This window comes from Streptosporangium sp. NPDC004379 (assembly GCF_042873875.1).
GTDB lineage: Bacteria > Actinomycetota > Actinomycetes > Streptosporangiales > Streptosporangiaceae > Streptosporangium.
Genome location: NZ_JBIAMC010000024.1, coordinates 57,023 through 100,825, shown reverse-complemented (window position 1 = coordinate 100,825; position 43,803 = coordinate 57,023). Strand labels below are relative to the sequence as shown.

General features: G+C 72.6%; 35 protein-coding genes and 1 tRNA gene (1 of these 36 running past the window's edge). 23 read left to right on the top strand and 13 right to left on the bottom strand.

The window, feature by feature from the left end:
• Positions 1 to 151: 151 nt before the first annotated feature.
• Both ACFYSC_RS34410 and ACFYSC_RS34405 read right to left on the bottom strand, forming a co-directional pair.
• The gene (locus ACFYSC_RS34410) at positions 152 to 1,540 is read right to left on the bottom strand and encodes an LVIVD repeat-containing protein (RefSeq protein WP_389969875.1); all 1,389 of its coding nucleotides are present in this window, start codon (positions 1,538 to 1,540) and stop codon (positions 152 to 154) included.
• A 289-nt stretch (positions 1,541 to 1,829) separates the two neighbouring features.
• Positions 1,830 to 2,246 carry an SsgA family sporulation/cell division regulator gene (locus ACFYSC_RS34405; RefSeq protein WP_089210725.1) on the bottom strand — a complete coding sequence of 139 codons (417 nt, stop codon included), beginning with the start codon at positions 2,244 to 2,246 and terminating at the stop codon, positions 1,830 to 1,832.
• A gap of 459 nt (positions 2,247 to 2,705) precedes the next feature.
• Between ACFYSC_RS34405 and ACFYSC_RS34400 the strand changes: the two genes are divergently transcribed.
• Positions 2,706 to 2,777: transfer RNA gene (locus ACFYSC_RS34400), tRNA-Val, on the top strand.
• A 181-nt stretch (positions 2,778 to 2,958) separates the two neighbouring features.
• Here the strand turns inward: ACFYSC_RS34400 and ACFYSC_RS34395 are convergent.
• Entirely contained in the window at positions 2,959 to 3,600 is a 642-nt protein-coding gene (locus ACFYSC_RS34395; RefSeq protein ID WP_389969873.1) for a hypothetical protein, read from the bottom strand.
• Positions 3,601 to 4,471: 871 nt separating this feature from the next.
• Here ACFYSC_RS34395 and ACFYSC_RS34390 point away from each other — a divergent pair.
• The 3 genes from ACFYSC_RS34390 to ACFYSC_RS34380 all read left to right on the top strand — a co-directional run bounded on the left by ACFYSC_RS34390 (position 4,472) and on the right by ACFYSC_RS34380 (position 10,399).
• Positions 4,472 to 5,905 carry an endo-1,4-beta-xylanase gene (locus tag ACFYSC_RS34390; RefSeq protein ID WP_389969871.1) on the top strand — a complete coding sequence of 478 codons (1,434 nt, stop codon included), beginning with the start codon at positions 4,472 to 4,474 and terminating at the stop codon, positions 5,903 to 5,905.
• A 146-nt stretch (positions 5,906 to 6,051) separates the two neighbouring features.
• A complete protein-coding gene (locus ACFYSC_RS34385) occupies positions 6,052 to 8,313 on the top strand; it encodes a catalase (protein ID WP_389969869.1) in 2,262 nt (753 codons plus the stop codon).
• A 523-nt stretch (positions 8,314 to 8,836) separates the two neighbouring features.
• The gene (locus tag ACFYSC_RS34380; protein ID WP_389969867.1) at positions 8,837 to 10,399 is read left to right on the top strand and encodes an alpha-L-arabinofuranosidase B; all 1,563 of its coding nucleotides are present in this window, start codon (positions 8,837 to 8,839) and stop codon (positions 10,397 to 10,399) included.
• Positions 10,400 to 10,511: 112 nt separating this feature from the next.
• Here ACFYSC_RS34380 and ACFYSC_RS34375 read toward each other — a convergent pair whose 3' ends face one another.
• From ACFYSC_RS34375 to ACFYSC_RS34365, 3 genes are all read right to left on the bottom strand, one after another.
• Complete coding sequence (locus ACFYSC_RS34375) at positions 10,512 to 10,847, bottom strand: hypothetical protein (protein WP_389969866.1); 336 nt, start codon at positions 10,845 to 10,847, stop codon at positions 10,512 to 10,514.
• 233 nt (positions 10,848 to 11,080) lie between these two features.
• Entirely contained in the window at positions 11,081 to 12,562 is a 1,482-nt protein-coding gene (locus ACFYSC_RS34370) for an FAD-dependent oxidoreductase (protein WP_389969864.1), read from the bottom strand.
• A gap of 178 nt (positions 12,563 to 12,740) precedes the next feature.
• On the bottom strand, positions 12,741 to 15,647 hold the full coding sequence (locus ACFYSC_RS34365) for a BTAD domain-containing putative transcriptional regulator (RefSeq protein ID WP_389969862.1): 2,907 nt from the start codon (positions 15,645 to 15,647) through the stop codon (positions 12,741 to 12,743).
• Positions 15,648 to 16,009: 362 nt separating this feature from the next.
• On the opposite strand from ACFYSC_RS34365, the gene ACFYSC_RS34360 reads away from it, so the two are divergent.
• Entirely contained in the window at positions 16,010 to 17,254 is a 1,245-nt protein-coding gene (locus ACFYSC_RS34360) for a serine hydrolase domain-containing protein (RefSeq protein ID WP_389969860.1), read from the top strand.
• 44 nt (positions 17,255 to 17,298) lie between these two features.
• Here the strand turns inward: ACFYSC_RS34360 and ACFYSC_RS34355 are convergent, their stop codons facing one another.
• Both ACFYSC_RS34355 and ACFYSC_RS34350 read right to left on the bottom strand, forming a co-directional pair.
• Positions 17,299 to 18,297, bottom strand: a complete 999-nt coding sequence (locus ACFYSC_RS34355; protein WP_389969858.1) for a LacI family DNA-binding transcriptional regulator — start codon at positions 18,295 to 18,297, stop codon at positions 17,299 to 17,301.
• 173 nt (positions 18,298 to 18,470) lie between these two features.
• A complete protein-coding gene (locus ACFYSC_RS34350; RefSeq protein WP_389969856.1) occupies positions 18,471 to 19,997 on the bottom strand; it encodes an alpha-N-arabinofuranosidase in 1,527 nt (508 codons plus the stop codon).
• Positions 19,998 to 20,324: 327 nt separating this feature from the next.
• Between ACFYSC_RS34350 and ACFYSC_RS34345 the strand changes: the two genes are divergently transcribed.
• On the top strand, positions 20,325 to 21,239 hold the full coding sequence (locus ACFYSC_RS34345; protein ID WP_389969855.1) for a TIGR03564 family F420-dependent LLM class oxidoreductase: 915 nt from the start codon (positions 20,325 to 20,327) through the stop codon (positions 21,237 to 21,239).
• A gap of 226 nt (positions 21,240 to 21,465) precedes the next feature.
• On the opposite strand, the gene ACFYSC_RS34340 is transcribed toward ACFYSC_RS34345, so the two are convergent.
• Together ACFYSC_RS34340 and dapD are read right to left on the bottom strand one after the other, a co-directional pair.
• On the bottom strand, positions 21,466 to 22,068 hold the full coding sequence (locus ACFYSC_RS34340) for a hypothetical protein (protein ID WP_389969853.1): 603 nt from the start codon (positions 22,066 to 22,068) through the stop codon (positions 21,466 to 21,468).
• Between the two features lie 5 nt (positions 22,069 to 22,073).
• The gene (gene dapD / locus ACFYSC_RS34335; RefSeq protein ID WP_389969851.1) at positions 22,074 to 23,051 is read right to left on the bottom strand and encodes a 2,3,4,5-tetrahydropyridine-2,6-dicarboxylate N-succinyltransferase; all 978 of its coding nucleotides are present in this window, start codon (positions 23,049 to 23,051) and stop codon (positions 22,074 to 22,076) included.
• Positions 23,052 to 23,263: 212 nt separating this feature from the next.
• On the opposite strand from dapD, the gene thrS reads away from it, so the two are divergent.
• The gene (thrS, locus tag ACFYSC_RS34330) at positions 23,264 to 25,237 is read left to right on the top strand and encodes a threonine--tRNA ligase (RefSeq protein WP_389969849.1); all 1,974 of its coding nucleotides are present in this window, start codon (positions 23,264 to 23,266) and stop codon (positions 25,235 to 25,237) included.
• Between the two features lie 205 nt (positions 25,238 to 25,442).
• Positions 25,443 to 25,994, top strand: coding sequence for an HIT family protein (locus tag ACFYSC_RS34325; RefSeq protein WP_389969847.1), 552 nt, complete (start codon positions 25,443 to 25,445; stop codon positions 25,992 to 25,994).
• On the opposite strand, the gene ACFYSC_RS34320 is transcribed toward ACFYSC_RS34325, so the two are convergent.
• The 3 genes from ACFYSC_RS34320 to ACFYSC_RS34310 form a co-directional block, all read right to left on the bottom strand.
• Entirely contained in the window at positions 25,937 to 28,057 is a 2,121-nt protein-coding gene (locus ACFYSC_RS34320) for a hypothetical protein (RefSeq protein WP_389969845.1), read from the bottom strand. The two genes, ACFYSC_RS34325 and ACFYSC_RS34320, sit on opposite strands and share 58 nt — an antisense overlap.
• Positions 28,058 to 28,232: 175 nt before the next feature.
• Complete coding sequence (locus tag ACFYSC_RS34315; RefSeq protein WP_389969843.1) at positions 28,233 to 29,864, bottom strand: glycoside hydrolase family 10 protein; 1,632 nt, start codon at positions 29,862 to 29,864, stop codon at positions 28,233 to 28,235.
• Positions 29,865 to 30,066: 202 nt separating this feature from the next.
• Positions 30,067 to 32,199 (bottom strand): elongation factor G-like protein EF-G2, encoded by a 2,133-nt coding sequence (locus ACFYSC_RS34310; RefSeq protein WP_389969841.1) that lies wholly within the window; start codon positions 32,197 to 32,199, stop codon positions 30,067 to 30,069.
• 196 nt (positions 32,200 to 32,395) lie between these two features.
• Between ACFYSC_RS34310 and pgsA the strand changes: the two genes are divergently transcribed.
• The 15 genes from pgsA to ACFYSC_RS34235 all read left to right on the top strand — a co-directional run.
• Positions 32,396 to 33,013 (top strand): phosphatidylinositol phosphate synthase, encoded by a 618-nt coding sequence (gene pgsA / locus ACFYSC_RS34305; RefSeq protein ID WP_389969839.1) that lies wholly within the window; start codon positions 32,396 to 32,398, stop codon positions 33,011 to 33,013.
• Between the two features lie 8 nt (positions 33,014 to 33,021).
• Complete coding sequence (locus ACFYSC_RS34300) at positions 33,022 to 33,936, top strand: phosphatidylinositol mannoside acyltransferase (RefSeq protein ID WP_389969838.1); 915 nt, start codon at positions 33,022 to 33,024, stop codon at positions 33,934 to 33,936.
• 76 nt (positions 33,937 to 34,012) lie between these two features.
• Positions 34,013 to 35,140, top strand: coding sequence for a glycosyltransferase family 4 protein (locus tag ACFYSC_RS34295; RefSeq protein ID WP_389969836.1), 1,128 nt, complete (start codon positions 34,013 to 34,015; stop codon positions 35,138 to 35,140).
• The gene (locus ACFYSC_RS34290) at positions 35,137 to 35,676 is read left to right on the top strand and encodes a hypothetical protein (RefSeq protein WP_389969834.1); all 540 of its coding nucleotides are present in this window, start codon (positions 35,137 to 35,139) and stop codon (positions 35,674 to 35,676) included. Before ACFYSC_RS34295 ends, ACFYSC_RS34290 begins: the two co-directional genes overlap by 4 nt.
• A gap of 248 nt (positions 35,677 to 35,924) precedes the next feature.
• Positions 35,925 to 36,941, top strand: coding sequence for a DUF3048 domain-containing protein (locus tag ACFYSC_RS34285; protein ID WP_389969832.1), 1,017 nt, complete (start codon positions 35,925 to 35,927; stop codon positions 36,939 to 36,941).
• Between the two features lie 197 nt (positions 36,942 to 37,138).
• Positions 37,139 to 38,053 carry a pyridoxal 5'-phosphate synthase lyase subunit PdxS gene (gene pdxS / locus ACFYSC_RS34280; protein ID WP_362934261.1) on the top strand — a complete coding sequence of 305 codons (915 nt, stop codon included), beginning with the start codon at positions 37,139 to 37,141 and terminating at the stop codon, positions 38,051 to 38,053.
• 242 nt (positions 38,054 to 38,295) lie between these two features.
• Positions 38,296 to 38,685, top strand: a complete 390-nt coding sequence (locus ACFYSC_RS34275; protein WP_389969830.1) for a hypothetical protein — start codon at positions 38,296 to 38,298, stop codon at positions 38,683 to 38,685.
• 30 nt (positions 38,686 to 38,715) lie between these two features.
• Entirely contained in the window at positions 38,716 to 38,949 is a 234-nt protein-coding gene (locus ACFYSC_RS34270; RefSeq protein WP_389969828.1) for a hypothetical protein, read from the top strand.
• Positions 38,950 to 38,973: 24 nt separating this feature from the next.
• Positions 38,974 to 39,564: an RNA-guided endonuclease InsQ/TnpB family protein gene (locus ACFYSC_RS34265; RefSeq protein ID WP_389969885.1), complete on the top strand. Its 591-nt coding sequence runs from the start codon at positions 38,974 to 38,976 to the stop codon at positions 39,562 to 39,564.
• Positions 39,561 to 39,866 (top strand): hypothetical protein, encoded by a 306-nt coding sequence (locus ACFYSC_RS34260; protein ID WP_389969827.1) that lies wholly within the window; start codon positions 39,561 to 39,563, stop codon positions 39,864 to 39,866. The genes ACFYSC_RS34265 and ACFYSC_RS34260 overlap by 4 nt, the downstream gene beginning before the upstream one ends.
• 110 nt (positions 39,867 to 39,976) lie before the next feature.
• On the top strand, positions 39,977 to 40,393 hold the full coding sequence (locus ACFYSC_RS34255) for a MarR family winged helix-turn-helix transcriptional regulator (RefSeq protein ID WP_389969825.1): 417 nt from the start codon (positions 39,977 to 39,979) through the stop codon (positions 40,391 to 40,393).
• Between the two features lie 195 nt (positions 40,394 to 40,588).
• On the top strand, positions 40,589 to 41,815 hold the full coding sequence (locus ACFYSC_RS34250) for an MFS transporter (RefSeq protein ID WP_389969823.1): 1,227 nt from the start codon (positions 40,589 to 40,591) through the stop codon (positions 41,813 to 41,815).
• Positions 41,816 to 41,990: 175 nt separating this feature from the next.
• Entirely contained in the window at positions 41,991 to 42,581 is a 591-nt protein-coding gene (gene pdxT / locus ACFYSC_RS34245; protein WP_362934273.1) for a pyridoxal 5'-phosphate synthase glutaminase subunit PdxT, read from the top strand.
• Between the two features lie 3 nt (positions 42,582 to 42,584).
• On the top strand, positions 42,585 to 43,337 hold the full coding sequence (locus ACFYSC_RS34240; protein WP_362934276.1) for a YebC/PmpR family DNA-binding transcriptional regulator: 753 nt from the start codon (positions 42,585 to 42,587) through the stop codon (positions 43,335 to 43,337).
• A gap of 217 nt (positions 43,338 to 43,554) precedes the next feature.
• Positions 43,555 to 43,803 carry the beginning of a cation:proton antiporter gene (locus ACFYSC_RS34235; protein WP_389969821.1) on the top strand. It continues 1,035 nt past the right edge of the window, so only the first 249 of its 1,284 coding nucleotides appear in the window; its start codon is at positions 43,555 to 43,557; its stop codon lies off the right edge, out of view.

The following is a 43,803-nucleotide window of genomic DNA, read 5'->3' as shown; positions in this document are numbered from 1 at the left end:
GATCCCCTCCAGGGCGTGGGGGGTCTTCGCCGCGGGGGGCGCCGCCGCCCGCGCCCGGTGAGCCGCCGCGGGGCCGCTTCCGGGGGCCGGGCCGCGCCGCGGCGGGCCCCGGGGGGCGCCGCCGTCCGGCGGCGCCCCCGGGGCCGTCCGGTCAGTCCGCGTAGGACACCTGGGTCTGGGCGTTCAGCTCCTCCAGCCTGACCTTCTTCGCCGGGTCGGTCAGCGGGTCATCGACACGGAGCACGTCCAGGCCCCGGGTCATGTCGCTGGAGTAGATGTGGCCGTTGTAGTAGTAGGCCGACCACGAGCCGCCCGCCCGGCCGTCTTCGAGGGGGCCGCGCTCGAAGAAGCCGATCTCCTTCGGACGCGCCGCGTCGGTGAAGTCCCAGATCGACACCCCGCCCTGGTACCACGACTGGACCATGACGTCCCGGCCGGGGACCGGCAGCAGCGACCCGTTGTGCGCGACGCAGTTCTCCCCGGGCCGCTGCTCGCGGGGGATCTTGAAGTAGGAGCGCAGCCGGAGGGTCCGGCCGCCGACGACGTCGTACACCGCGCTCGCCCCGCGGTTCGCCGGGGTGCCGGCGTCGCAGGTGGCGACGGTGCCGCCGCCCAACTCGTCGCCGAAGACCACCTTCCGGGCGTCGCCGGAGAAGGTGGCCGAGTGCCACAGCGCGAAGTGCTTCTCGTCGCGCACCCGCTGGAGCACCTTGGGACGGACGCGGTCGGAGATGTCCAGCAGGAATCCGTCGCCGAAGCAGGCAGCCGCCGCCAGGTCCTTCTCCGGGTAGACCGTGATGTCGTGGCAGCCCGCGGGGTGATCGACGTCCTCGGTGCCGGAGATCCGGGGCCGCGCGACCACCCTGGCCGCCGCCGGCTTCCCGACCGGGACCTTCACCACCGAGAACCTGTCGTGCGGCGCGGGACAGGTCCGGGAGTCCGGCTCGGGGCCGGGGGAGGAGACGTAGAGGTACACGGTCCGCGGGTCGTCGCCGGGCACGAGGGTGTGGGTGTGGGAGCCGCAGTCGGTGCGGACCGCCGAGACGAAGACGGGACGGGTCCTGTCGGTGATGTCGAAGATCCGGATGCCCTCCCACCCCTCGGAGAGCCGGGCCGCGCCCCGGTCGGTGTCGCACCGCGACCCGCGACGGGGGGAGTCGACCGACAGGAACAGCAGGTTCCCGTGCACCGACACGTCGTTCTGCGCGCCGGGGCACAGCACCCGGCTGAGCACCGCGGGCTTCCCGGGGTCCGTGATGTCGTACACGGTGAAGCCGTCGTAGTTGCCGACGAACGCGTGGTTCCCCTCGAAGGCCAGGTCGGTCCCCCAGGAGTCGGGGCCGTCGAACGGCGCCGCGGGCGGGACGTTGGCCACGTGGGTGACGTTGGGGCTGTGCGAGACGTCCTCGGACGCCGGTCCGCCGGTCCGCGCCGACGGAGCGGCCCGGGATCCCCCGGTGTCCGCGGTCCCCGTGCGCCCCGCGGGATCGGGGCCGGCGGCGCATCCCGCGGCGAGCAGCAGGGTGATCAGGACTGGCACCACGGTCGATCGCACGGGGTTCCCATCACGTCGGCGGCCTTTGCCCCATTATGGAAGCCGCTCGCCGTACGTGGGGACGGGAATCGGAGGCGCTCGCCGTACGCGGGACCCGGGTCGGAGGCGCTCGCCGTACACGAAGACCGGGATCGAGAGCGCTCGCCGTACGCGGGACCCGGGTCGAAACCGTGCGCCGTACGCGGGGACCCGGATCCACGCCGTGTTCCGTACACGGGCCCGGGCGCGCCCGCCGTCGTCGCGGCGGGCGCGGGGTTGCGCCGGATGAGGAGGCTCAGGAGCTCCAGAGCATGTTGCTGAGCTCTGCGTCGAGGTCCATGAAGTCGGTCTCCCGTCCGGCCGGCACGAGTTCGTAGGTGCGGTGCAGGAACTCCGTCAGCGGAGCCAGCGGCACCTCGAACAGGGCCTGCCCGAACGGGGACGTGAGGCTGATGTGCAGGGTGCGCTCGCCGTCGGCGCGCGCGGGCCACACCTGGACGTCGCCGTCGCCGACGCGCCGTACGATGCCCACGGTCAGCAACTCGCGGGCGAAGATCCACTCGACCGGTTCGTCGTTTCCCACATGGAATGCCATTCTGATCGCGTACGGGTCATCGGCCGTGTAGCTGAGACCGGCGAGCAGGGGGACGGTGGTACGGTCGGGGACCACAAGCCGAAGGCCAAGCTCGGCGGAGACGGTGGAGCTGTTCATCGTCAGCCAAACCTTTTTCGTCGTAGGTCCCCTCTGCGGGGCTTTCACTGCTCTGGCGGACTGTGTCCCGAGCTATGACGCGGAACAAAGAAACCTGTAGGAAAGATTCCGCCTCCAGGCCCTTCTGTAACACACATCACAGCGCGACATTTGGGCCTCTACCTGGCTAAACATCTCCAACAGGGCCATATTTACAAGGGTTTTGCGTATCGTTTTGGTCACCGTCGACTCCCCGGGCAGGGCGTCTCGGGCATAGGGGGTCAGCCTGGGCTGGTTCAGTGCTTGTTCGGACTAGGTCGATGCTATGACACCGTAGCCCTCCGGTGGACGCATCCTCCGATCTTTGGGCCGTCATCGTGTCGCCCTCGCGGGCGTCCGGCGGCCCGGGGCGCGCTTCGCCAGAACGCCGGGAGTGCTGTATGGTTTTCCACGTCGGCACCGCAAGGCGCCGGACAGGGCGGGCGATTAGCTCAGCGGGAGAGCGCTTCGTTCACACCGAAGAGGTCACTGGTTCGATCCCAGTATCGCCCACCGCATCAGAGGCCATCCGTGATCACACGGATGGCCTCTTCTGGTCTCACGGGCCACCGTGGCCCCCGGGCGGGGACGGATCGCCCCCGCCCCCGCCCCTCCGCCCGTTGTTCCCGGGGCGGGGATCACCGGCCGGCGCGGGACGTCCTCCGGCCCCGGCCGGCTCGTGGAAGACGGTCGTTCACAGCCGGCCCCGCGCCTCCCGGATCTGGCGCAGTACGCCGCGGGCGCCCTCGGTCTCGGCGATCGAGCCGGCCTCGTCGAGCAGTCCCAGAGCCTCGTCGCGGCGGCCTTCCGCGGCGTTGACGTAGGCCAGTCCGACCAGGTTGGCGGCGACGCCGGAAAGGAACCCGATCTCGCGGCGGAGCCGGGTCGACTCCTCCAGGCGTTCCCGCGCCGCCTTCGGGCGGCCCGCCATCTGATCCGCGATGCCCAGGTGCCGGAGGGCGTAGGACGCGGTCAGAGCGTCATCGGCGCGCACCGCTTCCCGGTGCGACCGCTCCAGCAGGGGGACCGCCGCGGCGTCGTCGTCCCGTACGACCTGATGGAAGCACCCCATCCAGAACAGGGCCTCCGCCTCGCCGCGTACGTCTCCGAGGTCCCGGTAGAGGTCGGCGGCGCGCTCGAACAGCCTCAGCTCCTGAGGATCCTCGCGTCCGTCGCCGAGGAACCGCGCGTGCGCGACACGGCCCCGGGCGAGGGCGAGGTCCGCCTCCACCGCGTCCAGTTCCCGATCGGCCGCCGCCACGGCATCGGTGTCGTCCCCGAAGACCGCTCGCTCGTACAGCGTCCTGGCCCGCTCGATCCGGCCGTCCGTACTCATCGCGCCCCCACCGTTTCCGTCTGGTTCGCCGAACCCTAGAAGACCGGGACGGTGCACGCGTCCGAACGCCGTCTCCCGGCATGCCCGGGGCAGGACGATATCCGGCAGGGGCGGCCGTTGCGAGCCGCGCCGGGTCGCGGAGGACGAGACCCGCACGGTGATCGTGCCGCTGCATGGAACCCTGGCCGTCGGCACGCTCGCCTCCATCGTGCGGCAGGCGGGTCTCGCTCCCGGGCGTCTGCGCGATCCGCTCTGATCACCGTCGCGCGGTCTTCCGCCGATGACGCTCGCCGGTCGGGCCCGGGTGAAATTTTCACCGGTCCGGGCCGTCCGGGTGTCGCCGTCGTCTCGTGAAGAGCCAGGCCGGAGGGGCGGAGGGCGGGGGTGGCCGGTACGGGGCGGGCGGGGTTTGTTGACGCGTCCCGGCCCTTCGGATGTACTCCGCGACACCGCCGCGTTTCCCGCGGTGGTCGTATGGCCCGGGAGGTCGTCACTTGTTAGCGCTAACAAGCGATAGCGGCACCGCCGCCTCCTTCGCGGGCCGCGACCCCGCCCGTGACGCGAAGCGCCGCGGAATCCCGCCCGGGGCCGGCTGGGAGACCGTCCCGGGCGCGCCGGCCGTGGGGAGCCCGGGTGGGACTCCCCACGGCCACCGCGCGCGCCGGAGCCTGACGTGCCGTCCCCGCCGTGGCCGCCGGGCCTGCCCACCTGGGCGGATCCCGCCTGCCGGACGCCGGACGCGCGCGCCGGGACGTGGGCGGGCCCGTCCACGTCCGGGGCACGCCGGCGGACCGGCGACGGACGCGCCGCGACCCGATCACCTCAAGATCAATCCGATTTCTCCAGATCGATGTCCGACGAAGGGACAGCCATGCTCGAAAACACCGTTCCCGGCCCCGGCCGCCGACGGACCCCAGGCGGCTTCGGCCGGTTGACCGCCGTCACCGCCGCCGGTGTGCTGGGAGCCGGCCTCATGCTGGCGCTGCCGACCTCGGCGTCCGGCGCGGCCACCACGCTGGGCGCGGCGGCCGCGCAGAGCGGCCGCTTCTTCGGCGCCGCGGTGGCGGGTGGGAAGCTCGGCGACTCCACCTACGTGAGCATCCTGAACCGGGAGTTCAACTCGGTGGTCGCCGAGAACGAGATGAAGTGGGACGCGACCGAGCCCAACCAGAACCAGTTCAACTACAGCGGCGGCGACCGGCTCGTCAACCACGCGATGGGCCAGGGGATGAAGGTCCGGGGCCACACCCTACTGTGGCACAACCAGCAGCCCCGCTGGGCGCAGAACCTGTCGGGCTCGGCGCTGCGCAACGCCGCGATCAACCACGTCACCCAGGTCGCCACCCACTTCCGCGGCAAGATCAACTCGTGGGACGTGGTGAACGAGGCGTTCGCCGACGGCGGCTCCGGCGGCCGGCGCGACTCCAACCTGCAGCGCACCGGCAACGACTGGATCGAGGCCGCGTTCCGGGCGGCGCGGGCCGCCGACCCGGGGGCCAAGCTCTGCTACAACGACTACAACACCGACGGGATCAACGCCAAGAGCACCGGCATCTACAACATGGTGCGCGACTTCAAGGCCCGCGGCGTGCCGATCGACTGCGTGGGCTTCCAGTCCCACCTGGGCACCACGATACCGGGCGACTACCAGGCCAACCTGCAGCGCTTCGCCGACCTCGGGGTGGACGTGCAGATCACCGAGCTGGACGTGGCCCAGGGCTCCAACCAGGCCAACGTGTACGCCGCGGTGACGCGCGCCTGCCTGGCGGTCTCCCGGTGCACCGGCATCACGGTGTGGGGCATCCGCGACAGCGACTCCTGGCGCACGGGGGAGAACCCCCTGCTGTTCGACGCGAGCGGTAACAAGAAGCCCGCCTACACCTCCGTGCTCAACGCCCTCAACAACGCCGGCTCGACGGCGACCCCCACCGCCACCCCCACCGTGACGCCCACGTCGACGCCGACCTCGACGCCGACCACCGGCACCGGCGCGTGCCGGGTGAGCTACACGATGAACTCCTGGGGTAACGGTTTCACCGCCGGCATCAGCATCACCAACACCGGTTCGTCGACGCTCAACGGCTGGTCGCTGGAGTTCACCCTGCCCTCCGGCCAGACCATCACCTCGGGCTGGAACGCCACCTACTCGCCCTCCAGCGGCCGGGTGACCGCGCGCAACGTCGACTACAACGGCACGCTCGCCCCCGGGGCGACGACCGACATCGGCTTCCAGGCCGGCCACACCGGCAACACCTCGAAGCCGGACTCCTTCACCCTCAACGGCGCCTCCTGCACCGTCGCCTGACCCTCCGTCCGGCGGCGACCGACGCCACACCGGCCGGGCCGTCTCAGGGGGCGGCCCGGCCGGAAGATCGATCGGAGGTTTCACCCCCCTACCCACGGGTAAGGCCGCTGACCTGGTCTTACATACTCCGTGGAGGAATTCGCCGGATGGATGCGAGCAAGCCCGCCAAGGCGGTCAAAGACGTGGTGAAGAACGCCGCCGAGAAGGTGGCCGACGCTCTGACCCCGGATGTCCCCGGTTCGCCGGGGAGTGCCCCGCCGACCGTCGAGGAGCCGACCACGCCGCGCGACCCGCTGCCGCCGAAGAGGGAGCAGGGCGCTCCGGCGACCGTCACGCCGACCGGGGCGGAGACCGGCGTGCCCGCCACCGCCAAGGGCCAGCAGGGCGCCTACCTCACCACCGCGCAGGGGGCGCGGCTGCGCGACACCGACCACTCGCTGAAGGCGGGAGAGCGCGGCCCGACCCTGCTGCAGGACCACCACCTGCGCGAGAAGATCACGCACTTCGACCACGAGCGCATCCCCGAGCGTGTCGTCCACGCCCGGGGCGCCGGCGCCCACGGCGTGTTCGAGGCCTACGGCACCGCCGAGGCGGTGACCAGGGCCGGGTTCCTCAAGAAGGGGCGGAAGACCGACGTCTTCGTGCGGTTCTCCACCGTCCTCGGCTCGCGCGGCTCGGCCGACACGGTCCGCGACACCCGCGGCTTCGCGACGAAGTTCTACACCGACGAGGGCACCTTCGACCTCGTCGCCAACAACATCCCGGTCTTCTTCATCCAGGACGGCATCAAGTTCCCCGACGTCATCCACGCCGGCAAGCCGCACCCCGACCGGGAGATCCCGCAGGCGCAGAGCGCGCACGACACGTTCTGGGACTTCGTCTCCCTGCACACCGAGGCGCAGCACCACACGATGTGGAACATGTCCGACCGCGGGATCCCGCGCTCCTTCCGGATGATGGAGGGCTTCGGCGTCCACACCTTCCGGCTGGTCGACGACGCCGGGGAGACGGTGCTGGTCAAGTTCCACTGGAAGCCCAAGCTCGGCGTGCACTCCCTGACCTGGGAGGAGGCGCAGATGCTCGGCGGCATGGACCCCGACTTCCACCGCCGCGACCTCTACGACGCGATCGAGGCCGGCGCCCATCCCGAGTGGGAGCTCGGCATCCAGGTGTTCCCCGACACCCCCGACGAGACCTTCGAGGGCATCGACCTGCTCGACCCGACCAAGATCGTGCCCGAGGAGCTCGCGCCGGTGCAGCCGATCGGGAAGATGACGCTCAACCGGACGCCCACGAACTTCTTCGCCGAGGTCGAGCAGGTCGCCTTCCACGTCGGCCACCTGCCGCCGGGCATCGACGTCACCAACGACCCGCTGCTGCAGACGCGGCTGTTCTCCTACCTCGACACGCAGATCACGCGGCTGGGCGGCCCGAACTTCGCGCAGATCCCGGTCAACCGCCCCCACTGCCCGGTCAACGACATGCTGCGGGACGGCTTCCACCAGCACGCCGTACACGCCGGGGTCGCGCCGTACCGGCCGAACTCCCTCGACGGCGGCAACCCGTTCGTCGCCGGTGACGCCGAGAACGCGTTCGTCGACGCGCCGGTCGAGGTCGCCCGGGCGCGCAAGGTCCGCGCCAACCCCGTGTCCTTCGACGACCACTACAGCCAGACGCGCCTGTTCTGGCGGAGCATGTCTCCGGTGGAGAAGGAGCACATCATCCGCGCCTACACCTTCGAGCTGGGCAAGTGCTACGAGCAGGCGATCAAGGAGCGCCAGCTCCAGTGCCTGGCGAACATCGACCCGGTCCTCTGCCAGGAGGTCGCCACCGGGCTGGGACTGCCCGCGCCGGAGCCGGCGCTGCCGCTCGTCGACACGGCGCCCAGCCCCGCGCTCTCGCAGGTGGGCGGTGAGTGGCCGGCCGACGGCCGCATCGTCGGCGTCGTCGTCGACGATGACGCCGACCTCGACGGTGTGCGCGAGCTGCGTGCGGCCGTGTTCGCCGCCGGCATGGTGCCGCTGCTGATCGCCCCGCACGGCGGCATGGTGGGGGACCTGCCCGTGCAGCGGACCTTCGCCACCGCGCGGTCGATCGAGTTCGACGCGCTGCTGCTGGCCGCCGCGCCGGCGCCCGCGCCCGACGCCGTGCCCGCACGCGACGCCAAGGCGGGCGCCGCCGATTCCGCCGTGGTGGACCCGCGCGTGACGCTCCTGATCGACGAGTGCTGGCGGCACGCCAAGGCGATCGGCGCCTGGGGCACCGGCGTGGCCGTGCTGGAGCGCGCCGGGATCATCGGCGCGCCGGGCGTCGTCCGAGGCGACTCCGCCACGGAGGTCCTCGCCGGCGTGCGCGGGCTGATGGCCGCCCACCGCGTCTGGGAACGGTTCCCCGCCTCGGTCTCCTGAGGCCCCGGCGTCCGGCGGCGCCGAGGTGAGGTCCCGGCATCCGGGATGCCGACGTGAGGTTCCGGCGTCCGGCGGTGCCGACGTGAGGTCCCGGGCCCGGCGGCGTCGACGCCGCCTGGCCGGATCCCCGTGAGCGATCTGCTCGCCCGCGGGGATCCGGCCAGGGGGCGTCCCGGTCGTGCGGGCGGGACGCGGCGGTCCGGGCCCGGCGACGGATCCCTCCGTACGGCGCCGCGGACCCCGCGGTTCACAATGACCTGACTGAAACCTTGACGTAACACGCGGGCACGTTTCATAGTGGGCCGGTCGGCCTAATACGCATCGAAACTACGGAGGACTTGCCACCCGCATTTATGTTAACGCTAACAAAATAAACGTCTTTCCCTTTTCTGTCACGATTCCGCAGGTCAGCGGGCATCTTGCCATGCGATTGATCACGTGGCGATCACCCATGTCTTTCGGTCGGTGAATCATGCCCGAAACCCCCGGAATCCATGGCACACCCCCTGGAAGGCAGATGTTCATGATGTCCGTCCGATCCCGGTCACGGCACTTCAAAAAGGCATTGCTGTCCGCGGGCGCGACCATCGCGCTCGCCGCCGGTCTGCTGTCCGGCGTCTCCGCTCCGTCGCAGGCCGCGACATCGCAGCCGTGTGACATCTATGCCGCGGGCGGCACGCCCTGCGTGGCGGCGCACAGCACGACCCGCGCGCTGTACGGCGCCTACAACGGGCCGCTGTACCAGGTGCGCCGCTCCTCCGACAACGCCACCCGCGACATCGGCGTGCTGAGTGCGGGCGGAGTCGCCGACGCCGCCGCGCAGGACTCCTTCTGCGCCGCCGCCACCTGCCTGATCACGGTCATCTACGACCAGTCGGGACGCAACAACCGCCTCACCCAGGCCCCTCCCGGCGGGTTCTCCGGACCGGCTCCGGGCGGATACGACAACCTGGCGGACGCGACGCTGGCGCCGATCATGGTCGGCGGGCACAAGGCGTACGGCGTCTACGTGGCTCCGGGCACCGGGTACCGCAACAACGCCACCAACGGCGTCGCCAGGGGCGACCAGCCCGAGGGCATGTACGCCATCTTCGACGGCACCCACTACAACGGCGGCTGCTGCTTCGACTACGGCAACGCCGAGACCAACAGCCGCGACAACGGCAACGGCACCATGGAGGCCATCTACTTCGGCAACAACAAGGTCTGGGGCTACGGCGCCGGCAACGGCCCCTGGATCATGGCCGACCTGGAGAACGGCCTGTTCTCCGGCGTCAACCAGAAGTACAACGCGGGCGACCCCAGCATCAGCCACCGGTTCCTGACCGCCGTCGTCAAGGGCGAGCCCAACCACTGGGCCATCCGGGGCGGCAACGCCCAGTCCGGCGGCCTTTCGACCTTCTACAACGGGGTGCGGCCCAACGTGCCGGGCTACAACCCGATGAAGAAGGAGGGCGCCATCATCCTCGGCATCGGCGGCGACAACAGCATCGGCGCCCGAGGCACCTTCTACGAGGGCGTGATGACCTCCGGCTACCCGTCGGACGCCACCGAGAACGCGGTGCAGGCCAACATCGTCGCCGCCGGGTACGCGACGGGCGGCGGTACGGGCGGGACGCTCACCCCCGGCTCGTCGGTATCGCTGCGTGCGACGACGGCCTGCTGCACCGGCCGCTACATCCGGCACCAGAACGACAACGCCGTCACCTCGGTGATCACCTCGTCCAGCTCCGCCACCGACAAGAACGACGCCACCTGGATCGTGCGCGCCGGCCTGGCCGGCGGCTCGTGCGTGTCGTTCGAGTCGAGGAACTACCCCGGCAGCTTCCTTCGGCACTACAACTACCGGCTGTACCGGCAGGCGAACGACGGCAGCTCGCTGTTCGCCGCCGACGCGACGTTCTGCCCGCAGTCGGGGAAGAACGGCCAGGGCGTCTCACTGGCCTCGTACAACTATCCGGACCGGTTCGTCCGCCACTACTACGACACCGTCTACATCGCCGCCAACGGCGGCTCGAACGCCTTCGACAGCCCCACCTCGTGGAGTGACGACGTGAGCTGGATCGTCGCCCCTCCGTGGGCGTAGCCGCCGGCGAACAGAGCGGAGCCGTCCCCATCCGATGGGGACGGCTCCCGTCGTCCTCGCCCCTCCGCTGCTCATCCGGGTGGGACCGCGGCCCGGAAGCGGATGGGCGGGGTCAGCTCGTGCAGGACGCCTTGGCCGAGACGTAGACGCGGACGGCGCCTCCGTTGGCGGCCGTCACCGTGAGCCTGTCACGGCTGAAGGCGTCGGAGTCGGTGTCCAGGCTCGTCGTGACCGACACCCCGGCGCCGGCGGTGACGCTGATCGTGTCGGTCAGCATCGTGGGCGCGTACGAGGGGCACATGACGAGGAACGATCTGGTGGCGCCGGGCTCGACCCAGACCGCGTTGCCCGCGGAGCCGGTCTGCGCGGAGGCCGGGGTCGCGACGGCCGCCCCGCCCGCCACGACGGCGGCCGCCAGCACGACTCCGGTCACGAGGTTCTTGATCATGGTGATGTCCTTTCGCATGGGTTTCGCTGGGTTCTCCGGTCCCTTCCGGGACCGCCTCATCAGGGGAGGTGAGGTACGGTGCCCGGCCCCGAAGGGCCGTGAAGGCGCCGTTCTCCCGCCCTGCCGGGCCGGGAGGACGACACGCCGGCCCGACGGGGCCGGTGGTGGGCGGCCCGCCGGGGCGGGTCCGCAGGGAGGGGGTCCGCAGGGAGGGGGTCGCAGGGCCGGGGCCTTCAGCGGCCGGCTGGGATCCCCTCCCGGGCGGCGGCCCGGGGACCGGCCGGGACGCCGCCCGGCCGCGGCAGGAGCACCCGGGCCACGACGCCCGGCGACAGCAGCCGCCGCGGCGGCTCCTGCAGGTTGGCGACGCTCAGGAAGGCGTTCCCGACCACCGGGTCCGCCTCGGCGGCCACGTGGAGACGGGCGAGGTAGCCGTTCAGCAGCCGCAGGCGCGCGGTGCGCCGGCCCTCGACGGACGGGAACCGCAGGTCCCCGCCGGCCGACATGTCCCACGGCACGTCGATGATCCGCGCGGCGCGCCGGAAGAAGCGGCGGGCCAGGCCGCCCGGCCCTCCGTCCGCCAGGCAGTCGCGCAGCGCGGCGGCCTCGCAGGCCGCCACCGTCATGCCCTGCCCGTAGGTGGGGTTGAACTGGCACAGGGCGTCGCCGAACACCACGTAGCCCTCGGGGAAGCGGTCCAGCCGCTCGTACCGGCGGCGGACGCTCACCGGGATGCGCATCGGCCGCGGCTCCCCGAGCGGTTCGAGCCGCCGCAGGAGGTCGTGCAGAGCGGGGACCGGGAGCCGGGCGGCGAACCGGTGGTACCCCTCGGGGTCGGCGGGCGGGACGTCGTCGCCCATGCCGTACAGGGTGACCAGCCAGCGGTCGCCCTCCGCGCTGAGCGCGACCCCGCCCCTGGGGACGGCCGCGCTGTGCCCCACGATGAGGGCGACGGCGTCGCAGTCGCCCGGCCGGCGCCGGTACTCGCGCGAGACGTACATCAGCCGGGACTCGACGCGTTCCTCCGGCACCGGCCCGTACCCCAGCAGGCGCAGCCACTCGGCGCCCCGGTTGCCCCGGCCGGTGGCGTTCACCACGAGGTCGGCCGCCATGTCCCGCGGCCGGCCACCGGGGTGCAGCAGCCGCACTCCGGTGACCGCGCCGCCGGCGCCGGTGATCGGCTCGACCACCTCGCAGCCGTCGAGGATCGTCACGCCCGGAAGGGCCTCCACCCGGGACCGCAGGGAGCGTTCGAGCCGCGGCCGGCTCACCGACAGTCCGCGCAGCCGCGAGGGCGCGGGGCGCAGCAGCCTGCCGTCGTTGTACCAGCGGACGTCGCCCTGGAGGTCGCAGGCGACGGCGCCCATCGCGACGAGGTCCGCGGTGAGTCCGGGGAACAGCTCCTCCAGCACCTCGCAGCCCCGCGACAGCATCCCGTGCGCGTGACGGCCCTGCGGCACGCCCCGCCGCGGGACGCCCTCGACGGGCAGCGCGTCGCGGTCGACCACCGTGACCCGGCCGAACGTCTCGCTCAGCACCCGGGCCGCCAGCAGGCCGCCCATCCCCGCCCCGGCGACGACGGCGTGCCCCGGGTGTCCGGGCCGCTCACCGCGACCGTCGCGGCCGGGAGACTCCGAGTGCCCGGCATATACGGCATATCCAGAATGTCTGTTGTCCCCGCCGTCCCCGGATGGCCGGTGGCCGGTGTCCTCCATGGCGTCCTCACCCTCGTCGTCCGGCCGCCCCGCGGGGCGGCGCCGTGCTCACGACATGAGGATGTGCGCGGCCGCTGGGAGGCCGCCGGGAGACGGCTTCCCCAGCGGTCACCCGGCGGTCGCCCGGTGACCGCCCAGCGACCTCCCAGCGTTCTCCCAGTGACCGCGGCCCCGGCCGTCAGGGGGAGCGGCGGCCGGTCAGGTCGGCGATCAGGGTGGTGAGCAGGGCGCTCACCTCCTGCCGGGACAGCGCGCCGCCGCGGGCGGCATGCCGTTCGTACTCCTCCGGCGGCAGCGCCTCGCGGACCGCGGCGGCCTCGCGCGGCCCGTCCAGCGGGTCCATCAGTTCCGGGGAGACACCGGCCCGGGATCCGATGGCCCGCACCGCGCCCATCAGCACGGCCGCCTCCTCGGCCCGCCCGGCCAGCACCAGCGCGCGGGCCGCGCTGTGCACGGTCACCAGCCAGAAGGAGGTGTCCCCGTAGCGGTCCATCGCGGCCAGCACGTCCCCCGCGACGGCCAGGGCCCGGAGGCCGTCCCCGCGGTCGCAGGCGGTCTTCAGGTCGCACCAGGCGACACCGTCCGCGACCCAGTCGTGGCCGCTGGCGCGGGCGGCGGCGAGGGCCTCCCGGAAGGCCGTGCCGGCACCCGGCAGGTCTCCCAGGATCCGCAGCACCATGCCCTGGATCATGAGCGTCTCGGCTTCCAGCCAGACCTGGGCGGTGCCCCGGGCCATCTCGACGGCCGCGCGGGCCGACGACGCGGCGTCGAGCGGAACCCCGGTCAGCAGGCCCAGATATGCGGCGTAGGCGGCGGCGCCCGCCTCCGTCACCGGGTCACCGGCCTCGCGGGCCTCCTCCACGGCCCTGCTCGCCCTCTCGTACCCCGCCTCCGGATACCCGGCCAGGTAGTTCAGCGCCGCGTCGGCGAGCCGGGCCGGCGCCCGGAGGCCCGCGCTCGCCCAGGGGGCCCAGACGAACCCGTCCAGCAGCCAGGCCGTCCCCTCCGCGACATGGCCCCGGCGGAACCAGAACCAGAAGAGCGCGCTGCCCAGCCGCAGTGCGTATTCGCCCTCGCCTTCCGCCAGCGCCGACGTGAACGCTGCCCGGAACTCCGGCTGGTCGAGGCTCAGCCGGTCGAGCAGCTCCGCCCCCTGCGGGCCGCGGAGGTGGCGTTCGGCGTTCTCGGCCCGGGCCAGGACCCAGGCGCGGTGGCGCTCCTCGGCGTTGTTCAGCTCGACGGGTGAGAGCGCGCCCGTGGCGTACCGGCGCAGCGTCTCCAGCATCCGGTAGCGCCGCGGCGCCGTGCCGGGCACGGCGATGACCAGTGACTTGCGGACCAGAGCCGACAGCGGCCCCAGGACGGGGGAGACCTCCCCGACGGCGGCGGCCCCGTCGAGGTCGAAGCCGGAGGCGAACACGCCGAGCCGGTAGAACAGCCGGCGCTCGTCCGGCTCCAGCAGCTGGTCGCTCCAGGCGACCGTGTCCAGCAGCGTCCGGTGGCGGTCCGGGCGGTCGGCCGAGCCGCCCACCAGCAGGGTGAAGCGGTCCTCCAGGGCGTCGGCGATCTGGCCGACGGACAGCATCCGGCACTGCGCGGCGGCGAGCTCGACGGCCAGCGGGATGCCGTCGAGATCCTCGCACAGGGCGGCGATCCGCTCCCGGTCGCCCGGCTCGGGCGTCCAGCCGGGCTGGGCGGCGGCCGCGCGGTGCAGGAACAGTTCCACGGCCTCCGTGGCGGCGGGCAGGGGCGGCACCTCGTAGATCGCCTCACCGGTGATGCCCAGCGGCTCGCGGCCGGTGCACAGGATCCGCACGGATCCGCAGCGGGTCAGCAGGGTGTGGACCAGCTCCGCGGCGGGAGCCAGCAGGTGCTCGCAGTTGTCCAGGACGATCAGCGTGTCGCGCTCGACGAGCATCGTGGCGAGCCGGTCGGGGGAGGGGACGGTGGGCAGGCCCAGGGCGTCGGCGACGGTCGCGGCCAGCAACTGGGTCGCGGTCAGCGGCTCGGGCACGTGCCGCTCTCCCAGCTCGACGAGCCAGGGTCCGTCGGCGTCGGCTCGGGCGCGGGCGACCTCCAGGGCCAGCCGGGTCTTGCCGACGCCGCCCGGACCGGTGAGCGTGACGAGCCGGTGCCCGTCCAGCAGGCCGGCGACGGCCGTGAGGTCGCCGCCGCGGCCGACGAAGCTGGACAGCGCGAACGGCAGGTTGCCCGGGGGCGGCGCCGGGACCGCGGCCCGGAGGGAGGGGACGCGGCCGGGCCGCTCGGGCGCGGGGGCCGGCCGCGGGTTCCGCCGCCCGGGAGCCGGGGCCAGCCGCGGGTCCTGGGCGAGCACCGCCGCCTCCAGGTCACGCAGGCCGGGGCCGGGGTCGATGCCCAGCTCGTCGGCCAGCCGTCTGCGAACCCTGCGCAGCGCGGTGAGGGCGTCGGCCTGCCGCCCCGACCGGTACAGGGCGAGGGCCAGCAGCTCCCAGCCGCGCTCCCGCAGCGGCTGTTCGGCGACCAGCGCCTCCAGCTCGCCCACGGCGGAGGCGTGCCGCCCCGCCGCGATGACGGCGGCGAGCCGGTCCTCACGCACCGTGGCCCGCAGCTCCTCCAGCCGGGTCGCGTCCGGCGTCGCGAACGCCGCCCCGTCGAAGTCGGCGTAGGCCGGGCCCCGCCAGAGCGCGAGCGCCCGCCCCAGGAGGTCGGCGGCCTCCTCAGGTTCGCCGTCCTCCAGCGCGTGCCGGCCGCGGGCGGCCAGCTCCGTGAAGCGCTCGGCGTCGATCGCGTCCGGGGCGGCGCGCAGGGCGTATCCCGGCCCCTCGCGCACCAGCAGCCGGGCCGGGGCGCCGGGGACCCGCTCGGGTTCCAGCGTCCTGCGCAGGTCGGCGACGTATCCGTGGAGCGTCGTCACGGAGGGCGCCCTGGAGCCCTCCCAGACCTCGGACAGGATCCGCTCCGCCGGGACGCTCCTGCCCCGCGCGATCAGCAGCCGCGCCAGCACGGCCCGCTGGCGGGACCCGCCCAGCGCCGCCGGGCGATCGCCCACCTCGGCCCGGAGCGACCCGAGCACCCCGAACCGCACGTCCCCGGCGAGTCTCACCGGCGGTCCTCCCTCGATCCGCCGGCCGTACGGAGGTTCGGCCGTCCGGGTCCCCGGTCGGCACGGTCGGCGCGGTCGGCGCGGACGGCGCGGGAGACGGAGGGGGCTGGGCGGGGGGCGGGGGAGCGGACGCCTGGACGCACCGGTTCGGCCATGCGGCAATGATGCTCCCGTTTCCGGCCGGGCGCAGCGGTCTCCTCGCCGCCTTCCGGAGAGAATCCCGTGCCCCGCGGGAACCCGGCTTCTCCGGGCGCCCATCTCTCGCGGAACGTTCCATCCCGGCCGAATTACGGATGGACATCACCGAACGTTTCGGTCGTGATAGTAAAGACCCTCAAAGTTTTCCGTACACGGGGGCGAAAGTGACGACCATCAGCCGGCGACGGCTCCTCCAGGCGGGCGCGGGGGTCGTGCCCGCGCTCGCGCTCGGTGCCCGGCCCGCCGAGGCCGCGACCATCACCACGGGCGTCGTGCCGAGCGCGCTCGCCGGGTTCGACAGCGCGATGAAGACCTACATCGCGGAACGCGGCATCGGGTGCGCCCAGCTCGCGGTCGCCCGCAAGGGGAAGATCCTCCTCGCCCGCGGCTACGGCGTCTACAGCCGGTCGGCGACCCTGCGGAAGGTGCAGCCGACGTCCCTCTTCCGGGTCGCCAGCCTCAGCAAGAACATCACGGGAGCCGCGATCGCCCGGCTGGCCCAGGACGGCAAGCTGAGCCTCGGGGCGTCGGTGGCGTCCCTGCTGGGGCTGTCCACCACGACCGACCCGCGCCTGGCGAAGGTCACCGTCTGGCGGCTGCTGCAGCACACCGGCGGCTGGGACCGCGGCGCGTCGCCGGACCCGCTCTGGGCGGACCACGCGATCTCCGCGTCGCTCGACGTGCCGCTGCCGGTCGACCACGCCGACATCATGAGGTGGACGACCGCCAGGAAGCTCGACTTCGATCCCGGCACCAGGCACGTCTACAGCAACTACGGCTACATGCTGCTCGGCCGGATCATCGAGAAGGTCTCCGGCATGAGCTATGAGTCGTACGTCAGGCAGAAGCTCCTGGCGCCCCTCGGGATCACCAGGCCGGTTCTGGGCGGCAGCCTCGCGTCGGAGGCCGCATCCATCGAGGTGCCCTACGCCTCGAAGTACACGAACAAGACCGTCCTCGACGACTCGGGCACGGTCGTGCCGTACCCCTACGGCGGCTTCAACATGCCGAACCAGGACGCCAACGGCGGCTGGCTCGCCTCGGCCGTCGACCTGGTCAAGTGGGGCTTCGCCTTCGACGCCGCCGGGCCGGTGCTCAACTCGACGTCGCTCTCCCGGGTGTTCGCCAAGCCCGAGACGGGCGTCACCTCCGGCGGCTCGTGGTACGGCTTCGGCTGGTACGTCCGCAACAACAACGAGGGCGGGCTCAACACCTGGCACAACGGTTCCATGCCCGGCACGTTCGCGTTCCTGGCGAGGATCCAGAACGGCGTCAGCTACTGCGCGATCTTCAACCGCAGGGAGGAGGAGGGCACCCCGGACTTCGACTCGATCGACCCGATCCTGGGCAAGGCCGCCTCAGGTGTGAAGACCTGGCCGACGACGGACCTCGCGCCGAACTACTTCTGACCCGCGCCCCGCCTCCGACCCGCCCCCGCCGGTCCGGCGGGGGCTCAGCGCGTCGACTCGCGGACCACGAGCTCGAAGGGGGCGACGTGCTCCCCGGCCGGGCGGAGGGGGCCGCGGACGCGCTGTACCGCCAGCTCGACGGCCTTCTCCGCCATCCACCGGTGGTCCGGCGCCACCGAGGACAGCGAGGGGACGAGGAAACGCGACTCGGGAACGTCGTCGAAGCCGATGAGGCGGACGTCGCCGGGAACCCGCAGCCCGCGATCGGCCAGACCCCGCAGGACGCCGAGGGCGACGGTGTCGGTGACCGCCACCACCCCGTCGACCTCCAGGCCGGAGTCGACCATGCGGTGGGCGGCGTCCCGGCCGGCCTCCATGGTCATGCCGTCCAGGGGGAAGAGCAGGGGCGGATCGGCGGGCAGGCCGCGTTCGGCGAGCCCGTCGAGGTAGCCGCGGTAGCGGCGCGTCACCACGTTCACGCCCTCGCGGGGGACGCCGGAGACGATGCCGATCCTCCGGCACCCCCGGTCGGCCAGGTGGACGGTCGCCGCCTTCATGCCCTCCTCGTTGGGCATGGCGACGTGGTCGAAGCGGCCGCCGAAGTCCCGCTCGCCGAGCATGACGACGGGGAAGCCGGCGCCGGTCAGCCGCTCGTCCAGCCCGTCGAGGGCGACGGCGCTGAGGATCAGGGCGTCGAACTGCAGGACGCGGGAACGGGTGAGCGCGCCGGCCTCCCCGGCCTCCGCCGCGCCGGTCCGCTCGATCGCGACGTGGTAGCCCCGGCGCCCGGCCGCGTCGATGACGAGGCCGGCGAGATGGCCGAAGTAGGGGACCTCCACCTCGGGGACGGCCAGGCCGATGACGCCGGTCCGCCCGGACCTCAGGGAACGGGCGGAGACGTTGAGGCGGTAGCCCGACTGCCGGATGGCCTCCAGCACCCGCCGGCGGACCAGGTCGCTGACCCCCTCGCGGTCGTTGACGACGTTGGAGACGGTCATCTTCGACACTCCGGCGAGCCGGGCGACGTCCTCCATGGTCACCATGCCGCGCCCCGTGTTTCGCCGTCCGGTCCGGATCCGGCCCGGACGTCTTCGGCCGGGCCGCCATCGGTGGCGAGTTTATCGCCCGGGAGATCCCGCGGACCCGGTCACCGCGACGACGGGACGGTGAGGGACCCTGTGCGGCCGCGGCGCGTCCGGGGCCGCACGGGATCCCGTCACGCGAGACGCCCCTCCACGGTGACGAAGGAGTGGGCGGGCAGGCGCACGCGCAGCCCGGAGCCCGTGGCGGAGACCTCGTACGGGCGGGGGGCGACGACGCCGGGCGCGGCGGGGGTGTTGTGGTCCTGCAGCCTGCCGGAGGTGAGGACGCGGGCACGGACGTCGGCCACGGCGCCGCCGCGCAGGTCCAGATCGACGTCGACGGCCTCGCCGGCGTCGAGGTTGGACAGCGAGACGAGCACCCGGCCTTCCTTACGGCTGGCCGACAGCGAGACGGTCGTCAGGCTCGCCTGTCCCACCTCGCGGGAGGGCAGGCCGGCGGGGAGGTCGACGCGCAGCGACGCGGCGTCCTGGTGGCCCTTGTTCATCTCGAACACGTGGTAGGTGGGGGTCAGCACGAGGGCCCCGGAGTCGGGGTCGGTGAGGATCATGGCCTGCAGCACGTTCACGGTCTGGGCGATGTTGGCCATGACGAGCCGGTCGGCGTGGCGGTGGAAGACGTCGAAGTGCAGGGCGGCGACCAGCGCGTCGCGCAGGGTGTTCTGCTGGTACAGGAAACCGGGGTTCGTGCCCGGTTCGACGTTCCACCAGGTGCCCCACTCGTCCAGCACCAGGCCGACGTTCCTGCCCGGGTCGTAGCAGTCCATGACGTTGGAGTGGCCGGTGATGAGCTCGTCGACGCGGGCGGCGGCGACCATCGTGCGGTAGTGGTCGTCGGTGTCGAAGACGGTGGCGTCGCCCTTGTCCTCCCAGGCGCCCGGGACCGTGTAGTGGTGGAACGACAGCGCCTGCATGAACGGCGCGGGCCGGTAGGCGCACCCCAGGTCGCCGAGCTGCTTCATCAGCGTCTCGGTCCAGGCGTAGTCGTCGCCGTTCGCGCCGGCGGCGACGCGGTAGAGCCTGTTGCCGCCGTGGTCGCGGCAGTAGGTGCCGAACCGGCGGGCCTCGGCGGCGTACTGCTCGGCGCGCATGTGGCCGCCGCAGCCCCACGCCTCGTTGCCCAGCCCCCAGAACCGCACCCGCCACGGCTCCTCGCGGCCGTTGGCCCTGCGCAGGCGCACCATGGGCGAGTCGCCGTCCCGGGTGAGGTACTCGACCCAGTCGCTCATCTCCCTGACCGTGCCGGATCCGACGTTGCCGCTGATGTACGGCTCGGCGCCGAGCAGCTCGCACAGGGCCATGAACTCGTGCGTGCCGAAGTGGTTGTTCTCCTCGACGTTCCCCCAGTGGGTGTTGACCATCACCGGACGCCGGTCCCTGGGCCCGATGCCGTCCATCCAGTGGTACTCGTCGGCGAAGCAGCCGCCCGGCCAGCGCAGGTTCGGGATGTCCAGCGCGCGCAGCGCCTCCACCACGTCCAGCCGGATGCCGCCCGCGTTCGGCAGGTCGCTGTCCTCTCCCACGTAGAAGCCGCCGTAGACGCAGCGGCCCAGATGCTCGGCGAAGTGGCCGTACAGGTGCCGGCTGATCACCGGGCCGGGGACGTCGAGGTTGATGACGGCGGGTACGACGAGGTCGGTCATCGGGGTGAACCCTGCCTTCGGTGGAGGGAGCGAGTCGAGGGGACGACCGGCGATGGGGGGCGAAGCGCCTTACTTTATCGATACATGTATCGATAAAGTAAGGCGACTTTACCGATACGGCCCCTCGTGTCAAGCCCCCGGTGCGAGGCGCGGACGGCCCGGGTGCCGGAGCGCGTCATCCGGGAGGGTGGAGGGGAGGCGGCACGGCGCCCGAGTGCCGGGCCCGGGGGCGGGATCGAAACCGGGATCGAAACCGGGAGCGGGATCGGGGCTGGGACGAACATCGTTCTAGACTGACCGCACCCACTAGAACGGAGTTCGGTAACGATGCGAGTCGGACTGTTCATCACCGAGCCCAAGGGGCCGGACGCGCTGGGCAAGCTGCGGGACCGGATCGCCCGCGGCGCCGACGACGGCTTCTCCTCGGCCTGGATCTCCAACATCTTCGGCCTCGACGCGCTGACCGCCCTGGCCGTCACCGGAAGTCAGGTCCCCGGCATCGAACTCGGCACCGCGGTCGTGCCCAGCTACCCCCGTCACCCCGCGGCCCTCGCGCAGCAGGCGCTCACCGTCAACGCCGCCCTGGACGGGCGGCTCGCGCTCGGCATCGGGCTGTCGCACCGGATCGTGATCGAGGACATGTACGGCTACGGCTTCGAGCGGCCCGCCCGTCACATGCGCGAGTACCTGTCGGTCCTGCTGCCCCTCGTCCGGGGGGAGAGGGCCGACTTCGACGGCGAGACGCTCAGGGCGCACGTGCAGCTGTCCACCCCGGGCACGGGCGACATGCCGGTGCTCATCGCCGCGCTGGCGCCCCGCATGCTCAAGCTCGCCGGGGAGAAGGCCGACGGCACCGTGCTGTGGATGACCGGTCCCAAGACCGTCGCCGGGCACGTCGCGCCCGCCGTGACCGAGGCCGCGCGCGCCGCCGGACGGCCCGCGCCGAGGATCGTGTGCGCCCTGCCGGTCTGCGTCACCGACGATGCCGACGCCGCCAGGGCCCGCGCGGGGGAGGTGTTCGCCGGCTACGGCGACCTGCCCTCCTACCGGGCGATGCTCGACCGCGAGGGGGCCGCGGGCCCGGCCGACGTGGCGATCACCGGGAACGAGGACGAGGTCGCGGCGCAGCTCACCGCGCTCGCCGAGGCGGGGGTCACCGACTTCGTGGCCGCCGAGTACGTCCGGGACGACGACCGGACCCGCCGCTTCCTCAAAACGCTCCTGTCAACGACCCAGGGCTGAAGCTCTGGGCTTGCGCCTCTCGCGCCTGCCTGGACGGCAGGCGCGAGAGGCACTGACCCCGCTTTCCACGGCGGGGTCGTTGGGCGCGTTGACGAACGCCCACGCCGTCCCGGCCCGTCGTGCGACGTTGAGGGCGGCGATGTGATCGGCGGGCCCAGCGAACCCGCACGACCGACACGAGAAAAGGTCCCGGCCCGGCTTCACCTCGCCCGGACGGACGCGCCCGTCAGACGCCGAAGGCGCTCAGCGTCGGCCAGGCCGAGCCCACCCCCGCCAGGACCCCGGCGGCGACCTGCGCCGGCGTGTGGTGGGCCAGCCGTACCCGCGCCCAGCAGACCGTCGCGGTGACCAGCGCGCCGGCCGCGAGCGTCGGCGCGGCGGGCAGCACGTGGGCCAGCACCACCACGGTGCCCGCCGACACGGCCGCGTGGAAGGAGATCTTCCACCGCAGCGTGACCGGGACCGTCACCGCCAGCGCGGCCAGCATCGCGGTCACCGTGGCCACCAGCAGCCGGGGCGCGCCCAGGACCGCCAGCAGCACCAGCGCCGCCAGCACCGCGGCGACCGCCACCAGCAGCGGCCCCGTACGGCGCGTCCGGTCGACCAGGTGGTGGGAGTCCAGCCGCCCCGACCGGACCCCCGCGTAGATCACCCCCGCCGGGACGCCCCCGCACAGCGCCGAGGCGACCAGTCCCCAGGCGGCGGCGGGCGGGCCGCCGGCGAGCAGCCCGACGACCGGCGGGAGCGTGATGACCAGCACCTGGGGCGCGAACAGCCCGGTGATCCACCGCGCCGCCACAGTGGCCCTGGCGGCCCTGTCCGGCGTCACCGCCGTCAGTCGTTGGCGTGCAGCGCGCTGTTGAGCTCGATGCCGGTGCCCCGCCGGGGGACGACCTCGACGGCGCCGGAGGTGGAGTTGCGGCGGAACAGCAGCCCGGACCCGCCCGACAGCTCGGCGGCCTTGACCACCCGGCCGTCCGGGAGGGTGACCTTGGTCCCGGCGGTGACGTACAGGCCGGCCTCCACGACGCAGTCGTCGCCGAGGGAGACGCCGATGCCGGCGTTGGCGCCGAGCAGGCAGCGCCGCCCGACGGAGATGACCTCCTTGCCGCCGCCGGAGAGGGTCCCCATGATCGAGGCGCCGCCGCCGACGTCGGAGCCGTCGCCCACGACCACGCCCGCCGAGATGCGGCCCTCGACCATGGAGGCGCCGAGCGTGCCGGCGTTGTAGTTGACGAAGCCCTCGTGCATCACGGTCGTGCCGGACGCCAGGTGCGCGCCGAGGCGGACGCGGTCGGCGTCGGCGATCCGGACCCCGGCGGGGACGACGTAGTCGACCATCCGCGGGAACTTGTCGACGCCGTACACGGTCACCGGGCCGCGGGCGCGCAGCCGCAGCCGCGTCCGCTCGAAGCCCTCCACCGCGCACGGGCCCTGATTCGTCCACACCACGTTGCCCAGCAGGCCGAACACGCCGTCGAGGCTCAGACCGTGCGGCGCGACGAGGCGGGACGACAGCAGGTGCAGGCGCAGGTAGACGTCGTGGGTGTCGGCCGGGGCCTCCGACAGCTTGGCGATGCCGGTCCGGACCGCGACCACCTCCACGCCGCGGGCCTCGTCGGGCCCGAGCAGTGCGGCGACGTCCGGGCCGAGCGCCTCGGCGGCCTCCTCCGCCGTCAGCCGCTCGGTGCCGGAGAGGGGCGGCTCGCCCAGCTCGGGGGAGGGGAACCAGGTGTCGAGGACGGTTCCGCCGGCGGTGATGGTCGCGATGCCGGCGCCGTACGCGCCGGAGGTCTGGGCTGCTGCGTTCACCCTTCCAAGGGTAGTCAGGGTCGCCGCCGCGGCGTGCCCGGGTCGATCTTGGCGCGCCGGGCCGCCTCCGGGATGCCGCCGGACCCCGGGGCACCGGCGCGGTGAGGCGCGGTCGCCGCGCCCCGAGGGCGTGATGCCCGGGATATCGCCCGTCCGGCACCGGTAGCATCGGTTGGACAGACCAGAATGTCGTCGTCTCCCAGGGAGCAACCGTGTCCGCCGTGCCAGAACTTCGTGTCACCCTCGCCGGAGCCGAGCGCGTGGTGGCGGAGGGCACGACGTACGGCGACGTGCTCGGGGCCGACGGCCGCTCGGTGGTCGCCGCCCGCGCGAACGGCGAGCTGAAGGACCTCGCCGCCCGCGTCGCCGACGGCGACGTGATCGAGCCGGTGGAGGTCGGCAGCCCCGACGGCCGGGCGATCGTGCGCCACTCCACCGCCCACGTCATGGCCCAGGCCGTTCAGGAGATCTTCCCCGAGGCGAAGCTCGGCATCGGCCCGCCCGTCGAGAACGGCTTCTACTACGACTTCGACGTCGCCGACGCGTTCACCCCCGACGACCTCAAGCGCGTCGAGAAGCGCATGCGCGAGATCGTCAAGCAGGGCCAGACCTTCTCCCGCCGGGCCGTCTCCGACGACGACGCCCGCGAGGAGCTGGCCGCCGAGCCGTACAAGCTGGAGCTGATCGGCCTGAAGGGCGGCGCCTCCGCCGAGGACGGCGCGAACGTCGAGGTCGGCGCCGGCGAGCTGACGATCTACGACAACCACGACCCCAAGACCGGGAAGCTGTGCTGGAAGGACCTGTGCCGCGGCCCGCACGTGCCGACCACCCGGTCCATCCCGGCGTTCAAGCTGATGCGCTCCGGCGGCGCCTACTGGCGGGGCAGCGAGAAGAACCCGCAGCTCCAGCGGATCTACGGCACCGCCTGGGAGTCGCGCGAGAAGCAGGACGAATACCTCCACCTGCTGGAGGAGGCCGAGAAGCGCGACCACCGCAAGCTGGGCGCCGAGCTCGACCTGTTCTCCTTCCCCGACGAGCTGGGCTCGGGCCTGCCGGTCTTCCACCCCAAGGGCGGCGTGATCCGCCGCGTCATGGAGGACTACTCCCGGCGCAGGCACGCGGAGGCGGGTTACTCCTTCGTCAACACCCCGCACATCACCAAGGGCCACCTGTACGAGGTCTCCGGCCACCTCGACTGGTACCGCGACGGCATGTTCCCGCCCATGGAGCTGGAGGGCGCGGAGTACTACCTCAAGCCGATGAACTGCCCGATGCACAACCTGATCTTCGGGGCGCGCGGACGGTCCTACCGCGAGCTGCCGCTGCGGCTGTTCGAGTTCGGCTCGGTCTACCGCTACGAGAAGTCCGGCGTCATCCACGGCCTGACCCGGGTGCGCGGCATGACGCAGGACGACGCGCACATCTACTGCACCCGCGAGCAGATGCGCGACGAGCTGACCTCGCTGCTGCGGTTCGTGCTCGACCTGCTGCGCGACTACGGCCTGGAGGACTTCTACCTGGAGCTGTCCACCAAGGACCCGGAGAAGTTCGTCGGCTCCGACGAGGTGTGGGAGGAGGCGACCGCGACGCTGCGCGAGGTCGCCGAGGCCGAGAAGCTGGAGCTGGTCCTCGACCCGGGCGGCGCCGCCTTCTACGGTCCCAAGATCTCCGTGCAGGCGCGCGACGCGATCGGCCGCTCCTGGCAGATGTCGACGATCCAGCTCGACTTCAACCTGCCCGAGCGGTTCGGGCTCGAATACCAGGCGGCCGACGGCACCCGCAAGCGGCCCGTCATGATCCACCGGGCGCTGTTCGGCTCGATCGAGCGGTTCTTCGGCGTCCTGGTCGAGCACTACGCCGGCGCCTTCCCCGCCTGGCTCGCCCCGGTGCAGGTCGTCGGCATCCCGATCGCCGAGGCCCACGCGCCCTACCTGCAGGACGTCGCCAAGAAGGCCCGCGAGCGGGGTGTCCGCATCGAGGTGGACGCCTCCGACGACCGGATGCAGAAGAAGATCCGCAACGCCCAGAAGTCGAAGGTGCCGTTCATGCTGCTGGCCGGCGACGACGACATCGCGGCCGGCGCGGTCTCCTTCCGGTTCCGCAACGGCGAGCAGAAGAACGGCGTCCCGGTCGACCAGGCGATCGACGAGATCGTCGACGCGATCGAGCGCCGCGTCCAGGTCTGACGCTCCAGGTCCGACACCCCGGAGCCGGTCCCCCGATCGGCCCGTTCCCGGCCGCGGCGGACCCCCGCCGCGGCCGGCGCCCCTCCCCACGGTGTACGGCCCGCCCGCCGGACGTCCGGCGGACGCGTGCCGGCCCCGCCTCCTGGGCCGCCGCGGCCGGGAGGCACCGGGCCGCGGGAGGTCGCGGGGCAATATGCTGAACGCCATGAGCGAAGAGCCGCAGGCGCAGCACGGGGCGGGCACACCGGACGCCTTCGAGAGGCTGTGGACTCCGCACCGGATGGCCTACATCAAGGGCGCGAACAAGCCGACCGGCACCGGCCCCGACGACGGCTGCCCATTCTGCGACATCCCCCGGATGAGCGACGAGGACGGGCTGGTCGTCGCCCGCGGCAGGTCGGTCTTCGCTGTGCTCAACCTCTACCCGTACAACTCCGGGCACCTGATGGTCTGCCCCTACCGCCACGTGTCCGACTACGCCGACCTCGACGCCGGGGAGACCGCCGAGCTCGCCGACTTCACCAAGCGGGCGCTGGCCGCCCTGCGCAAGGCCAGCGGCGCGCAGGGCTTCAACGTCGGCATGAACCTCGGCGCGGTGGCCGGCGCGGGCATCGCCGCGCACCTGCACCAGCACGTGGTGCCCCGCTGGGGCGGCGACACCAACTTCATGCCGGTGGTCGGCCACACCAAGGTGCTGCCTCAGCTCCTGCGCGACACCCGCGACCTCCTCGCGGGCTGCTGGCCCGCCTCCGCGTAGACGGGGGCTCCGTCCCGCAGCGCCTGGACGCCCGCCGACAGCACCAGCGGCAGCCCCAGGGCGAGCGCCATGGACAGCACGGCCGCACCGGAGTCGTTGACCAGCATGCCCACCACCCCGCTGACGAGGGTGCCGATCAGGCCGGCCTTCAGCGCGGGGGAGTGGGTGAAGGCCGCCGGCAGCACCCCCGCGCTCGCCGTCCCCGGCCGCAGCAGCCCGTAGACCAGGAACGCCGCCGCGGCCAGCACGATCGGCATCAGGTTGGGGCTGAGCAGGGTGTTCAGCATCGCGCCGAGCTTGCGGCCGATCACCTCCAGCGCCTCGCCGGTGATCACCTGACCGACGAACCGCCCCAGGTGCGTCTGCGACCCGGGCGGACGCAGGTGGTCGAGGAAGGCGATGACCATCACCGTGACGCCGCCGGCCACGCAGAACGAGCCCAGCCTGACGACCGACACCTTCCGGCCGGCCAGCAGCAGGGAGGCCACCGCGATGCCCGGCACGAAGGCGATCACCCCGCCGAAGTCGCTGCCCACCCCCGGCCAGCCGCCCAGGATCATCGCCGCGCAGCCCGGGACCGCCACGGCGGTGACCGCTGCCGTCCGCCGCCCGCGCGCGGCGAGCCGGTGGGCGAGCACGGCGGCCAGCAGCAGCACCGAGGTGGCGAAGAGCGCGAACGGGATGTTGCCCAGGCCGTAGTAGCGGGCGCCGACCACCGCGGTGTAGCCCATCACGCTGTTCAGCTGCAGCGGGGTGCCGGTGAGAAGGTCGCCGGCGAGCACCACGGCGGTGACCCCGGCGACGACGGCCAGCGGTCCGAGCGGGTCGCGCCGCCACGGGCCGGCCAGCGCCACCGCGGCCAGCGCCGCCGCGATCGCGACGATCCCGCCGGTCAGCGCGAGCACCGGTGCTCCGGCGTGCCGCCAGGGCAGCAGGTTGACCAGGTACGTCGACACCGGCAGCGCGGCCAGCGCCAGGGCGGCCACCCGGATCGCCCCCGTCCCGCGTCTGCGCCGCATCAGCAGGAACGCCACCAGGTAGAAGCCCACCTGGAGCACGGCGACGGAGGTGAAGAACACCCCGCTCATGTTCCTGATCGCCTGACCGGCCCGGTCGGCGCCGACCAGCTCGTCCCGCGCCGCCCCGGCCCCGCCGGTACGGCCTCCGGCCCGCCAGGGCACGCCGATGACCGTGTCCGGGACGGGTACGCCCGCCGTGGTGAGGATCGTGGCGGTGAGGTCGGGGAGGATCGTGACGTCCTCGCGGTGCGTGGAGGCCGCTCCGAGGAAGCGTCCCGCGACGTCCGCTCCGCGCATCATGGCCACCCGCAGGTGCGGGGTGTCCCCGTGGTCGGACAGACCGGCCAGCAGCACCCTGGTGTCCGGCGGCACCGCGGCCAGCACCGCGCCGACGGCGGTGTCGGCGTCCCGCAGCGCCCGCGCCCGCCGGTCCGGGCCGAGCGCGTCCTCGGCGCCGGGCAGCCGGTCTCCGGCCAGGTAGGGGCGGATCAGGCCGTCCACGTCCACGGCGGCCACCGGGCACCGGGTGAAGGCGTCCGGCGGCAGGTCCGGCAGGTGCGCGGGGGAGGGGGTGTAGACGTCGACCGCGCCCCGCCGGTCGGCCAGGGCCAGCGCCGCGCCCGGCCCGACGGCGAGCGTGCACCCGCCCGCGGCGTGGACGGCCTCGCCGAGCGATCCGGCGTTCCGCTGCCGGGCGACCCGGAACAGGTAGTCGTAGTCGGGGACGACCGCGCCGGCGCCGGACGGCTCGGGCGTGGGCGGCAGCCCGCAGCCGTAGCCGACCGCCGAGCGGACGCCGGCCGACACGGTCAGCCATCCGTCGTAGGGGCAGGTCACCTTGCCGACGGTGCGGACCGACAGCGAACCGGTGGCGCTCTGGCCGGCCAGCCGCCACAGGTTCGGGGTGGCGCCGGGACCGAGGTCGCTCCACTGCAGGCCGGGGACGCCGATCAGGACGACCCGCCCGGCGGGCGGCGCCGCGTGCGCCGTTCCCGGCCACAGCGCGCTCACCAACATCGCAAACGCGACGAGCGTCCGCTTCACCGACGACCTCCCCTACGGCGGGCAACGCTGGAACCGTAGGGGAAGATCATGGTGCCGGTCCACCCACCGGCGTGACGGCGGGTCGCGGCCCGGCGGATCGGGGCGCGGCGACCCGGGCGGGGGGAAGCCCGCCTCCCGAGGTCCGGGCCGGGGCGGCGGGCGGATCCCCGCGGGGTCAGGGCGCGGTGACCTGGGCGGGGTCGCTCTCGTGGCCGAGGCGGTCCACGGCGGTGACGAGGTAGGCGCCGCCGCCTGGCGCGGTGAACGCCTGGCGCGGGCCGCCGCCGGCCGGCACGACCGCGACCAGGTGGCGGGCGTCGGCGGTGGCGCACTCGCCGACCTTGCCGGACGGGATCCGGTAGACGGCGTAGGCGCGGGCCCCGGCCGAGGAGTTCCAGCTCAGCGCCCTTCCCTGGATCCCCAGGCCGGCGGGCCGGGCGGGGGCCCGGCCGCCGAGGTCCTTCATCAGGGGGAGCAGAGCCGGGCGGTCGTAGTAGCTCTTCGAGATCCGGTTCAGCGCGCCCAGCGGGTTGCTGAGAAGCTGCTTGGCGCTGAAGTACACCTCGCCGCGGATCTGGTCCTGCTTACGGTTGACGCCCAGCTGCGACGCCAGCTCGCCGGGGCTCCGCCAGGCGCCGCCGGTGCCGACCTGGTAGAGCGCCATGCCGATGTACAGGTGCACCCCGGTGCCCTTGACCTCGTTCGCCCACCACGGCGCCAGCGCGTCGTAGTCGGCGGCCTGGAAGCCGCGCGGCCAGTACAGCTGCGGGATGACGTAGTCGACCGTGCCCTTGCGGATCCAGTGGCGGGCGTCGGCGTAGATCGAGTCGTAGGCGGACATGCCGGAGGTGGCCGACCCGGTGCGGTCCTGGGCCTTGTTGCGCCAGATCCCGAACGGGCTGACGCCGAACTTCACGTAGCTCTTCGTCTCGTGGACGGTCCTGTCGACCTGCGCGATCAGTTTGTCGACGTTGGCGCGGCGCCAGTCGGCGAGCTTCTGGCCCTTGCCGTACTTCCGGTAGGACGCCTGGTCGCCGAAGCGCCCGCCCGCGCCGGGGTAGGGGTAGAAGTAGTCGTCGAAGTGGACCCCGTCCACGTCGTAGCGCGACACCACGTCCTTGACGACGGCGGTGACGTGGTCGCGCACCTGGGGCAGCCCCGGGTCGTAGTACAGGCGGCCCTCGTAGGGGATGGTCCAGCCGGGGTGGAGCCGGGCCGGGTGGTTCGGCGGCAGCCGGTCCGCCCCGCCCTCGAAGGAGGCGCGGTAGGGGTTGAGCCAGGCGTGGAACTCCAGCCCCCGGCGGTGGGCCTCGGCGGTCAGGAAGGTGAGCGGGTCCCAGCCGGGGTCCTTGCCGGCCTTGCCGGTGAGGTATCGCGACCAGGGCTCCAGAGCGGACTTGTAGAGGGCGTCGGAGGCGGGCCGGATCTGGACGAACACCGCGTTGAACCGGCGCTTGACGGCCTCGTCGAGGATCCTGGTGTACTCCGCCTGCTGCCGGGCCACGGGCAGGCCGGCCCTCGACGGCCAGTCGAGGTTGTCCACCGTGGCGATCCACACGCCGCGCAGCTCCCGCTTGGGGTGCTCCGGGTCGGGAGTGCAGGCCGCCGTGGAGCCTCCGGCGCCGCTGTTCCCCGCGGTCTCGGCGTCGTTCCCGGAGCCGGTCCCGGAGGTGGCCTTCCCGCTGTCGGCGCCCCGCTTCAGGGCGGGAGGCTTGGCGGCCGGAGCGTCGGGGCCGAATGCGTAGGCGGCGCCGTTGGCGGCGACGGCGAGGGCGGCTGCGGCGAGCAAAGGACGTCCGGTTCGCATGGTTCCTCAGTCTGGCACCGCGAACGATCTGCTTTGGCCCGAAAAAAGAAATCGTTTTGTGATGCTGGTGTGACGCTTGCCCGATTCTTGGGGGAGGCATGGGCATGCGCGCCCGCGCCTCCCCCGATCGGCGGCCCGCGGGTCCGGGTCCGGCCCGCGCTTCCGGGACCGCTTCCGTCCGGTTTTCGGCCCCGGCCCGTGGTCAGCCGGCGACCTTCTCCACCAGGTGCGACGGAAGCGGCTCGTAGCGCAGGAACGACCGCTGGAACGTCCCGGTGCCGTGGGACATCGACCGCAGGTCGATGGCGTAGCGGGTGATCTCCAGTTCGGGGATCTCCGCGCGGACCAGCGTGCGGCCGACGCCGACCGGCTCGGTGCCCAGCACCCGGCCCCGGCGCGACGACAGGTCGGACATCACCGCGCCGACGTGGTCGTCGGCGACCAGCACCGCCACCTCGTCGACCGGCTCCAGCAGCAGGGTCGGCACCTTGGCCGCCGCCTCCTTCAGCGCGAGCGCTCCGGCGATCTGGAACGCCATGTCGGAGGAGTCGACCGGGTGAGCCTTGCCGTCGTAGAGCGTCACCCGCACGTCCACCATGGGGTAGCCGGCCACCACGCCGCGCTGCATCTGCGTGCGCACCCCCTTCTCCACCGAGGGGATGAACTGGCGTGGCACCACACCGCCGACGATCTTGTCGACGAACTCGAACCCGCCGCCGGAGGGCAGCGGCTCGACCTCCAGGTGGCAGATGGCGAACTGCCCGTGGCCGCCGGTCTGCTTGACGTTGCGGCCCATCGCCTGGCACCGGCCGCCGAAGGTCTCCCGCAGCGGCACCCGCAGATCCACCTTCTCCACCTCGACGCCGTGCCGCCGGCTCAGCCGGTCCAGCAGCACGTCGGCGTGGGCCTCGCCCATGCACCACAGCACGAGCTGGCGGGTCTCGGCGTTGTTCTCCAGCCGGAGCGTCGGGTCCTCGGCGACCAGTCGCTGCAGCGCCTGGCCGAGCTTGTCGTCGTCGGCCTTGGATTTCGGCTGGATCGCCACCGGCAGCAGCGGCTCGGGCATCGCCCAGGACCGCATCAGCAGCGGCCGTTCCTTGTCCGAGAGGGTGTCGCCGGTCTCGGCGCGCGACAGCTTGGCCACCGCGACGATGTCGCCGGCCACGCACCTGCCCACCGTGCGCTGCTGCTTGCCCAGCGAGGACGACAGCGCGCCGATCCGCTCGTCCACGTCGTGGTCCTCGTGCCCCCGGTCGCTCAGGCCGTGCCCGGAGACGTGCACGGTCATGTCGGGCCGCAGGGTCCCGGAGAACACCCGCACCAGGCTGATCCGGCCCACGTAGGGGTCGCTGGTCGTCTTGACGACCTCGGCCACGAGCGGCCCGTCGGGGTCGCAGGCGAGGCCGGCGACGGGCCCGCCGTCGACCGAGGTGATCTCCGGCAGCGGGTGCTCCAGCGGGGAGGGGAACCCCTGGACGATGCCGTCGAGGACCTCCCTGGCGCCCACGCCGCCGCCGGTGGCCAGCACGGGGTAGAAGCCGCCGCGGGCGACCGCCTTCTCCAGGTCCTCGATGAGGACCTTGGTGTCGATCTCCTCGCCGGAGAGGTAGCGGTCCATCAGGGACTCGTCCTCGCTCTCCTGGATGATCCCCTCGATCAGCGCGCCGCGGTACCGATCGATCCGGTTCTGGTACTCGGGGCCGGGTTCGTTCTCCGTCCGCGACCCGGTCGCGTAGTTGTGGAACTTCTGGGTCAGCAGGCCGATCAGGCCGTTCAGGCGGCCGTTGGTGACCACCGGGAGGTACAGCGGCGCCACACCCTCGCCGAACGCCTCCTGGCAGGTGGCGAGGACCTCCTCGAAGTCGGCCCGCTGGTGGTCGTTCTTCGTGATCACCACGGCCCGGGGCATGCCGACGGCGGCGCACTCGTCCCAGATCATGCGGGTCAGGCCGTCCACGCTCTCCGTCGCCGAGACCACGAACAGCGCCGCGTCGGCGGCGCGCAGCCCGGCGCGCAGGTCGCCGACGAAGTCGGCGTAGCCGGGGGTGTCCAGCAGGTTGATCTTGATGCCGTTGTGCACCAGCGGCGCCACGGAGAGGTTCACCGAGCGCTGCTGGCGGACCTCGACCTCGTCGAAGTCGCTGACCGTGGTGCCGTCCTCGACCCGCCCGGCCCGCTGCACGGTGCCGGTCGCCGCGAGCAGCGCCTCCACCAGGGTCGTCTTGCCCGATCCGGAATGGCCGACCAGCGCGACATTGCGCACCATGTCGGGGCGGTCGGCCTCGGGTGCCCTGCCCGCGGCTCCCGTTGCTCCGCCTCCAGCCTTGTCTGCCACGTCGCCTCCCGCGTCGTTGCCGAAGGAGCGCGGCCAGGCGCGGCCACACCCCGTCCGCCGCCGCGTCCGTACACCGCAAGGACGCGGTGTGTTCACCAAATACCCATGTGGCGAATATCACAAGAGGTCCACGCCGATCCGCTTGCGGAGCGTTGGCTGCGCGCTCTCAGACGGCGTGGCCTACGATCGGACCGCGATGCTGAAACTTCTGCGCCCTGCCGTGACCCGCGTGCTGACCCCCCTGGGCAGAGCCCTCATCCGCCACGGGATCAGCCCCGACATGGTCACCGCCGCCGGCACGCTCGGCACGGTCGCCGCAGCACTCTTCTTCTATCCCCGAGGGGAGTTGTTCCCCGGCTCGGTCGTGATCACGTTTTTCGTCCTGGCGGATCTCCTCGACGGGGTCATGGCCCGGATGACGGGCACGGGGAGCGTCTGGGGCGCCTTCCTCGACTCCACCCTCGACCGCGTGGGCGACGCCGGGATCTTCTCCGGGCTGGTGATGTGGTTCGTGGTGAGCGGTCAGCGGACGCTGGCCGGGGTCGCCCTGTTCTGCCTCGTCGCCGGGGCCGTCGTGTCCTACGTCAAGGCCCGGGCCGAGGGCCTGGGCCTGTCGTGCGACGTCGGTCTCGCCGAACGGCCCGAGCGCCTGGTCGTGGTCCTGGTCTCGGCCGGGCTCGGCGGCCTCGGCGTGCCGTACATCCTGGCGGCGGGGCTGTGGCTGCTCGCCGCCGCCAGCGCGTTCACCGTCGGCCAGCGGCTGCTCCACGTGCGCCGCCAGGCCGTCTCCACCCCTCCACGCTCCCTCCGCTGAGGACAACGATGAACGACAAGCCGTCACTGCAGGAACGTCTCGTGGCGGCCGGCTTCGGCGCCGGCTGGGCGGTCGTGCCCCGCCTGCCCGAGCCCCTGACCGCCTGGGCCTTCCGGACGGCCGCCGACCGGCTGTGGAAGCGCCGCGGCGGGCAGGTGCTCCGGCTGGAGGCCAACCTCGCCAGGGTCAGGGGCACCTCCCCGGACGACCCGGCGATCCGTGAGCTGAGCCGCGCGGGCATGCGCTCCTACTTCCGCTACTTCCACGAGGTGTTCCGGCTGCCCTCAATGCGTCCCGAGGAGATCCTGTCGCGCACCCGCGCCCACAACGCCGAGCTGGTCCAGGAGATCCTCGGCGCGGGCCGGGGCGTGGTGTTCGCCCTGCCGCACATGGGCAACTGGGACCAGGCGGGCGCCTGGTTCGTGCAGATCGGCCACCCGTTCACCACCGTCGCCGAGCGGCTGCGGCCCGAGTCGCTGTTCCACCGCTACACCGCCTTCCGCGAGGGGCTGGGCATGGAGGTGCTGCCGCTCACCGGAGGGGACAACCAGATCTTCGCCGTGCTGTCGCAGCGGCTGCGGGCGGGCCGGCCGGTCGCGCTGCCCGCCGACAGGGACCTGACCGCACGGGGGATCGAGGTGAAGTTCTTCGGGGCGGCCACCCGCATGCCCGCCGGGCCCGCCATGCTCGCCCTGCACACCGGGGCCGCGCTGATCCCGGCCATCCTGTCCTTCCAGGGCCGCGACTGGGTGGTGCGGTTCTGCGACGAGCTCCCCGTGCCCGCCGAGGGCACCCGCCAGGAGAAGGTCGCGGCCCTCACCCAGGACCTCGCCACCGTCTTCGAGAAGGGCATCGCCGAGCACCCCGAGGACTGGCACATGCTGCAGCGGCTGTGGCTCGAGGACCTGGAGCCCCGCGGATGACCGCGGGCTGCGCGCCGGGCGCGCGGGACACGGCGGGCACGGCCCGCGCCGGGGAGAAGCGGGAAGCGGTGGAGCGATGAGGATCGGCATCGTCTGCCCCTACATGTGGGACGTGCCGGGCGGGGTCCAGGTGCACATCCGCGACCTCGCCGAGGCGCTCATGGACGACGGCCACGAGGTCCAGGTGATCGCCCCGGCGGGTGACGACGCGGCGCTGCCCCCTTACGTGACCTCGGTGGGCCGGGCGGTCCCGGTCCCGTTCAACGGCTCGGTCGCCCGGCTGTCGTTCGGGTTCCTGTCGGCGGGGCGGGTGCGCCGCTGGCTGCGCGAGGGCCGCTTCGACGTTCTGCACGTGCACGAGCCGTTCATCCCCTCGGTCGGCCTGCTGGCCTGCTGGGTGGCCAGGGGGCCGATCGTGGGCACCTTCCACGCCTCCTACGGCCGCTCGCGGGCCTTCTCGGTGGCCTCGCCGGTGATCATGAGCGTGCTGGAGAAGATCACCGCGCGGATCGCGGTGTCCGACGCGGCCCGCAAGACCCTGGTCGAGTTCATCGGCGGCGACGCGGTGCTCATCCCCAACGGGGTGACCGTCGGCCGCTACGCCCACGCCGAGCCGCTGCCCGGCTGGGACGACGGCGAGGTGATCGGCTTCCTCGGCCGGATGGACGAGCCCCGCAAGGGCCTGCCGGTGCTGCTGAAGGCGTTCTGCCTGCTCGCCGCCGAACGGCCGCGGCTGCGCCTGCTCGTCGCCGGGCCCGGCGACGCCGGCGAGGTGCTCGGCAGGGTCCCGGCCCGCTTCCACGACCGGATCGGCCTGCTCGGCATGGTCAGCGAGGAGGACAAGGTCCGCGCCTACCACTCGGTGGACGTCTTCTGCGCCCCCAACCTCGGCGGGGAGAGCTTCGGCATCGTGCTCACCGAGGCGATGTCGGCCGGGGCGGCGATCCTCGCCAGCGACATCCCGGCCTTCCGCAAGGTGCTCGACGACGGCGAGGCCGGCGCGCTGTTCACCGTCGGCGACGCGGCCTCCCTCGCCCGCGAGGCCGCCGCCCTGCTCGACGACCCCGGGCGCCGGGCCGCCCTGTCGGAGGAGGCGCGCCGCGCCGTCCGCAAGTACGACTGGTCCACGGTCGCCCGCGACGTGCTGCGCGTCTACGAGACCGTGGCGATCCCCGCCGGGGTGAAGGAGGACGAGGCGTCGTGAGCGCCACACTGGTCGCCGTGGCCGGCGCGGTCGTCGTGCTGGTCGCCGTCTACGTCTCCTGGCGGGCCGGCCGACTGGACCGGCTCCACATCCGCCTGGAGCTGGCCCGCGAGTCCCTGGACGCCGCGCTGGTACGGCGGGCCGCCGTCTGCCTGGAGCTCGCGGCCTCGCGCGTGCTGGACCCGGCGACGAGCCTGGTGCTGGCCGCCGCCGCCCACGAGGCCCGTACGGCCGGCGCGGAGGAGCGCGAGCACGCCGAGAGCGACCTGTCGCGCACGCTGCGCGCGGTGGCCGACCAGGACCGCTTCCGCGACCGGCTGTCCGCCGACCCGGCCGGCCGCGAGCTGCTGTCCGAGCTCGACACCGCGGTGGCGAAGGTGGTCTACTCCCGGCGCTTCTACAACAACGCGGTCGGCGTGACCCGCGCCGCCCAGCGCCGCTGGCTGGCCCGCACGCTGCGCCTGGCCGGGCACACCGATTACCCCGGCTTCTTCGAGATCGACGACGACGCCCCGAAGGCCCTCGCCGCCGAATGACCGCCGGGTGATCCCGGCCGTCTCCGCACGCGCTCACCGGCGTGCCCCGGGGCCGTCCACCCGGCGCCGGCGGCGGTTCCCGGACGTCCCGATGCCGAACCGCCGGTGAACCGCCGCCCGACCATCGAGCCGCTGCCGAGCCGCCGCCGGCCCGTTACTGAACAAGACTCGCGAAAGCGGGATAACCGGCAACTGGGACACCGGTAAGCTCGTGCTCGTTTTCTGGCCCGACTTGGAGGAGATGAGCCGTGCGGGTGTCCCGGAAGATCGCCGTCACACTGGCGGGGGCGGCCGTCCTCGCCCAGGCCGCGGCCTGTTCCTCCGACGAGCCCGCGGCGGGCAAGGAACCGCAGGCGGTGGCGGAGGACACGACGCCCGCCGAGACCCCGTCCCCGGAGCCGGCGCACCCCTTCACCGGCCTGCCCGGCGCCGCGCGCAGGCCGGTGCTCGCGGCGAAGATCGAGAACACCTCGGCCGGCAAGCCCCAGCTCGGCCTGAAGAGCGCCGACATCGTCTACGTCGAGCAGGTCGAGGCCGGCCTGACCCGCCTCATGGCGATCTTCTCCTCGAAGCTCCCGCCCAAGATCGGACCGGTGCGCAGCGCCCGCATCTCCGACCTGCACATCCTGCCGCAGTTCGGCAAGCCCGCCCTGGCCTACTCCGGCGTGCAGACCAAGATGATCCCCAAGGTCCAGGAGGCGTCCCTCGTCGACGTCTCCGACAGCAGGGCCCCGGGCGCCTACTTCCGCCAGCCCGGCCGCTACGCGCCCTACAACCTGTTCGCCGAGCCCAGGAAGCTCCTGGCCAAGGCGTCCGGGACGAGCAAGGCCAAGGACATCGGCTTCACCTTCGGCGACGCCCCCGAGGACGGGACGCCGAAGAAGTCGTTCAGCGTGCGGTACCCGGCGGCCCGCTTCACCTTCACCTGGTCGGACGCCGCCAAGAAGTGGCTGGTCTGGCAGGACGGCAAGAAGGACATGGCCGCCGAGGGCGGTCAGCTCGGCGCCCCGACCATCGTCGTGCAGTACGCCAAGACCGAGCGTTCGGAATACCACGACCTCAACCAGAGCTACACCCCCCTGGTGCACTCCACCGGCACGGGCAGGGCGGTCGTGCTCCGGGACGGGCAGGCGTTCAAGGCCAAGTGGTCGCGCGAATCGGAGCGGGACGGCACCGTCTTCACCACCGAGACCGGGGACCCGATGAACTTCGCCCCCGGGCAGGTGTGGGTCGTCCTGGCCGCGCCCAAGCCCGTGATCCCCTGACGGGGGCGGCCGTACAGGAGCCGGCGACCCCCTGACGGGGGCGGCCGGCCGTACAGGATGGCCAAGAAGATCCCCCGAAGGCGACGGATCGGCGTGTGAGGGCACACACCGATCACCGCCTACCATGAAGAAGTGGCGGCCGTCCCCGTGAAAGGGGCGCCCGTGATCCGCAACCAGCCGTCGTGAGGTAGAGCCCCGTGTCCAGCAGCACGCCCGAAGTCACCGAGTCCGCCGTCACCGGAACCGCCCGGGTCAAGCGCGGCATGGCAGAGATGCTCAAGGGCGGCGTCATCATGGACGTCGTCACCCCGGAGCAGGCCAAGATCGCCGAGGACGCCGGCGCGGTCGCCGTCATGGCCCTCGAGCGGGTCCCCGCCGACATCCGCGCCCAGGGCGGCGTGTCCCGGATGAGCGACCCCGACATGATCGACGGCATCATCTCCGCCGTCTCGATCCCCGTCATGGCCAAGGCCCGCATCGGCCACTTCGTCGAGGCCCAGCTCCTGCAGTCGCTCGGCGTCGACTACGTCGACGAGTCCGAGGTGCTGACCCCCGCCGACTACGCCAACCACATCGACAAGTGGCGCTTCACCGTGCCCTTCGTCTGCGGCGCCACCAACCTCGGCGAGGCGCTGCGCCGCATCACCGAGGGCGCGGCCATGATCCGCTCCAAGGGCGAGGCCGGCACCGGCGACGTCTCCAACGCCGTCACCCACATGCGCACGATCCGGGGCGAGATCAAGCGCCTCACCTCGCTGCCGGAGGACGAGCTGTACGTCGCGGCCAAGGAGCTGCAGGCGCCGTACGAGCTGGTCGCCGAGGTCGCCAGGGCCGGCAAGCTGCCCGTGGTGCTCTTCACCGCCGGCGGCATCGCCACCCCGGCCGACGCCGCGATGATGATGCAGCTCGGCGCGGAGGGCGTGTTCGTCGGCTCGGGCATCTTCAAGTCCGGCAACCCGGCGCAGCGCGCCGCCGCGATCGTCAAGGCCACCACCTTCTACGACGACCCGGACGTCGTCGCCAAGGTCTCCCGGGGCCTGGGCGAGGCCATGGTCGGCATCAACGTCGACGACATCCCGGTCCCGCACCGCCTCGCCGAGCGCGGCTGGTAGGAGATTTCAGGGAAGGCGGCATCTGTGAAGGATGCCGCCTTTCCGCTTTCCCGAACTGTTCCTCCACCGTTGTGAACTGATCTCCTCGCAGCGGATCGGTATCGGACCAGTGAGTGCCTCGACGTCGATATCTGGTGATGAACACCAAATGCGCGTCGAAGTGGGAGACGACATGGCGGCGGTGCGTACTTCGAGGTTCGGTTTCCATCTCGGTGAGGTGAGCCGAACGCTACGATCCGGGCGTGGAGACGGTGAAGCAGGCCCGGGCGCACGTGGCCCGCCTGGAGTTGAGCAACGCTCAGGCGGCGGTGCTGGACGGTCAGGCGCACGCCGCCCGGGCCCTGTGGAATCTGCTCCACGAATACTTCACCTTCCGCCAAGGCCGCTTCGCCACGCTGAAAGACTGTGACGCGGCGATCCGCCAAGCCCGCCGTGAGATCGACTGGCTCGGGCAGCTGCCTGCCCAGGCGGCTCAGGCGGTGTTGAAGACGTATCGGCAGGCGTGGGTGAACTTCTTCAACCCTGACCACCCCGCCGACCGCCCGACGTTCAAGACCCGCCACCGCTCCCGCCCGGCCGTCGACGTGCCTCAGGCCAGCGCTCTGCGGATCGCGCGGATCAATCGGCGCTGAGGTGCGGTCAGCCTGCCCAAGATCGGCCGGGTGCGCTTCCGGTGGACCAGGGACCTGCCCGGCGTCACCCGGGGCGGCCCGGTCGGGCGGATCACCGGAGCGCGGTTGGTCAAGGACGCCTTCGGCTGGCAGATCGTCTTCCGCACCGAGACCATGACCGCCGTGATCTCCGACCCTCATCCCGACCCGATGGTGGGGATCGACCGGGGCATCACCGTCGCCCTGGCGTTGTCGGACGGCACCACGCGTGAGCACGGGCCTTGACTCACCACGGGCGAGAAGGAACGTCTGCGTCGCCTGGAGCGGAAGTCCGCCCGCCAGCGCCGCGCCCGTGGCTCCGGGCAGCCCACCTCCAAACGACTGACCCGCACCTATGCCCAGATCGCCCGGCTCCGCGCGACAGCCAAGCGCCGAGCCGTGGACTGGCAGCACCAGACCACCACCGAACTCGCTCGCGCCTTCAGCGTGATCGCGGTGGAGGACCTGGAGATCACGGCCATGCTTCGCTCCGCCAAGGGCACGCTTGAGCGCCCTGGCCGCAATGTGGCGCAGAAGGCCGGGCTGAACCGCGCCATCGCCGGGGAGGCGTGGGGCCGCACGGTCACCTTCCTGGAGTACAAGATCCGTGATCGCGGCGGCCAGGTCGTGAAGGTCCCGGCAGGGGGGACATCGCAGACCTGCCACCGGTGCGGGCATCGCGACCCGGCGGCCCGCAACGGGATCAGGTACGCCTGCGCCAATCATGCGTGCGGCTGGGTCGGGCACGCCGATACCAATGCCGCAATCAACATTTACAACGCCGCGGGGACCGCGGTGTCAGGACGTGGAGACCTCGGGGCTGCCCGGTCCGCGAAGCGTCAACCCCCGTGCGCCGCATGACCACGACGCGACGGGAGAAGCTCCGGCCTTCAGGCCGGGGAGGGGTTCAAAACAACCAGCGGGGTTACGTGCTGACCCGGATCGAGCCGGGCGCGCTCACCGCCGACTTCAAGGTGGTGCCCAGGGTGACCGAGGCCGGGGCCGGCGCGTACACCAGGGCGACCTTCGTCGTGGAGGACCGGGTCCCGGGCGTCCAGCAGACCTACCTGCGCCCGCTGGACCCGTCCGTGGCGAGGCGGGCCGAGCCGTCGGACGCCGAGCGGATCCAGGAGGTGGTGGACGCCGAGACCAGGCGTCCCTGACCGTCTGGTCCCCGCCGCGGCGGGGGACGGCGGGGGAGGGCGGCGTCCCGGCGGGGCGCCGCCCTCCCTTCGGAATAATGCTTAGTCTGGCTAAGTTAGACTGGCTAACCATGACGACGGACGAACTCGCCGAGAGCCTCTCCAAAGAGCTGCGCCACCTGGTGCTGCTCCTGCGCCGCGTGGCGGCGGGACAGCCGGTCACCAGCCAGCAGTACGCCGTGATGGGATCGCTGGAGGGCGGTCCGCGCCGGATGACCGAGCTGGCCGAGGAGCACGGGGTCCAGCTCCCCACCATGACGGTGCAGATCAACAGGCTGGAGGAACCCGGCCTGGTGGCCCGCTCCGCCGACCCCTCCGACGCCCGGGTCCGCACGGTCGAGCTGACCGGGGAGGGTCGCGCCCGCCTGGCGGCCGTACGCCGGGCCCGCGTCTCCTACCTCGTCACCCAGCTCGGCCTGCTCACCCCCGAGGAGCGCGACGCCGTCGCCGCCGCCCTGCCCGCGCTGGCCAAGCTGGGCCGCGCGTGACCCGCGAGGTCCCGTGCCCGGCCGCGCGTGACCCGCGTGACCCGCGAGGTACCGCGCGGCCCGCGGGCCGCCCCGAACCGGCCGATCCGCGGGCCCCGTGGGATCCCGCGCGGTCCCGCAGGCGATCCCACGTCCCCGACCGGCCGTGACCCGGCCGGCCTCCTTCCCTCAAGTTCCCCTCAAGGAGCCACTCCCATGTCCTCGCAGAGTCCGGGTGGAATCCTCCGCCAGCCGATGTCGGTGTGGGCCACCGCCTTCGCCGCGGTGGTCGCGTTCATGGGCATCGGCCTGGTCGACCCGATCCTGCCCTCCATCGCCGAGAACCTGAACGCCGGCCCCAGCCAGGTCTCCCTGCTGTTCACCAGCTACTTCCTGGTCACCGCCGTGGCGATGCTCGTCACCGGCTGGGTCTCCAGCCGGATCGGCGGCAAGCGCACCCTGCTGCTCGGCCTGTTCCTGGTCGTCGTCTTCGCCGGCCTGTCCGGCACCTCGGACAGCGTCGGCGCGCTCATCGGCTTCCGCGCCGGCTGGGGGCTGGGCAACGCCCTGTTCGTCGCCACCGCCCTCGCGGTCATCGTCGGCGCGGCCAGCGGCGGCGCCGAGGCCGCGATCATCCTGTACGAGGCCGCCCTCGGCCTGGGCATCTTGATGGGCCCGCTGGCCGGCGCCCTCCTCGGCGACTGGAACTGGCGCGGTCCCTTCTTCGGCACCGCGACCCTGATGGCCGTCGGGTTCGTCTTCATCGCGACCCTGCTGAGGGACACGCCCCGGCCCGCGGTGAAGACCCGCCTCAGCGACCCGCTGCGCGCCCTGGCCCACGGCGGACTGTCCACCACCGCCTTCACCGCGTTCTTCTACAACTTCGCCTTCTTCACCATCCTGGCCTTCACCCCGTTCATCCTCGGCATGTCGGCCTACGGCATCGGCGCGGTGTTCTTCGGCTGGGGCGTCCTCGTGGCGCTCGCCTCGGTCTTCGCCGCCCCGGCCATGAGCCGCAGGATCGGCTCGGTGCGGGTGCTGTACCTGTCCCTGGGGACGCTCGCCGTCCTGCAGGCGGGCATCGCCCTGTTCAGCGCGACCGGCCTGCGCGCGGGCGTCGTCGTCTGCGTCGTGCTGTGCGGCATCCCGGCCGGGCTGAACAACACCGTGTTCACCGAGGCCGCCATGGAGGTGTCCGACGCGCCCCGGCCCGTCGCCTCGGCCGGCTACAACTTCGTCCGCTGGACGGGCGGGGCCATCGCGCCCTACATCGTGACCAAGCTGGGCGAGGAGATCGGCGCGCCCGTGCCGTACTGCCTGGGCGCGGTCTGCTGCCTGGTCGGCGTGGCCTTCCTGTACGGCAGGCGCCACCATCTGGCGAGCCTCACGCGGATGGACGCCGGTCACGCCGGTCACGCCGCCCGCGACCTGTCGGCCGCCTGACCCCGGCGAGGCCGGAAACGGAACCGGGGCCCGGCCGTACGGCGTGGGCACGGCGGGGCACGGCGGGCCCCGCGCCCGCCCCGCCCCGCCCCGCCCGCGGATCGGCCGGTTTGGGGCGGTCCGCGGGGTGGCCATACGCTTGAACCGCATCACGAGCCCCTCGAAAGGACCATCGGTGACCATCGCCCCGACGATCGGTGTCTTCGCCCTGCAGGGAGACGTCCGCGAGCACGCGCGCTGCCTGGAGCAGGCGGGCGCCAGGGCCGTGGCCGTACGGCGCCCCGAGGAACTGGAGGCGGTCGACGCGCTGGTCGTCCCGGGAGGGGAGTCCACCACGATGTGGAAGCTCGCCGACACCTTCGAGCTGCTTGAGCCGCTCCGGGCGAGGATCAAGGACGGCATGCCCGCCTACGGCTCCTGCGCTGGCATGATCATGCTGGCCGACCGGATCGAGGGCGGCATCGAGGGCCAGCAGACCATCGGCGGCATCGACATGGTGGTCCGGCGCAACGCCTTCGGCCGCCAGGTCGACTCCTTCGAGTCCGACATCGACTTCGCGGGCATGGGCCCGCTGCGGGCGGTCTTCATCCGCGCCCCCTGGGTGGAATCGGTCGGTTCCGATGTCGACGTGCTGGCCCGGGCCGAAGCTGGGGATAGGATCGTCGCGGTCCGTCAGGGGCCTCTGCTGGCCACGTCCTTCCACCCGGAGCTCACCGGGGGCTGCGATGTGCATTCATACTTCGTTGAGATGGTGAGGGAGCTCTAGTCGATGTCCGGCCACTCCAAATGGGCGACGACCAAGCACAAGAAGGCCGCGCTCGACTCCAAGCGCGGCAAGCTGTTCGCCAAGCTCATCAAGAACATCGAGGTCGCGGCCCGGACCGGTGGTCCCGACCCGGACGGCAACCCGACGCTGTACGACGCCATCACCAAGGCGCGCAAGAGCTCGGTCCCGCTGGACAACATCGAGCGCGCCCGCAAGCGCGGCGGCGGTCTGGAGGCCGGCGGCGCCGACTGGCAGACCATCATGTACGAGGGCTACGCCCCCGGCGGCGTCGCCGTGCTGATCGAGTGCCTGACCGACAACCGCAACCGCGCCGCCTCCGAGGTCCGCGTGGCGCTGACCCGCAACGGCGGCTCCCTGGCCGACCCCGGCTCGGTGTCCTACATGTTCAACCGCAAGGGCGTCGTGCTCGTCCCCAAGGGCTCGCTGACCGAGGACGACGTGCTGGTCGCGGTCCTCGACGCGGGCGCCGAGGAGGTCAACGACCTGGGTGACCAGTTCGAGGTCGTCTCCGAGGCCGGCGACCTCGTCCCGGTCCGCAAGGCCCTGCAGGACGCCGGGATCGACTACGACTCGGCCGAGTCGAGCTTCCTGCCGACGATGAACGTCCCGCTCGACGAGGACGGCGCGCGCAAGGTCTTCCGGCTGATCGACGCCCTGGAGGACAGCGACGACGTGCAGAACGTCTGGGCCAACTTCGACGTCTCCGACGACGTCATGGAGAAGCTGGACGCCTGACCGGCCGCCCGCCGCCTTCGCCGTACGCCCGTCCCGCCGTACCGCGGAGGCGGGCGTACGGCCGCCCGGGGCCCCTCCCGCGCGCTCCCGTGTCCGGGGCGGCGCCCGCCCGGACGCGTGGCCGTACACGGGTGGATCCATGGGCTTCCCATGAGGTTCCCCGGAAAAGCGCGGCCTTCGGTTTACCTAAATAAATGAGGGCATATGCCGCCCTACGATGCCGAACCCTGACCTCATCTTCGCCGTGGCGGGCGTCGCCGCCCTGTTCGCGGCGATCCTGCCGCGCCTGCTCAACCGGCGTGCCTTCTCGCTGCCGCTGGCCTGCCTGATCGGCGGCGCGCTGCTCTACCTCCTGCCCCTGGACCTGCCCGAGCCCGACCCGGTGGCACACCGGGCGCTGCTGGAGCACGCCACCGAGATCTGCGTCCTCATCTCGCTGATGGGCGCCGGGCTGGCGATCAACCGG

Coding starts and splice junctions, on each gene's coding strand:
- ACFYSC_RS34385 (WP_389969869.1), top strand. CDS start 6,052: ATGGATGCGAGCAAGCCCGCCAAGGCGGTCAAAGACGTGGTGAAGAAC.
- ACFYSC_RS34250 (WP_389969823.1), top strand. CDS start 40,589: ATGTCCTCGCAGAGTCCGGGTGGAATCCTCCGCCAGCCGATGTCGGTG.
- ACFYSC_RS34345 (WP_389969855.1), top strand. CDS start 20,325: ATGCGAGTCGGACTGTTCATCACCGAGCCCAAGGGGCCGGACGCGCTG.
- ACFYSC_RS34380 (WP_389969867.1), top strand. CDS start 8,837: ATGATGTCCGTCCGATCCCGGTCACGGCACTTCAAAAAGGCATTGCTG.
- ACFYSC_RS34395 (WP_389969873.1), bottom strand. CDS start 3,600: ATGAGTACGGACGGCCGGATCGAGCGGGCCAGGACGCTGTACGAGCGA.
- ACFYSC_RS34405 (WP_089210725.1), bottom strand. CDS start 2,246: ATGAACAGCTCCACCGTCTCCGCCGAGCTTGGCCTTCGGCTTGTGGTC.
- ACFYSC_RS34370 (WP_389969864.1), bottom strand. CDS start 12,562: ATGGAGGACACCGGCCACCGGCCATCCGGGGACGGCGGGGACAACAGA.
- ACFYSC_RS34390 (WP_389969871.1), top strand. CDS start 4,472: ATGCTCGAAAACACCGTTCCCGGCCCCGGCCGCCGACGGACCCCAGGC.
- ACFYSC_RS34355 (WP_389969858.1), bottom strand. CDS start 18,297: ATGGTGACCATGGAGGACGTCGCCCGGCTCGCCGGAGTGTCGAAGATG.
- ACFYSC_RS34325 (WP_389969847.1), top strand. CDS start 25,443: ATGAGCGAAGAGCCGCAGGCGCAGCACGGGGCGGGCACACCGGACGCC.
- ACFYSC_RS34300 (WP_389969838.1), top strand. CDS start 33,022: ATGAACGACAAGCCGTCACTGCAGGAACGTCTCGTGGCGGCCGGCTTC.
- pgsA (WP_389969839.1), top strand. CDS start 32,396: ATGCTGAAACTTCTGCGCCCTGCCGTGACCCGCGTGCTGACCCCCCTG.
- ACFYSC_RS34240 (WP_362934276.1), top strand. CDS start 42,585: ATGTCCGGCCACTCCAAATGGGCGACGACCAAGCACAAGAAGGCCGCG.
- ACFYSC_RS34255 (WP_389969825.1), top strand. CDS start 39,977: ATGACGACGGACGAACTCGCCGAGAGCCTCTCCAAAGAGCTGCGCCAC.
- ACFYSC_RS34350 (WP_389969856.1), bottom strand. CDS start 19,997: ATGACCGACCTCGTCGTACCCGCCGTCATCAACCTCGACGTCCCCGGC.
- ACFYSC_RS34375 (WP_389969866.1), bottom strand. CDS start 10,847: ATGATCAAGAACCTCGTGACCGGAGTCGTGCTGGCGGCCGCCGTCGTG.
- ACFYSC_RS34315 (WP_389969843.1), bottom strand. CDS start 29,864: ATGCGAACCGGACGTCCTTTGCTCGCCGCAGCCGCCCTCGCCGTCGCC.
- ACFYSC_RS34260 (WP_389969827.1), top strand. CDS start 39,561: ATGACCACGACGCGACGGGAGAAGCTCCGGCCTTCAGGCCGGGGAGGG.
- ACFYSC_RS34295 (WP_389969836.1), top strand. CDS start 34,013: ATGAGGATCGGCATCGTCTGCCCCTACATGTGGGACGTGCCGGGCGGG.